This is a genomic window from Dokdonella sp. (assembly GCF_017744955.1).
Taxonomy (GTDB): domain Bacteria; phylum Pseudomonadota; class Gammaproteobacteria; order Xanthomonadales; family Rhodanobacteraceae; genus Dokdonella_A.
Genome location: NZ_JAGIAG010000001.1, coordinates 57,417 through 112,791 on the forward strand (window position 1 = coordinate 57,417; position 55,375 = coordinate 112,791).

Genomic DNA, 55,375 nt, shown 5'->3' on the forward strand with positions numbered 1-55,375 from the left:
CTGGATCGACCTCGCCGCCGAGCGCGGCTATCCGTCCTTCATCGCCACGCGCGAGAAATTCTGGGCCGCGCTCGGCGAGGACGAACGTCGGCACGCGCTCGACGTCGGCCAGACCATCTACGCGACCTACGGCGACGAGCGCGCGCACGAGCGCCTGCGCTTCGAGATGTCGCGCGCGAAGCGCCAGCTCACCGGCAGCCGCCTCGGCCGGCCGGGCACCATCGCGGTGAACGTGCAGGGACCGGACGGACGGCGCTTCCGCCGCGTCGACGGCGCGTTGTTCTTCAGCGAGCGCTACTGGAATCCCGAAAGCTATCTCCAGTGGCAGGACCGGCATTGGGATCTGCCGCAGGGTCACGTCGAAGTCGGCCCGGTGCAGCCGACGGCGGACGACCCCGGTTCGCCGCTGTAGGAATATCGACGTCTTGTCCGAGGAAAACCTGCCGATGATTCCGATCCGCCGCCTGCTCGCCGCGGCCCTGCTCGCCGCCGCGCACGCCGGCGCATCGCCCCTGGCCGACCTGCGCGACGACGATCCGACGATCGTCAACGGCGAGGCCTTCCAGCGCAGTCATCCGGACCTGCTCTGGCGCAACCGCGGCATCTTCGAGTACCAGCGCCAGCGCTACGCCGACGCGGCGCGCTACTTCCGCGACGCCGCGTATTACGGCGACAAGCCCGCGCAGGCGATGCTGGCGATGATGTCGTGGAACGGCGAAGGCGCGGACACCGATCGCGCGCAGGCCTACGCCTGGATCGATCTGGCGGCCGAGCGCGGCTACGAATCCCTGGTCGCCACGCGCGAAAAGTTCTGGGCCGCGCTCGACGAGATCGAACGCCGGCGCGCGCTCGATCTCGGCAAGGACCTCTACGCGAAGTACGGCGACGAACACGCCCGCGACCGCCTGGAGCGCGAAATCGTCCGCGCCAAGAACCAGCTCACCGGCAGCCATCTCGGCCGCGCGGGCACGATCGCGGTTCTCTTGCCGGGCCCCGACGGCCGCATGCGCCCGGTCGACGGTTCGCTGTTCTACAGCTCGCGTTACTGGGACCCGAAGAAGTACCGCGACTGGCAGGACCAGCGCTGGGAACTGCCGCAGGGCCACGTCGAAGTCGGTCCGGTGCAGCAGGCGGCGGAGCCCGATCCGGGCAGATAGGCTCGCCGATGACTCTCCTCCGCCACGTTCTCGCTTCGCTGCTGATCGCGGTCGCGGCGAGCGCGTCGGCGTTGGCCGACGAGCGCGAGGACGATCCGCTGGTCGTCAACAGCGAATCCTTCCGGCGCGGCCACCCGGACCTGCTCTGGCGCAACCGGGGCGCCATCGCGTATCAGCAGAAGCGATACGAGGAAGCCGCCCACCGTTTCCGCGACGCGGCCCGCTACGGCGACAAGCCCTCGCAGGCGATGCTGGCGATGATGTTGTGGAATGGCGACGGCATCCAGGCCGACCGCGTGCAGGCCTATGCCTGGATCGACGTCGCCGCCGAACGTGGCTATCCGTCCTTCCTCGCCACGCGCGAGAGATTCCGGGCAGCCTTGAGCGAGGACGAGCGCCGGCGCGCGGCCGACCTGGGCAAGGAGCTGTACGCGAAATACGGCGACGAACACGCCAAGAAGCGGCTCAATCTCGAAATGACGCGCGAGAAGCTCAAGCTCACCGGCAGCCATCTCGGCCGACCGCAAGGCATGGTCATGCTGCTGCCCGGCCCGGACGGGCGCCCTCGCGCGATTCTCGATACGGTGTTCTGGAGCCCGCGCTACTGGAGCCCGCAGCAGTACTGGACCCTGCAGGACCGCGTCTGGGAGCCGTCGAAAGGCCGCGTCGACGTCGGCCCGGTGCAGCCGGTCGACGCGCAGCCGCCGGCGTCTCCGGAAGAACCGTGACGCGCCGAGCGTCGCCTGATCCGGCGCCGCTCGGGCTAGGATAGCGGCCCGCTCGAGGTCCGCGTCCGCGATGGCGAAATTGCATTTCTATTATTCGGCGATGAACGCCGGCAAGACGACCACGCTGCTGCAGAGCGCGTACAACTACCGCGAACGCGGCCTGCGGCCGCTGATCCTGACGCCGCAGCTCGACACGCGCGCCGGCGTCGGCGTGGTCGCCTCGCGCATCGGGCTGCGTTCGCAGGCGCAGCGTTTCGCGAAGGACGACGACCTGCGCGCGCTGGTCGAGGCCGACGTCGCCGCGCACGGCCGGCTCGACTGCGTGCTCGTCGACGAGGCGCAGTTCCTGTCCAAGGCGCAGGTGTGGCAGATCAGCGACGTGGTCGACGTGCTCGGCATTCCGGTGCTCGCCTACGGCCTGCGCACGGATTTCCGCGGCGAGCCGTTCGAAGGCAGCCTGTACCTCCTCGCCTGGTCCGACGCGCTGATCGAGATCAAGACGATCTGCCACACCGGCAAGAAGGCGACGATGGTCGTGCGCGTCGACGAGCACGGCCGCGCCGTCACCGACGGTCCGCAGGTTGAGATCGGCGGCAACGAGCGCTATGTCTCGGTGAGTCGCGCCGAGTTCAAGAAGATCATGGCCGGCGAGAACTCCGTCGAACTGCAGCAGGCCGTGCTGCCGCTCGACGCTCCGAAGAAGGATCGAGAATGAGCGAAGCGAATTGGCCGCGTCCGCAGTGGCGCGACAGCGGCGACCAGGCCTTTCTGTTGTGGTTCGTGTTCGGCGATTTCGGCGAGGACCTGCGCATCGACGCCGAGCGCTACCGCACGCGCGGCACGCCCGCGGGCATCGAAGTCGTCCGCTACGTCAACCGCGAGCTGGCCAAGTGGGACGGCTACCCGCTCTCCGGCACGCTCGGCCGCCTGCTCTGGGAAGAGAACGCGCGCCTGTTCGAGCAGGCCAAGCACGCCGGCGAATGCGTGATGCTGCGCGGCGCGATCGCCGACCCCGCCGACCTTGACGGGCTGCGCGACCTGGTCGGCACGATCACCGCGCTGACCGACCGCGGCGGCGTGGCGGTGATCGATCCGCAGACGCTGTCGATGTTCGACGCCGCCGAATGGCGCCGGCGCTACTTCGCCGCCGACACGCTCAACGCGCGCGACCACGTGCTGATCCTGTGCGACGAGGATTCCCGCAACGACGGGCGCCTGCACGTGCACACCCGCGGCCTGCGCAAGTTCGCGCGGCCCGACATCAGCGTGCGCAACGTGCCGAGCGACGCGACCGACCTCGCCGGCGGCATGGCCGAGCGCTTCGTCGCGTTCCAGGTGGCCGGCGGCGTGGTCGAGGACGGCCACACCGTCGAGATCGACGGCGCGCCGGACGGCATGACCGTCCGCATCGCCGGCGCCGAAGACGACCCGGAATTCAACAACCGCCACCTGGCGCTGCGCTGGCCGGATTGAAAGAAAAAGGCCGCGCGCGCCGAAGCGCGCACGGCCGGGGCTCCCCGCCCGTTACCGTCCGTCCTGCTCAGCCGCCTTCACGGTCTTGCTCTTCTCGCTCAGTGGGCGCACCGGCGCGAGCTCATGGATTCAATACGCGATATCGCGGCGAAAAAGGACACGCGTCGTGATCGGCACGTCCGGATCGCAACCCCGCCCGGCGGGCGGACGAACGGAAACGACGGTCTCCGCTCCGACCGTTACCGTCGGCCGCACGAGCCGGGCCGGTGCGGCCATCGAAATTACCGAATCGTTACCCGTTCTTGGTTGCGACGCTTCTTTCGCGGCGGCAATGTTGCCCCCGGCCTTTGGCCCGGCTCGACGTCGCGCGGAGGGAAGGAGCCGCGCGGTTGAGAAGCCGCGACACCACCGCTGGAATCTTCATCGGACGAGGACGCAGGGACGTATGCCAAGACAGGTGAGCCTGACGGTCGGAGCGGTGGCGATGCTCGCCTCGGAACGGCGCGAACGGACGCACGCCGCGGCGCTCGACCCGCGAAACCTGCGGCGGGCGGCGGGCGAAAGCCGGCGCCCGGCCACCTGCTGCCGCGGCGCGGCGACGGAGACGCCATGAAGCGCTCCACCCAACTGCTGTGGTTCGCGGCACTGGTCGCGATCTTCATCGTCTTCTACTGGCTCGACCGTCACCGCACGTCCTCGCCGGACGAGGCGCCGCGCTCCGATCCTGCGCCGGTCGCGACCGAAGAACCCGCCGTGACCGACCCATCGCTCGCGACTCCAGCCGCAGCCGAGCCGTTGGCCGTCAAGCCGGCGGACGCGCCGTACAGCGAGTTGCCGCGCTGGGACGCGCCGCTCGACCAGGCCGCGCCGCGCCTGCGCGAACTGGGCGATGCCGGCGACACCTGGGCGCTGCTCGAGCTGGCGAACCGGCTGCACGCCTGCACCCCCGCCGAGCAACGACGATCGGCGGCGTCCGACGAGCAGGACCGACGTTCCATCGAAGAAGACGCGAAGGACGAGCGCTGGACCGAAGCGCAACGCACGAATCGCAGGCGCAACGCGCAATGGCGCATCGACAGGAATGCCGCCGTGCGCGCGGGTTGCGAGAAGACCGACGCGGACCTGCGCGCGAACTGGCTCGACCCGCTCGATCGCGCGGCCCAGGCCGGCAATACGGCGGCGATGCGGCAGTACGCGAAATCGGCGATCGAGCCCTACGATGCGGTGAACGCCGACGACGCGATCGCCCGCCGCGACAAGGCGCGCGCGTATCTGCTCGAAGCGGTCCGGCGCGGCGACGCGGGAAGCCTGGCGGATCTCGCCCAGGCCTACTCCGCGGATGCCGCCGACGCGCCGCGTCTGTACCCGCCCGATCCGGTTCAGTCCTACCTCTACGCCTACGCCGGCTCGCTGGCCCGCGGCCTCACGCCCGTCCTGTACGGGAATCTCGACGCGATCATGGCCGAGAGCGCGAAGTCGCTGGACGCGCGCCAGCTCGCCGAAGCGCAAACACGCGGTCGGCGCACCTACGAACAGTGCTGCTCCGCGCGCTGAGCGCCGCTGCGCCGGCTCAGCGCCGGCGGCGTGCGCTGCGGAGCGTCGATCGCCGCACGCGCGCGATCGTGCGGACCGCCTCTCCACCCGTCATAGCTTGACCAGTTCCACACGCCGGTTCCTGGCGCGGCCGTCCTCGCTGTCGTTGGACGCCAGCGGCGAGGCGCTGCCCATGCCCTGCGCGAGCAGGCGTTCGGCGGCGATGCCGTGCTGCGCGGCGAGCGCGGCGACGACCGCGTCGGCACGGCGCCGCGACAGCTCCAGGTTGTGCGCTGCGCCGCCGACGTTGTCGGTATGCCCGACCACCATCAGCTTCAGCGCCGGATCCCCGTTCAGCAGCGCGGCGATCTCGCCGAGCTGGGCGGCCGAATCCGGCCGCAGCGTGGCCTGGTCGAAATCGAACAGGATGCCGTACAGCGCCACCTTGCCGCCGCTCGCGATCGCGCTGCCCATGTCGGCCGCCTTGACCGTGACCATCTTCTGCTCGCGCGGCTTCGCCTCGAGCGTCACCACCAGCGCGAACGTGCGTCCGTCGAACGCCTTGCAGTACATGCTATCCCTGGCGGTCCAGGCGAGCACGGCGAGATGCGTTTCGACGCCGCCGCGCTCCACGCGCATGACCGCGTAGCGTGGATCGGCGCGGCTGGTGACGACCGCGCAGTAGGCGTTGCTGAACGCCTTGGCGTCGATCCGATCCTTCGGGAACAGCAGGTCGCCGATGCCGACGCGGCCGCCGCCGTGGCCGGCGCCCGAGTCGGTGTCGCCGCCGCAGGCGTCGGCGCGGCATTCGTACAGACGCTGCCCGCCGGCCTCCTCGATCGCCTGCTGATAGTTGCGCACGGCCTCCAGCGGGGTGCGTTCCGGCGGCAGCAGATAGACCGCCCGCGTCAACGTGCCCTCGAGCATCCGCGTGTCCTTCGCCGCCAGCACGCGGTTGTTCATGCCGTCGCGCTGCTCGGGCTCGACCGGCTCCAGCACGGACGCCGGCAGCGCGATCTCGTCGAACGCCCCCGCCTTGTACTCGACGATCAGACTGCCTTCGTAGCGGGCGAGGCCGGCGGGATCGCGCGCGCCCGCGAGGTCGGCGTCGGGTAGAACCGCGTCGGCCAGCGCGAGGGCGGGCACCAGGCCGCAAAGCAGGGCGAAGACGATGCGCATCGGGAAGCTCCGGAGGAAAGTTTCCCGGTAGTACGCAGGAAGGCGGCGGAGCGGGACATCGATACTGGCCGGCCCGTGCCGGATGCGTCATGCTCCTTTCCGTTCTCGGTCGACTTCGCCGGAGGAATCCATGTTTCGATCGACACTCCTCGTCTTGCTACTGATCGTCGCGACCGCCATCTTCGGCCGCGCGGCCGCCGCGCCCGGTCCCGACCCGGAGATCCTCGCCGTGGTGGGACGTCTCGTCAGCATCAAACGATTGCCCAGTCCCTGCGAGCGCAAGGACGGCTCCGCGGAACCGGACTGCATCACGCTGGACGGTCTTTACGAAGCGAAGTACGAAATCCAATCGGTGTTGAGCGGGACGACTCACGGGCCGGAAATTTCGTTCCGCATTGCTGACCACTACGGCTTCCCGCGCTTCGCGCACTATCGCGACGCGCTGCTCTTCGTGACGATCCACGCCGACGGAAACGTTCTGCAGAAATATCAGGGCTACGCGGTGCATCGCACCACGAACGGCTCCTGGGCGACCTGCGGCGATCCCTACAACGAGTTCTTCGGCGATCCGGCGCAAGGGGTGCAAGCGATCGACTTCGCCGACGACTTGGGCATCGTCGGAGACTTCAGCGAGGAAGGAATCCGGGAGCGATTCCCCGAAGCGAAATACCTCGACCTCTCCAACGGCCGCATCCGCTGCCGACGCGGAATTCCGCTGTCCGATCTGTATGAAAGGGTCCGCTCGGGCGTGCTGGCGGCACGCGACATCACCATTCCCGCGCTGGATCGCTAGACGCCCGCATTCCCGCCGGCGCTAGCGCTGGCAGCGCGCGCAGAAGAACGTCGAGCGCTGCCCGAGCACGATCGCGCGAATCGGCGCGCCGCAGACCTTGCACGGCTCGCCGTCGCGGCCGTAGGCGAACAGTTCCTGCTCGAAATAGCCGGGCGAGCCGTCCGGGTCGATGAAGTCGCGCAAGGTCGTGCCGCCGCGGCGGATCGCGTAGGCGAGGATGCGCTTGACCTCCTCGGCGAGGCGCGCGTAGCGCTCGCGCGAAATCGAGCCGGCGGGTCGCTTGGGATGGATGCCGGCGGCGAACAGCGCCTCGCTGGCGTAGATGTTGCCGACGCCGACGACGATCGCCTGGTCCATCAGCAGCAGCTTCACCGCCGCCTTGCGTCCACGCGAGCGCGCCCACAGCAGATCGCCGTCGAATTCGTCGGACAACGGCTCCGGGCCGAGGCCGGCGAGCAGCGGATGCGTCTCGCCGCGCGGCTGCCACAGCTGGCTGCCGAAGCGGCGCGGATCGGTGAAGCGCAGCACCTGCCCCGAATCGAGGCGCCAGTCGACGTGATCGTGCGTGCCGATCGGCGTCGTCGCGGGCAGCACGCGCAGGCTGCCGGACATGCCGAGGTGCAGCAGCGCGCTGCCGGGTTCGGTGTGCACCAGCAGATACTTCGCGCGCCGCTCCACGTCGAGGATGCGCTGGCCCGGCAACGTCTCGCGCAGCACGTCCGGCAGCGGCCAGCGCAGGCGTGGCTGGCGCACGTCGAGCCCGACCACGGTGCGGCCGAGCAGATGCGGCGCGAGGCCGCGGCGCGTGGTTTCCACTTCGGGCAGTTCGGGCACGTCGAGTCTCGCGAATGGACAGGGCCGAGATGGCGGCTGACGCCGACGATGCAAGACGGCGGCACGGATCGCAACGATCGCGGAAGAAGCGCACCGCCGACCTCGTCGATGCGCGCGCCGTGCCACGGCCGACCGATGGATCTCGATTGCTCCGCGAGGCCCGACGCCGAGCGCGCGGCCCCCGCCCCACCGCTACGGCGATGCCGGCGGCGGCGAAGCCAGCTCGTTTTCCGGCGCGGCGAACAGCCGTGCGCTGAAGCGGTCCGGCACCAGCGCGACGGTGCCGTCGACTTCGACGTAGCGGTCGCCGTGGATCGCGTCGGTGGTGCCGAACCTCAACGCGACGCCGTCGAGCAGCAGGCTCGCCAGCGGCGGATCGAGACCGAGTTTCTTCGGATCCAGCGCGCCGGCGGCATGGCGGTAGCGCACCGGCGCGGTCGCGATCGCGACCAGCTTGTCGACCGCCTCGGCGTCGGCGTCCTGCGCGTAGGGTTCGAGCATGCGCCAGCGTCCGTCGCGCTTCTCGAAGCGGCGCGAGGTGCAGCCCTGGCAGGCGACCGCGACGCTGCGCACCGCCGCCGGGTCGATCGCGGTCAGCGGCTCGGCCACCAGCGAACGCTCGTGGCGCAACTGCGCGTAGACCGCCGCGCCGAGCACGGCGACGAGCGCAGACAGGAACCACAGGGTACGCGTGCGCCGTCGCATCGTCGGCTACTCGGCCGCTTTCGCCGGCGCGCGTTCGCCGATCAGCGCGCAGCGCAGCACGATCGGCTTGCGCAGCGCGACGGCGAGGCGGTCCTCGAAGAAGTCGCAGTCGAGCACGTTGTCCGGCAGCGACTTTCGCGCGGAGAACACGTTGATGTTGACGCGCGGCCCGGCCGGCCCGATCGAGGCGAGCGTGGCTGCGTCGAACGCGGGCGGCGCGATGCGCACGCGGCCGGCCTTGGCGAGCTGCCGATCGACGACGCCGAGCGCGACGCGGCCGTCCTCGGCGGCCGCGCGGCGGGCCGACTCGTTATTCGGATCGCCGAAGAACACCGCCGACAGGCCGATCGACTCGTGCGCGCCGGCCAGCTTGGCGGCCGCGCGCTTCGTCAGGCGGACGCTGACGTCGATCGACGCGCCCGGCTTCTTCGCGGCCTGTTCCGCCGCGTTCGCCGCGCCGCTCGCCACCAGCACGAGCACGCATCCCCAGAGGAGTCGGCTGTTCATCGGCGGCCTCCGTCGTCCACGCGCGGCCTGCGCTACCGCCGCCGGCGCCAGGCGATCAACGCGCCGCTGCCGGCGAGCAGCAGCGGCAGCCCGATCAGGAAGAACAGGCCGAGTCCGCTCAGCTGTGCCGGCGAGAGAGCCAGCGCGCGATCCGGCGCGCTGCGCTCGGCCACCGCGATCTGCGCGTCGTCGCCGAGCAGCCAGTCGAACACGCGCTGGCCGAAGTCGCGGTTGCCGCCGTTGCCGAGGAAGCTGTTGGAGAGGAAATCGCCGTCGCCGATCACCACCGCGCGCTGTTCGCGCCGGTCCGGCCGCGGCGACACGCGCGTCAGCGCGAAGCCGAGGTCGAGCGGACCGGGAATCTCGCCGGCCGCCGTGTCCTGGCGGATCGTGTCGGCGCTTTCGCCGGCCTTCGGGATCGCGCCGGTCTCGTTCCAGGACTGCGCGCTCGACCGCAGGAGCGGCTGCGCGTCCCAGCGCGCCTCGGCCAGCCGCGCCAGCGCCGCCGGCTGCGGGAACAGCGTGGTCAGCGCGAAGTCGCGCGTGATCGCGTGCGGCGGGTACTGCATGATCGCGACGAAGCTCGGATCGCCGAGGCCGAAGGCCTGTCCGCTGCCGTCCACCAGGGTGCCGGGCAGCACGCGCAGGCCGAGCGCGGTGGCGAGTGCGTCGAGCCCGCCGCCGTCCTGCAGCGCGCGCTCGTCCGGCTCGACCAGCCACAGCAAGGCGCCGCCGCCGTCGAGGTAGTCGACCAGCTCCGCCGCCACCGCCGCCGGCAATGCGACCTGCGGATTGGCGACGACCACGAGATCGGTGTTCTGCGGCACCTTGCCGAGGTTCGCCAGCGGCAGCGGCACCGCGCGCAGGCCGCGCCCGGCCAGCGCGCCGACGAACTGGCCGAGATCCGCGTTCGCCTTGCCGAGCGGCTGGCGCTCGCCCTCGCCTTCGAGGAACGCGACGATGCGCTCCTGCGCGCGCGACAGGCGCAGCAGCGCGTTCGAGAACTCCGCTTCGCCGAGCACCTTCAGGCGTTCGCTGCGATTCTTGTAGCGCAGCTCCATCTCGCCGTCGACGGTGACGCCCGCCGCGCGCATCGCGCCGGGATCCTCGTCCGGATCGATGAAGCGCAGCGTCAGGTCCGGCTTCACGCGGCGGTAGCGCTCGACGAAATCGGCGATGACCGCGCGCAGCCCACCCTGGCGGCGCGCGTAGCTGATCGCCTCGACCGGCGTGTCGAGCGCATGCAGCATCGCCACCGATTCGGCACCGAGGCTGGCGCCGCGTTCGCGGCTCCAGTCGGCGACGACGGCGTAGCGGGTGCTGAGGAAGGCGATCGCCGCTGCGGCGGCGAGCACCAGCGCGGCGTGGAGGAGCATGCCGAAGCGTTCGCGCATCAGTCGGCGCCTGTGCGCAAGGTGTCGAGGCGGCGCGTCGCCAGCGCCAGCGCGACGACGACGATCAGCACGAAGTAGACGACGTCGACGCTGCCGACCAGGCCGAGCAGGAACGGCTGCAGATGCGTCGGCAAGGCGAGATAGTTGATCGCCGAATTCTCCACGCCTTGCAGGCGCGCGCCGGCGTCGATCGCGGCGAGCAGGCTGTTGATCGCCAGCGCGGCCGCCGCGGCCAGCGCCGGCTGTGCGGTCCATGCCGAGCAGGCCAGGCCGATCGCGCACAGCGCAGCGGCGTACAGCGCGAGGCCGACCGACGCGGCGGCGAGCTTGCCGTAATCGAGCGCAGTGCCGGCACCGAGCGCGAGCGGCATCAGCGCGACCAGCGCAGTCAGCGCCAGCACGAAACCGAGCGCACCGGCGTACTTGCCGAGCACGATGCGCGCATTGCCGACGCCGCTGGCGAGCAGCAGCGGCAGCGTCTGCGCGCGGCGTTCGCCGGCGAATGCGCGCATCGTCACCAGCGGCACCAGCAGCACCAGCAACGTCGACCAGCTGCGCAGCAGCGGCACCGCGACCAGGTCGGTCACGCCCGGCGCGTTCTTCAGGCCGCCGAGCTTCGGCGCGAGATCGACGAAGGCGTCGAGCGAGAGCAGGAACTGCCAGGCCATCAGCGCGACCGCGACCGCGGCCAGCGTCCAGGCGAAGCGCTGCACCGCGAGGCGGCGCCATTCGTGCCGCGCGATCAGCGCGACGGCGTTCAAGCGGCCTGCTCCGGCAGATCGGCGGCGGCGATCGCCAGGAAGGTGCGTTCGAGCGACCCATCCTCGATGCGCAGTTCCCGCAAGCCGAAACCGCGTTCGACCGCGGCGCGCGCGAACGCCTCCACCGCGATGCCCGATTGCAGGCGCAGACGCCAATGATGCGCGTCGATCGCCTCGGCGGTGGCGACCGCGCCGAGCGATTGCCAGTCGACCACGTGCAGGGCTCTGGCGACGCCGACGCGCAGCGCCGCCTCGGCGCCGGCGTCGACCGGCCCGCTGTGGCGCAACTCGCCGCGATGCAGGATCGCGACGCGATCGCAGCAGGCGGCGACGTCCGGCAGCACGTGCGTCGACAGCACGACGGCGTGCTCCTCGCCGAGACCGCGCACCAGACCGCGCAGCTTCAGCGCCTGCACCGGATCGAGTCCGGAGGCCGGCTCGTCGAGCACGATCAGCTCCGGCTCGTGCACGATCGCCTGGGCCAGGCCGACGCGCTGGCGGAAGCCTTTGGACAGCGCGGCGATCGGCCGCCGGCGCACCTCGCCCAGTTCGCAGCGCTCGATCGCGCGCTCGACCGCAGCGGCGACGGCGCCGCGGGCGAGTCCGCGCAGGCGCGCGCAGAAGGCGAGGAATTCGACCGGCGTCAGCTCGGCGTGCAGCGGCGGTACTTCCGGCAGGTAGCCGATGCGCCGACGCGCGAGCTCCGGACGTTCGTACAGATCCTCGCCGCCGACGCGCACGCGGCCGCCGCTCGGCGCGAGCACGCCGGCGATCATGCGCAAGGTCGTGCTCTTGCCGGCGCCGTTGACGCCGAGCAGGCCGAGCACTTCGCCGCGACGCAGTTCCAGATCGAGTCCGCGCACGACCGTGCGTCCGGCCAGGACGCACCCGACGTCGTCGAGGGAAAGCGTGGGGGCAGCGGGGTTCACGACGCGGCGATCGGCCAAGCACGGCGGGCGGGACGCGATTGTTCCGGTTCGGGGCCGGCGGCGGCAAGACGCGCGTGCGCCGATTGTGCGGATTTCCGCATGCGCGTCGGCCTTTTCCTGCTCTCGGCGCCCGCGCCCGCGTCGGACCATGGTCGTCGGCGAGCTTCGACTGGGGGGTTCGCCGCACGCATCCGAGAACATTCGAGGGGAAAGGGTGAAAAGCTTTCCGCTACGCACTCGCGTCGCGCAAGCGATGTGCCTGGCGTTGTTTCCGCTCGCGCTGTCGGCTCAGCAGGCCACCACGTCCGACGACACCGCCGCCGACACGCAGACGCTGGGGAAGGTCGAAGTCACCGGCTCGCGCCCGATGCGGAAAGCGCGCGCGACCGATGCGCGAACGAACGCCATGCCCCTGCGCCCGTCGAGCATCTCAATCGGCGAACGGCCGATCGATCGCGATCGACGGCGGCGTGAACCATTGCGCGCCGTTCTCGGTGACGTGGAAATGGTCTTCGAGGCGGATGCCGAACCGTCCCGGCACCACGATCATCGGCTCGTCGCTGCAGCACATGCCGGGTTCGAGCGCGGTGCGATCGCCGCGCACCAGGTACGGCGCCTCGTGGATCGCGAAGCCGCAGCCGTGGCCCGTGCGATGCGGCACGCCCGGCAGGCGATAGTCCGGGCCGAGGCCGGCGGCTTCGATCACGTCGCGCGCGGCGCGGTCGACGGCTTCGCACGGCACGCCGGGGCGCACCGCGTCGAATGCGGCCTGCTGCGCGGCGCGCTCGAGCGCCCAGATGCGTCGCTGGTCGGCGTCGGCCGCGCCGAAGATCCAGGTGCGCGTGACGTCGGAGTGGTAGCCCTCGACGCGACAGCCGGTGTCGATCAGCACGAGATCGCCTTCGCGCAGATGCTGCACGCCCGGCACACCGTGCGGGAACGCGGTGGCGTGGCCGAATTGCACGATGCAGAACGTCGAGCCGTCATCGGCGCCGAGCGCGCGATGCGCTTCGTCGATGAAGCGCACGAACTCGTCGGTGCCGACGCCCTCGCGCGCGAGCCCGGCGGCAAGGCGCTGCACGAACAAGGTCATGTCGCAGGCCTGCTGCATCAGCGCCAGTTCGGCCGGCGACTTGCGCATGCGGCAGCCGTCGACGATCGCGCCGGCCGAGGCGATCGCGGCGGCGTCCAGGTGCGCGAGGAGTCCGGCGTGCACGCGAAACGGCGCTTCCGGATCCAGCGCCAGCGTGCGCGCGCCGCGTTCGGTCATCGCCTGCGCGACGAGCGCGTGCGGATCCTCGTGCTCCTCCCACAAGCGCTTGACGACCGCGATGCGCAGTACCGCGTCGAGCGAACCTTCCTCGAACGCCGGGCAGACCAGCACCGGGTCGCCGTCCTGCGTCAGCAGCATCGCGACCAGGCGTTCGCTCATGCCCCACGGCACGCCGGTGAACCAGCGCAGCGTGGTGCCGGCGGTGACCAGCAGCGCGTCGACGCCGCGTTCGCGCATCAGCCGACGCGCGCGTTCCAGCCGCTGCTGGTACTCGGCGGGGGCGATCGGCGGTGCGCGGTGCCGCCACGGCGCGAGTCGCGCATGCGCGTCGGCGAGCGTGAGGTGTCCGATCTGCGTGGTCATGGCGCGGCTCCGACGTCGGCAAGGGTCGAGTGTCCGTCAATCCGGCGCACGATGCCGCCGGGATTCTCGTCGCGCAGCTCGGACGGCAGCAGCGCATCCGGCACGTTGTCGTAGGCGTGCAGCGCGGCGAAGCGATGGATCGAGGCCGGCAGGCCGACCGCCGTGAAGCCCGGATGCGTCGCGGCGGGATACGGGCCGCCGTGCTGCTGCGCCGGGCTGACCAGCACGCCGGTCGGCATCTTGTTCGCGATCAGGCGCCCGACGCGCGGGCGCAGCACCGCGGCCAGCGTCTGCCAGAGCGCGTCGTCGCTGCCGCCGACGGCGCGATAGATCGTGCCGGTGAGTTGACCTTCGAGCGCGCGTGCGACCGCCTGCATCTGCGCGAGGTTCGCGCAGCGCACCAGCAGGCTGGCCGGACCGAACGCTTCGGTCTGCAACACGTGTGCCGCACGCAGGAAGTCGTCGGCCGCGACCTGCAGCAAGGTCGGCGCGTAGCGAACGCCTTCCCCGGACGCGGTGCCGCCGCACAGCGGCGTCGCGCCGCCCTTGCACAATGCCGCGAGCGAACGCTCCAGCGAAGCCAGCACGGCGCGCGACAGCAGCAGCATCGGCGTGGCCGCGGCAAAGCGCGCCTGCGCCGCCGCGACGAACGCATCGCCCGCCGCGCCCGGCGGCACCGCGACGAGGCCCGGATTGGTGCAGAACTGGCCGCTGCCGAGCAGGCACGAGGCGGCGAACTCCTCCGCCAGCGCCTCGCCGCGCTCGGCCAGCGCGCCGGGCAGCAGGAACACGGGATTCAGGCTCGACAGCTCGCCGTAGAACGGAATGCCGGCGCGATCGGCGGCCTGCTTCAACGCCAGACCGCCGGCGCGGCTGCCGGTGAACGCGATCGCGCCGAGGCGTGCGTCGCCGGCGAGATCGAGGCCGAACGCCGGCTCGAAGTCGTAGAGCAGTTGCACCGTCGCCGGCGGCAGGCCGGCTTCGGCGGCGGCGCGGTGCGCGTGTTCGGCCAGGCGCCGGCTGGTCGCCGGATGCGAGGGATGCGCTTTCGCGATCACGGGATTGCGCGCGGCGATCGCCGCGGCGAAATCGCCGCCGGACACCGCGTTGAACGCGAACGGAAAGTTGTTCGGCCCGAAGATCAGCACCGGTTTGCCGAGCGGCGCGAAATGCGAACGCAGCCCGGCGGCGGTGTCGATGGCCGGCTGCGTCCAGGCGTATTCGCGCGCGGCGCGCGCCGCCTGCCGCAGCTGGCTCGAGGTGCGCGGCAGCTCGTTGCCGCGCAGCCGCGTCGGCGCAGGCAGCGCGGTTTCCGCGTGCGCGAGCTCGACCAGCGCCTCGGCATCCGTGTCGATCGCGACGGCATACGCGTCGAGGAACGCGGCGACGCGCGCCGGCTCGGCGGCCGCCAGCACCGTCGCCGCGTCGGCGGCCGCGGCGACGGCTTCCTCGAGATCCGCCGCGCCGTTGCGCGGGAATTCCGGCCCGATCGCCTGCCCGCTCGCCGGATCGACGGCGCGGAAGCTGCCGGCGTGGTCGCGCGCGGCGCGCCAGCGGCCGGCGACGAGCAGCGGCGCGACGACGGCCATCTCAGCGGCCTCGCGTGGCGATCGCGCGGTCGATGATCGCCAGCGCCTGTTCGCGCTCGGCACCTTCGACGACGAGGCGCGGCGCGCGCACGCGTTCGCTGCCGAGATCCATGCGCTCCTGCATCAGTTTGATCAGCTGCACGAACTTCGGCACCGTATCCATGCGCAGCAGCGGCAGCGACCACTCGTACAGCGCGCGCGCCGCCGCGTAGCCGCCGCTGCGCGCCTGCTCGAACAAGCGCACGGCCTCTTCCGGAAACGCATTGACGGTGCCGGCGATCCAGCCTTCGGCGCCCATCGCGATGCCTTCGACGATCGCGTCGTCCATGCCGACCAGCAGCACCAGCCGGTCGCCAATCCGCTCGCGGATCGCGGCGAAGCGGCGCACGTCGCCGGAGGATTCCTTCACCGCCTGCACGTTGGGGAACTCGGTCGCGAACTCGGCGATCTGCGCCGGCGTGAAGTCGGTCTTGTAGGCGATCGGGTTGTTGTAGAGCAGCACCGGCAGCTCGGTCGCGCCGATCACCGCGCGCACGTGCGCGCGCATTTCGTGCCAGTCGCTGGAATACACGTACGGCGGCAGCACCATCAGGCCGCGCGCGCCGGCGTCGCGCACCGCGCGCGCCAGCGTCACGGCCTCGTGCGTGGACAGCGCGGCGATGCCCGGCACCACCGGCACGCGATCGCCGACCGCGGCGACCAGCGTGCGCACGATCGCGATCTTCTCCTCGAAGCCGAGCGTCGCGCCCTCGCCGAGCGAGCCGAGCGGCACGATGCCGGTGCTGCCGGCGTCGACCAGACGTCTGGCGTGTTCGGCGAGGAAGGCGTGATCGACATCGCCGTCGGCGGCGAACGGCGTGGTGATGGCCGGCAGGACGCCGCGCCAGAACGATGCATTGCTCATCAGACTTCACCTTGCGAAGGTTCGTGGAAGCAAGCCTCCGCCAGCGCGGCCAGCCGCATCGGGAAGATCGGCGGTCGCGTGGCGGTGGCGGAAAGGGATGGCGCGGGCAGGCCGAGTTCGCGCAGCGCGGCGCCGCAGACGCGGCCCTGGCAGGCGCCCATGCCGCAGCGCGTGACGAGGCGGATCTGCCGCGGATCGGCGTGCGCCTGCACGGACGACAGCGCGACGTCCTCGCAGCGGCAGACGAGCGTGTCCGCGGCGGCGAGCGCGCGAGCGCGCGGCCGCAGCGCGAACTGCCGTCGCAGCAGATCGGCGAACGCGCGCGCCTGCCGGCGACGCCACCGCAGCGCTTGGGTGGCCTGCGGCGCGCCGGCAGCGAAGTGGCCGGCCATCGCGCCTTCGACGCGTGCGCAGTCGAGTCCGCCGATGCCGAGCGCTTCGCCGGCGGCGTACACGCCGTGGCGACTCGTGCGGAGGTCGTCGTCGACGGCGATGTGCGGATGCGTGCCGGAATCGTCCAGCCGGCAGCCGAGCACGCGCGCCAGCTCGACGTTCGGCACCAGGCCCCAGCCGGCCGCGAGCAGGTCGCAGGCGATGCGTCGGCGGCCTGTGCGGGTTTCGATCTCGACTTCGCGCAGCGATTCCTCGCCGTGCGCGGCAACGACCAGACTGCCGCTGCGATACGGCACGTCGAACAACTTCAGGCGCAGCGCGGCGGCCTGCGCGAGCTTGCCCGGCCAGCGCGGGAGGCGCGCCGCGAATCCGCGCAGCGCAGCCGGCCCGGCTTGTTCGTGGATGCCGAACACGCATGCGCCGTGGCGCTTCAGCGTCGCCGCGGCGGCGAGCAGCAGCGGACCGCTGCCGGCGACGAGGACGCGCTTGCCGGCGACCGGCCATCCCTGCTTCGCCAGCGCCTGCAGGCCGCCCGCGCCGGTCACGCCGGGCAAGGTCCAGCCGGGGAACGGCAGCAGCAGTTCGCGCGCGCCGGTGGCGAGAACGAGCGCGCGCCAGCGCAGCGACATCGGACCGTCGGCGCCTTCACCGTGCAGCACGCGATCTTCCGCCAAGGCGATCTCGCAGCCGCCGAGCCAGGCGATGCCGGCGGCGGCGAGGCCGGCGATCTGCACGCGCGCGCGCTTCGGCGCGCCGAAGCGCAGGTCGTGGCGCCAGACCTGTCCTCCGGCGCGCAGTTGTGCGTCGACCAGGCCGACTTTCGCGCCGTGCGACGCGGCCGCATGCGCGGCGGCGAGTCCGGCGGGGCCGGCGCCGACGACGAGCACCTCGAAGTCGCGCACCCTCACACTTGCGTCTCCACCCGCATGCCCGCGCGCGCCGACGTCGTGCATGCGCGCTGCTGCGCGACGCCGTCGATCGTCACGCGGCATTCGAAGCACACGCCCATGCCGCAGACCGGCGCGCGCGCGTGCCCGCCGGGCGAGAAACGGAAGGTCGCGCGCACGTGGGCGACGGCGGCAGCGACGCTGGCGCCTTCGGGAACTTCGACGCGCACGCCGTCGACGTCGAGCGCGACCGTGTTCATCGCAGGTCCGTCTTCATGCCGCCGCGCGCAAGACGCGATCCGGGCGATACGGCGCGAGATCCAGCGCCGGACGCAAGCCGAGGAAAGCGTCGACGACCAGACGCGCGCTGCCCGGCGCGGCGGTGATGCCGAGCCCTTCGTGGCCGGCCGCGACCCAGACGCCGCGCCGGCCCGGCACCGCGCCGAGATACGGCAGGCCGTCCGGCGTGGCTGGACGGAAGCCGCTCCAGGCGCGGATCGCGCGCCGTTCGCGCAGTGCCGGCACGAAGTCGAACGCGCGGCGCAGCATGCGTTGTAGCAGCGAAGACGACACCGCGGCATCGGTCGCGTCGTACTCGCGCGAGGAGCCGATCAGCAGCTGGCCGTTCGGACGCGGCTGCACGTTGAACGAGACGCTGGCGGCGTCGCTACCGTGGGCGGCATCGGCGTAGCCCATCTCGATGAGCTGGTGCCGCACCATCGGCGCATGGCGGTCGGTGACGACGAGCTGGCCCTTGCGCGCGCGCATCGGCAGCTCGGGCAGCAGTTCCGGCAGCGCGGCACCGGTCGCGACGAGCACGGGTCCGCGCAAGGCACGGCCGTCGGCGAGGTGCACGCCGTCGTCGGTCAGCTGTTCGGCGCGAACGCCGGCGAAGAGTTCGGCGCCGTCGCGGCAAGCGTCGGCGATCAGATGCCAGGCCAGGCGCGGCGGATAGACGACCGCGTCGCCGGGCACGCGCAGGCCGCCGTGGAATCCGGCGGCGAGCGACGGTTCGAGCGCGTACAGGCCATGCGGGTCGACCGCTTCGGCGTCGACGCCGGCGGCGGCGAGTTCGGCCCTGCGCGCGGGAATCCGCGCGCGCTCCTCTTCGCTGCTCGCGATCCACAGCGAGCCGCAGCGGTGGAATTCGGCTTCCGGCCGATCGGCCCAGCGTTCCCACAGGCTCCGCGAGTACGCGCACAGGGCAAGTTCGGCCGCATCGCCGTCCATCGCGACGAGGTGGCCCATCGCCGCGGAAGTCGCGCCGCCGCCGATCGTGCCGGACTCGACCACCGCCACGCGCAGACCCGCCGCGGCCGCCGCCTCGACGCAGGCGGCGCCGACGAGTCCGGCACCGATCACGATGAGGTCGTGGCGCGTCGTCAACGCGCGTTCTCCGGCGTGATGCCCCAGGCGAACGGGTCGCTTGGGTCGATCCGCAGGGTCGCGCGCGCGGTGATCCAGGCGCGCCCGCAGACGCGCGGCAGGATGCCTCGTTCGCCACGCCGGTACGAGGCTTCGAACGCGCTGCCGAGGATGCCCTGCTGCACCCAGGCCTCGCCCTCGGCGAGCTTGCCGTCGGCGGCGAGGCAGGCCAGCTTCGCGCTGGTGCCGGTGCCGCACGGCGAGCGGTCGTAGGCGAGGCCGGGGCAGAGCACGTAGTTGCGCGGTACGCCGCTGCCGTCGGGCGCGGTCGCGTTGATCTCGATGTGGTCGATCTCGCCGTCCGCGCCGGCGACGCCGTCGCGTTCGAGCGCGAGGCGGATCGCCTCGGCGTAGGCACCGAGCGCGCGCTGGTTCGCCAGCGTCAGCGCGCACGGCGCCTGCTCGGTGAGGAAGAACCAGTTGCCGCCCCAGGCGACGTCGCCGCGCACGCGACCGTAGCCCGGCACCTCGATCGCGACGTCGTGTCGGTGGCGCCAGCTCTCGACGTTGTCGACGGCGACGCGGCCATCGTCGAACAGCTCCACGCCGACCGTGCCGACCGGCGTCTCGATGCGGTGCGTGCCCGGTCCGATGCGGCCGAGTTCGGCCAGCGTGCGCACCACGCCGATGGTGCCGTGGCCGCACATGCCGAGATAGCCGACGTTGTTGAAGAAGATCACGCCGGCGCAGGCGGACGGATCGCGCGGCGGCAGCAGCACGGCGCCGACCATCGTGTCCGAGCCGCGCGGCTCGCAGGCCAGCGCGCTGCGCCAGCCGTCGTACTCGCGGCGGAAGCGCGCGCGGCGCTCGGCCAGGCTGCCGTCGCCGAGGTCCGGAAAGCCGGAGACGACGACACGGGTCGGTTCGCCCGCCGTGTGGGAGTCGATGACGTCGACGGTTCGCATTCGATCATGCTCCCATCGGCGCTCGCCGAGCGACTAGTGACGGAAACGGGACTCCGATGCGGATCTCGGCACAATGACCTTTCGTGCGATCGCAGGGCGCCGACCCTGCGCTAGCATCCGAAACGTCCTTTCCGGAGCGCTCGTTCGATGCATACCGGCCTCTCTCCGCTCGAAGTGCAGCACCTGTTCGACGCGCTCGGCGACACGGTGTTTTTCGTCAAGGACGAGGAGGGACGCTACACGCACTGCAACCTCACCCTGGTGCAGCGGCTCGGGCGCAAGCGCCGCAGCGACGTGATCGGGCGTTCGCCGGCGGAGGTGTTTCCCGCACCGCTCGGGCAGCGCTACGTGCTGCAGGACCGGCAGGTGCTCGACGGCGAGCCGATCGCCGACCGGCTGGAGGTGCATCTGTATCCGAACCGGCGGCCGGGCTGGTGCCTGACGCTGAAGCGCCCGCTCCTCGTCGACGGCCGCGTCCGCGGCCTGATCGGCGTCTCGCGCGATCTCGGCAAGCCGAACAGCCGGCATTCCGCGTTCGCCAAGCTCGACCAGGTCGTCGCGCACATGCGCGCGCATTTCGACGGCAACCCGCGCATGCCGGAACTGGCACGAGTCGCCGGCCTGTCGCTGGCCCAGCTCGAACGGCATTTCCGCCACGTCTTCCAGATCACCCCGCAGCAGTACCTGATCAAGCTGCGCATCGAGCGCGCGATGCGCCTGCTGCACGAGGAGGACAGCATCGCCGAGGTCGGCCAGCGCTGCGGCTTCAGCGACCAGAGCGCGTTCGCGCGCCAGTTCAAGGCGACGGTCGGGATGACGCCGAGCGACTACCGTTCGCTCAAACATTTGTTCGATACGTCCCGCCCGGAGGGCGCCGAAACCGCGGCGGACGAGCGGCCAGGTCCAAGCCGCTCACAAAACTTGATTCCGCGCAATGGCAGCGCCATATCGGCCCGCGTATAGTGCGCTTCCACTTCTTCCTCCCGCAGTACCCCGACATGCCCGACTCTCTTCTTTCCTTCGCCGCGCGAGGGCTGACGCAAGGCTCCTGGGGCACCTGGATCGTCTACATGCTGGTCGTGACCCAGCTGACGATCTTCACGGTGACCTTGTACCTGCACCGCAGCCAGACGCATCGCGGCGTCGACTTCCATCCCGTGCTGGCGCACTTCTTCCGCTTCTGGTCGTGGATCTCGACCGGCATGGTCACCAAGGAATGGGTCGCGATCCATCGCAAGCACCACGCCAAGGTCGAGACACAAGAAGATCCGCACAGCCCGCAGGTCTACGGCATCAAGAAGGTGTTCTGGGACGGCGTGGGCCTCTATCGCGACGCCAGCCACAATCTCGACGACATGGAGAAGTACGGCCGCGGCACGCCGGACGACTGGATCGAGCGCCACGTCTACACGCCGCGCGCGTACTGGGGTCCGGCGCTGATGCTGGTGATCAACATGGCCCTGTTCGGCGTCGTCGGCATCGCGGTGTGGGCGATCCAGATGATCTGGATTCCGTTCTGGGCGGCCGGCTTCGTCAACGGCATCGGCCACTGGTGGGGCTACCGCAATTTCGAATCGGCCGACACCTCGACCAACCTGTCGCCGTGGGGCATCTGGATCGGCGGCGAAGAGCTGCACAACAACCACCACGCGTTCCCGAGCTCGGCCAAGTTCGCGCTGCGCAAGTGGGAGTTCGACATCGGCTGGGCCGCGATCCGCCTGTTCGAGACGCTGCGCCTGTCCAAGGTCCTGCGCGTCGCGCCGACGCTGGACGTGCGCCCGAACATGCACCTGCCCGATGCCGATACGGTCAAGGCCGTGCTGTCGCACCGCTTCCACGTGATGAGCGACTACTTCCGCGGCGTCATCGCGCCGACGCTGCGCGAGGAAGCCGGCAAGGCCGGCGCCGGCATCGCCGCGCTGCCGCGCAAGCTGCGCAAGGCGCTCGGCAACGGCGGCCGCTGGCTCGACGCCTCCTCGCGCGAGCGCATGACCGCATTCACCGAGAAGCATCCGCAGCTGCGCACGGTGTGCGAGTTCCGCGCACGCCTGGCCGCGCTGACCGAGCGCAACGGCCGCAACGCCGACGGCATGCTCGACGGCCTCAAGGACTGGTGCCGCGAAGCCGAGGCGACCGGCATCCGCACCCTGGCGGAGTTCGCCGCGCGCCTGAAGGGCTATCGGCTCGCGGGCGACCCGGGCTGAGCGACAGCCTTTCCGCAGCCACGAAAAAGCCCGCCTCGCGCGGGCTTTTTCATGTCATCGGATGCCGGCGGCGGCGCCGAAGCCCCGCCGCGGGAAATCCTTCAAGCGCGCGTTTCCTCACGCGGCAACAGTGTCTCGAGCACCCAGCGTCCGGCGGGGCCGAGCGGCGTGTCGCGCCGATGGACGGCGAAAAGCGGCTTGCTGCGCCGGCGGTGCCGGCGATCTTCCAGATCCAGCTCGACGAGACGCCCGAGGCCGAGATCGTCCTCCACGAAGCTGTACGGCATGAAGCCCCAGCCCAGGCCGGCGAGGAGCATGATTCTCTTGGAGCCGAGATCCGAGGTGAGAATCCGCCGGTTGGAAAAGACCGAGATCGTGCGGCCGCTGGTCCTGCCGCTGTGGTCGGTCAGCACGATCTGCGTATGTTCCGCGAGTTCGTCTTCGGGAATGCCGTGCTGCCGGGCGAGCGCATGGCCGGGCGCCGCCACCGGCACGAGGACGATGTCCGGCAGGACGTGGCTGATCAGCTCCGGCTCGACGTCAGGCATTCCCTGCACGCCCAGGTCGTAGCCGCCGTTGAGCACGCGCTCGGGAACGCCGCCGAGCACGTCGGTGCACAGCCGCAGGACGACCCCTGGGAACGCCTGCTGGAAATCCGTCACCAGGCTCACGAGCTTCGCCGTGGGAAACATCACGTCGAGGACGACGGACAGCTCCGCCTCGAGCCCCCGCGTCATCCCCAACGCGCGGACCTTCAGCTGATCGGCGCGAGCGAGCACGTCGCGCGCGTCGACGAGCAGCGCGCGTCCGTGAACGGTCATCTTCGGCTTCCAGCCGCTGCGATCGAACAGTGGCAGGCCCAGCGTGCTTTCCAGGCTCGCGATGGCGGCACTCACGGCCGATTGCGCCCTATGGAGCTGCCGCGCAGCCGCGGAAAAGCTTCCGTAGTCGGCGATCGCGACGAAAACCCGCAGATGGTCCAGGCTCAGAGCATCCAACATGATCGGAAATGGAGATGGAGACCATATGGATTTTATCACTTCCGGCCTTGGAGGCCTTGTCATAAAGTCGCGCGCTCGGGTCTGAAGCAGCGTCGCGAAACAGCAGGGAAGCGGGGAAACAAGCGCTTGAGAGGCACGAGCCCGCATGCCGCTCGAGTGGGGATGAAACGTCCATCGGCTAACCGCCGGATTCGACAAATACGCGCTCGACGCCCCCGGCGCATTCGGATGCCAACTTGGCGGCATTGCGATTCCACCCGGCCCGCACGACATCGACGTGGCGCCAGCCCAGGAATGAGTCGCCGCTTCATGCGCTCACCTGGCGGCGCGGGCCGATGCGCAAAGGCTTTTGACGAACGCTTCAGCATCGCCAGCCCGACGGCGGCCCGTCCCGCCGACCAGGCTCCGCGCCGGCGGCACGAGGCGCAGATGCCCGTGCCGATCCACTTTCGAAAGGACAACGAAGATGACCCAGCTGCATCTCGTGGCGGTGCTGTACGCCAAACCGGGGCGGGAAGCTCTGCTGCGCACGAGACTGGGCGAACTGGTCGAACCGCTCCGAGAAGCGAACGGCTCCGTGCGCTACGAGCTGCTGCCCGACGAAAGGAATCCGCGCCGTTTCGTTCTTGCCGAGCGGCGGGCGAAAGACCGCGGCCGGAGCGCGCGCGACGCGGAGGACCGGCAGATGCTCGCGTTCGAGGCGATGCATTGGGACGGGGTCGAACGAGTGGAGGGGTATCGCCTCGGGCAGAGTGCCTGAACGCGCGGACTGCTGTCGGGCCGTCGCATGCGGACGTTTGATTGCGACAGCCCCACGCCCCAGGCGTGGCTTTTACCAGCACGTCGAGAATGGCAGGTGTGCTGGACGCCTTGCCGAATGAACGCTTGCGCGGCCCGCCGCCCGTGCGACGTGAAAGCGCTCGGCCGCAGCGACTCCGGCACGAGCCCGACGGACAGGGAAACCGGGTTTGCCGGTCGGCCCGCGTCGCCCGCATGCAGAAAAGAAGAAACCCGCCACGAGGGCGGGTTTCGGATGAAGCGGTGTCCGCGTCCTGCGGTTACTTGATCTTGCCTTCCTTGTAGGCGACGTGCTTGCGGATGACGGGGTCGTACTTCTTGACCTCCATCTTGTCCGGTGTGTTCTTCTTGTTCTTGTCGGTGGTGTAGAAGTGGCCGGTGCCGGCCGAGGAGATCAGACGAATCTTGTCGCGCTTGGATGCCATGGTCGGTTACTCCTCAGATCTTCTCGCCGCGCTTGCGCAGCTCGGCGACGACGACTTCGATGCCCTTCTTGTCGATCGTGCGCAGCCCGTGGCTGGACACGCGCAGGGACACCCAGCGCTTCTCGCTCGGCACCCAGAAGCGGCGCTCGTGCAGGTTCGGCAGCCAGCGGCGGCGCGTCTTGTTGTTGGCGTGGGAAACGTTGTTGCCGGACTGGAAACTCTTTCCGGTGACTTGGCAGACTCTGGACATGCGAACCTCGTAAGTCTCGATTCCGCCCTTGGCCAGGGCGGTGACGGCCCAGCGGCGACGATGCGCCATGCGGTGCTGGAAGTCCCATGAGCGTTCGACGCGGGCGGACCGCATGACCGGAATCCGCGTGCCCGGAGGGCGATGAACGTCGCAGGGAGCCGCGCTTTATAGCGGAATCAGCGGCTTGCGGCAAGCCCGCAGCGCAATGGAGGGATCGGCCAGGTCATGACGGCCGCCTTCCACCCCATCGCTGGAAGGAGTTCGGCGCCGCGCTGGCGGCGGCGCCGTCCGAGGTCAGTCCTTCTTCGCCGCAGTACCGGCGTCGTCGTCCTGGTCGTCGCCTTCGACGGTCACGCGCGTCTGCTGCTCGCGGATCGAGGCACGGATTTCGGATTTCGTCAGGAAACCGTCGTGATTGGCGTCGATGTCCTCGAAGTGCTCGGCCAGCACCGGATTGGCGTCGCTCGCCTCTTCCTTGCTGAGCTTGCCGTCGCCGTTCGCGTCGGCGGCCTTGAAGTCCCGGTTGAACGCGTTGCGCTGGCGATCGAGGTACTTGCCCAGGCCGACGGCGAATTCCTCGCGGTCGATCTGGCCGTCGTGGTTCGTATCGAACCGGTCGAACGCGCGTGCGACGTATCGCGCGCGGCGTTCCTTCTGCGCGTTGCCGTCTTCGTCGTCGTCGGCGCTGGCGGCTGCCGCTGCTGCCTTCGTCGACGGAGTGCTGGATTGCCTGGATTGCGCGTGCGCGGCGCCGAGGCCGAGCAGGAGAACCAGTGCCGCGAACGGCAGCGCAGCGCGAACGGAATGGGTCGACATGATGCCTTCTCCTCCGGCAGTGGACTGGATCGTTTCAGCGACGATGGTGGTGGCGATCGCGGCGATCGTAGTAGTCACGGCGGTCGTGACGGTCGTAGTAGTCGCGACGGTCCCAGCGACGATCGTGGCGGTCCTTGGTCAGCACGTTGCCGATCACGCCACCGGCGGCCGCGCCGCCGACCGTGCCCCAGACGTCGCCGTTGGTGAGCAACGCACCGCCGACCGCGCCGATGCCGACGCCGATCAGGGTATTGCGCTTCTTCTTGTTGTCGCGTGCGAACGCGCCGTCGGCCATCAGCAGCGCGAACAGCACGACCAGCAGCATCGCGCCGATGCGGCGCAGCGGACGCCACGGACGCCACGGACGCACCTGGACGGCAGGGACGGCGACGGACGGGAAAAGAGTGCTCATCAGGACGACCTCCTGCGGATGCGCGACAGGATCGCGGGAGAGCAGTGGCGCCGGTCGGACGAAGCTGGCACCAGCTGCGCGGACAGTGGCTCGACTTTACGAACGACGCCGCGGCGGATCAACCCGAGGCGCGCCCGTGCACCGGGAATCGTTCAGCTAGTGACGACAGCGCCGGAACGCTTCACGTTTCCTCGACATCGGTGCGGCGCGACCGCTTGATCAGCCAGCCGACGCCGCGCAAGTCCGAGATGCCGACCAGCGCGCGATTGAGATTGTTGTACTTCGACACGCCGGTGCCGCGCGGACGATGGTTGACTGGCACGCTGCGCACCTGCCAGCCGGCGCGCTGCATCAACGCCGGCAGATAGCGGTGCATGTGGTCGAAGTACGGCAGGTCGAGGAAGGCCGCGCGCTCGAACAGCTTGATGCCGCAGCCGGTGTCGGGCGTGTCGTCGCGCAGCAGGCGCGAGCGGATCGCGTTCGCCCACTTCGACGCCCAGCGCTTGCTGCCCGAATCCTGGCGATGGACACGCCAGCCGGCGTACAGCTTGATCGCGGCCGGCGAGTCGTCGCGCATCGCGATCAGCTTCGGGATGTCGGCCGGATCGTTCTGGCCGTCGCCGTCGAGCGTCGCGACCCATTCGCCGCGCGCGGCCTTGACGCCGTTGCGGATCGCCGTGCTCTGGCCGCTCTGGCTCAGATGCCGGACTACGCGCAGTTCCGGATAGGTGGCCTTCGCCTGTTGCAGCACGGCGAGGGAATCGTCCTTGCTGGCATCGTCGACGTAGACGATCTCGAAATCCACGCGGCCGCGCAGCGCGGCGGCGATCTCGGCGAGCAGCGGCGGAATATTGTCGCGCTCGTTGAATACAGGCACGACGACGGAGAGTACGGGCATGGGGCGCGGGCGCCGGGACGAAAGCGCGCATTATCCCCGAACTCGGCGACGGCTTCAGCCGCACGCGCTTTTGGTGCGAAATGGAAATCCACACGTTGTGGCGCCGCGCTCGCCGAGAAGCGGCCCACGAGTCTGATGTCGCCGGATGAGCGACGGCAGGCGCCGCCGCCCAAGAAAAGCCTTCCCGCGGTCAGCCCGCCGACGCGCGAGCAGGCCCGCCTCGGCCTTGCCGACGGCGAGAGGCCGGCCGTCGGCAGATCCGCGAGGCGCGTCGGTGCGCCGTTATCCCTTCACCGGCGGCAGCGCGAGCACTTCGCGCGCGGCGTTCGACTTGATGTTGGCGTTCTTCACCATCCCCTTCAGAGCCGAGGCGTTGCCGGACTTGACCATTCCTTCCATCGTCTTGCGCATTCCGCCGGCGTTCCTCTCGCAGAACTTCGCATACAACACCAGACGCGGATTCGCGCCCGGCGCGCGCGCGGCGCCCTGGGTCTGCTGGCAGAGCGTTTCCGCTTCCTGCACGGCGTTTTCCGCCTCTCTGGACTGGAACGCCAGGTCCTCCGGCTGCGCCGCCGCCATCGGCCGCGAGAGCGGATTGGTCGGAATCGCCGCTTCCTGCTTCGCGGCGGCCATCGCCGCGGTCCTGCGCGCGCGCTGCAGTTCCACGGCGCGACGCACCGTCTCCGGCGCGCTCACGTCGGCAAAGGAGAACTTGTCCGGATTGCGTCCGGCATCGGCGATCCATCCGTCGAGCCGCGCGCGGCACGCCTTCCTGCCGTCTTCGCCGGCGGTGCGGACCGGAAGGTCCTTTTGCAGATCCTTGTCCTGCGACCAGGCGCGCAGGCATTCGATCGCCAGGCCGTCGAGCGCTGCATTGGCGTCGGCCGGATCGGCGTTCTCGACGCGCAGCAGCGCGCCGAGCTGCGCATCGGTCGGCTCGCGCAGCGCCTGCGAACAGGCCGTGGCGCCGAGCATGCAGGCGATCGCGAGCAGAAGGAATTTGTTCATGGCTTGGATCTCCATCGGAAACGTCGAAACAAAATCGGTCGAAGCGGAGTGCCCGATCGGCACCCGCCGAATCGAAATCAGGTACGCCGGCGCGCGGCGACGAAGCAGACCGCCGCCGCGGCCACGCCGAGCCAGGCGCCGAGAGGCAGGCCGGCATGGCGCGCGCCCGCCGGCGACAGCACCGCGATCGCGGCGGCGCCGACCAGCAGCGACACGCCGAGCGCAAGCCAGACGGCCACGCGTTGGCCGCGCCGGATGCGCACGTCGAGCTGCTTGAGATCATCGGAAGCGATGCGAAGTTCCAGGCGGCCGCCGGCGGCCCGGCTCAGGTACTCGTGCACCAGCTGCGGCATCTCCGGCGCCGCAGCCAGCCATTCCGGCAGGCGCCGGCGCAGCGCCTTCAGCGCGGCGCGCGGACCGCTGCGCTGGCGCCATATCCGTTCCAGCACCGGCTTGGCGGTGGCCCAGATATCGATGCGCGGATGCAGCAGGCGGCCGACGCCCTCGATGTTGAGCAGGGTCTTCTGCAGCAGGATCAGCTGCGGCTGCAAGGTCAGCTCGTGGCGGCGCGCGACCTGGAACAGCTTGACCACGACCTCGGCCAGCGAGATCTCCGACAACGGCCGCGTGAAGTACGGCTCGCACACCGCACGCACGGCGGCCTCCAGTTCGTCCAGCCGCGCGTCGGCCGGCATCCAGCCCGCGCGCACGTGCAGTTCCGCGATGCGCGCGTAGTCCTGGTTGAACAGGGCGAGGAAGTTCTCCGCGAGCCAGTACTGGTCGCGCTCCGGCAGCGAGCCCATGATGCCGAAGTCGAGCGCGATGAAGCGCGGATCGTGGGCCCGCGTCGCGTCCACCCAGATGTTGCCGGCGTGCGCGTCGGCGTGGAAGAAGTTGTCGCGGAACACCTGCGTGTAGAACAGCCGCACGCCCTTCTCGGCCAGCGCGACGCGGTCGATGCCGGCGGCGTCGAGCGCGGCGAGGTCGTCGACCGGAATGCCGCGCACGCGCTCCAGGGTCAGCACGCCTTCGGTGGTGTGCGACCAGATCACTTCCGGCACGTAGAGGTCGTCGGACCCGGCGAAGTTTCGCCGCAGCAGCGACGCGTTGGCGCCTTCGCGCTGCAGGTCGAGCTCGTTGGTCAGCGTCGTCTCGATCTCGGCGACGATCTCGCGCGGACGGATCTTGTCGGCCTTCGGATGGAACCGCTCGACCAGGCCGGCCAGCGCGTGCAGCAGGGCGACGTCGTCGGCGATGCGTGCGTGGATGTCCGGCCGCAGGATCTTGACCACCACCTCGCGCGGCGGCGCGCCCGCGCTTCCCGCCAGCGTCGCCGCGTGGACCTGGGCGATCGAGGCGGACGCCAGCGGCGCGTTGTCGAAGCTCGCGTAGCGCTCCGCGATCGGCGCGCCGAGCGCGCGTTCGACGGCGGCGCGCGCGAGACCGGGATCGAACGGCGCGACCTGGTCCTGCAAGCGCGTCAGCGCCTCGGCGATGTCCGGCGGCATCAGGTCGCGCCGCGTCGACAGGATCTGGCCGAACTTCACGAAGATCGGGCCTAGCTCGGTCAGCGCCAGAGTCAGCCGCTCGCCGCGCGGCAGCGCCGCGATCTCCGCGCGCGGCTTGGGCAGCAGCGCGCGCGCGACATTCAGCGGACGGACGCGATGCGTCGCGTCGATCAGGTCGTCGAGCCGGTAGCGCACGAGCACGCGCGCGATGCGCGCCAGGCGCGGAAGCTGCCGCCAGCTCGTCATCGCGCGACAGTTCCGTGCTGCGCTTCGAGCCGGCGCACACGCGCCTCGAGGCGGTCGGCGCGCTCGCGCACGGAATCGACGTCGTCGAGGAACCGCTCCAGTTCGGCGCGCGCGACGAGGTCGCGGCCTTCCTCGCTCAGGTACTCGGCAGCGTCGCGCGCAAAACCGCTCGCCGCGGCGCGCGACCAGGCAAGCCCGCCGCGCACGGCGCGGGCGAGCTGGAAACCGAGCACGTCGCCGAACGCGCGCGCGAAGGCCTGGTCGAAATCCGGCGCGAAACGCGTGGCGATCTGTTCGAGCCGGCGGGCGAGTTCGGCGTCGCCGGAAATCTCGACGCGACCCGGCGCCAGCGCCTCGTCGCGACCGCGCGCGAGCGCCATCGAAAGCAGGGCCCCCGGCGTCGCCGCGACGCGCAGCGCGCTGTCGCCGGCGAAGGCCGGCCCCACGCGCAGGCGTCCGCCTTCGACGCGCAGACGCAGCGACGGTGCCGCGCCCTTGCCGTCGATCGTCACCGCGCGCCCTTCGAGCGCGGCCAGGCGCGGCAGGGTCTGCGGATCGAGATCGACGAGGCGGTTCAGCGCGGCTTCGAGCGCGCGGCCGAGCACGGCCAGGATCGGGTTCGGCGCGCGCGGCGCGCCATGGGCGGCGAGTTCGGACATGGTCGGCGATTCTACCTGCGCGCGCACCGCCGCCGCTCGCCGGCGCTGCGCGGCCCTGCCGCCCTCCTCGTTCACGTGCCGATGCCGGGGGCGATGGCAGAATCGCGGCCGCCGATACGGCAGGGGAAGTCGATGATTCGCAATTGGTGCTCGTTCGCTCTGCTCGCCCTGACGCTCGCGTTCGGCCGCGACCTGCACGCGGTGCAGGAATTCACCGGCCAGGCGCCGTCCGGCGCGTGGTACCGCATCCAGGCACCGGACGACTGGAAGCCCGGCGACGCGCTGGTGCTGTTCCAGCACGGGCTCGACTTCAACCCGGCGGACGGGCCGCCGAGCCTCGGCCCGCTGAAATCCGTGATGCTCGCCGAGGGTTACGCGGTCGCCGCCAGCGCCTTCAACCAGCGCGGCTGGGCAGTGTTCACCGCGATCGACGACAACCGCGAACTGGTCGCCCTGTTCGAGCAGAAGCTCGGCCTGCCCGGCGAGATCGTTCCGTTCGGCGGCTCGCTCGGCGGCCTGCTCGCGCTCAAGCTGGCCGAGGCGCCGGGATTCCCGCGCGTACGCATGGCCTATTCGCTGTGCCCGGCTGCGGCGGGCTCGCGCATCTGGGATACCGCGATCGACCTCCGCCTCGCCTACGACGTCGTCTGCCACGGCGCCGGCGACCTGAAGAAGGGATCGCCGCCACTGCCGTGGGCGCTGAACCTGCGCGACATTCCGAACGATCTCGGCGATCTGCAGGACCAGGCGCGCGTGCTGCCGACCCTGCTCGACGTGACCCGCTGCACCGGCGTCGGCCTGCCGGACTACCTGCGCAACGACGCGATGGACAAGCGCCGCGACGAACTGATGGCGTTCGCCCACATCACCGACGAGAAATTCTTCGTCACCACGCTCGGCTATTCGATCTACGTGATGAGCGATCTGGTGCGCGCGCCGGACAAGCTCGGCGGGCGCAACCCGTTCACCACCGCCGGCGTCGACTACGGCAGCGACGCGGAGATCCAGGCCGGCATCGCGCGCATCGCGGCCGATCCGCGCGCGGCGCTGCAGCTGCGCAGGGCGTCCGATTTCCACGGCCGCGTCGGCGCGGCGAAGATCCTCTCGATGCACACCAGCCGCGACCAGCTGGTGATTCCCTCGAACCAGGAATTCGTGCGCAAGGCGCTGCCGGCGGACCAGTTGACCAGCGTGCTGGTCGACGAGGACAAGCCGAGCCACTGCGGCTTCACTGAGCCCGAAGGCATCGCCGGCTGGGAGGCGCTGCGCGCGTGGCGCGACGGCGCGGCGCAGCCGAGCGCGACGTCGTTGCAGGCGTCGTGCGAACGCCTGGTCGCGCTGGGCTACGTCACCGGCGCCTGCCGCTTCGACGCCGAATCGGCGATCGTGCCGTTCGACAGCCTCGTGCCGGCACGACCGTCGTCGTCGTTGCAGCCACCGTCGCATTCGACGCGGGCTTTGCCGCTGGCACCGAACCGCGAGCGCGTTGCGCGCTGACGGACTTCATCGACGGATTCCCGTGACGCGAAGCCGCAGGCGGCCTCGCGACCGGCGACGTGCTTCGCCGCAGGCGGACGGATCCGGCGTCGACGCGGCCGATCCGCCACGTCGACGTCGAGCCGCGCCTCGTTCTCGACCGGACTAATTCTTGACCGGGTAGGTCTCGACCGCGCCGTCCTTGCCGCGCTGTTCGATGCGCATCGCCGGCTTGTCGCGCGCGGCCGGACCGCAATGGAACGCGCGCCAGGATTGCTCGCCGTCCTGCGGATCGCCGACCGGCTGCACCGTGTCGGCACCCATGCGCGCCGCTTCGTTGCGCGCCATCACTTCGAGTTCGTCGCGCACCTTGAGGTCGCGGCGGTTGAGCGGGCCGACGTGGTCGAGCACCGACACGGTGATCTTGCCCATGTCCTTGCAGCTCGCGCCGACGTCCTGGTTCCATGCGGCGCGCACCTTCTCGCCGCCGGAATCGAGCTTGATGCCCCAGCTGCAGGCGGCGACCGGGACGACGGCACCGAGGATCACGGCGAGGCGTTTCATGAAGTTCTCCAGCGTGTTCGTGAGTGGGACGTGTGGCTCGACAAGAAGACTTTTTCTCGCAGAGGCGCAGAGATCGCGGAGAAAGAGCACTAGGGCTTTTCTTCGCGATCTCTGCGCCTCTGCGAGAGATGCTTTCCGAAAAATCTCGCGCTCAGCGCAGCGCCTTGCCTTCCGCGTCGATGACCTTGACCTCGCCGAGCTTCAGGTCGCGGATCGGCTGCTCGATCTTCTTCAGGTCGCCGACGATGACCCAGGTCAGCGCGTCCGGCTTGATGATTTCGACCGCGGCCGCCTGCACAGCGGCGTCGGTCTGCGCCTCGATGCGCGGCTTCAGGGTCTGCACGTAGTCGTCCGGGCGGTCGTACAGCACGATGCCGCTGAGCGCACCGAGCACGGCGCCGGTGGTCTGGTATTCGCCGGGCATGCTGCGCACGTCGCCGACCTTGATCTTCTCGATCTCCGCGTGCGTCAGCGGCTTCGGTCCGATCACGTCCTTCGACTCGCGCAGGATCTCGGCCACCGACTCGCCGGTCTTGTCGGTCTGCACCGGCGCGTACATCAGGTACGGACGCTGGCCGAGCGCGTTCTGCAGGAAGCTGAAGGCGCCGTAGGCCCAGTGCTTGTCCTCGCGCAGGTTCATGTTGAGGCGCGAGGTGAAGCTGCCGCCGAAGGCGCCGTTCATGGTCTGGATTTCGAGGTTGTTCTTCGCCTTGGTCGACGGCGCGACCACGCCGGCGAGGATCAGCGACTGCAGCGCACCCGGACGGTCCATCAGGAACACGCGCGGCTTGGCCGGCGCGGCGACCTCGGCGATGTTCTTCTTCGGCCGCGCCGAATCGGGCGCCTTCCAGTCACCGAACACCGCGTCGAGCTTGGCCGTGATCGCTTCCAGCGTGGTGTCGCCGGCGACCAGGATCCTGGCGTTGTCGGGGCGCACGAAATCGCGCACGTAGGCGTGCAGGTCGTCCTGCGTCAGCGACTGGATCGACGCCTCGGTGCCCGAACCGGTGAACGGGATCGCATAGGCGTGCCCGGCGCCGTACAGCAGCGGCGGCAGCGTGCGCAGCGCGAGGCCGGTCGGCTGCGTCTTCTCCTGCGCGATGCGCGCCAGCCACTGGCCGCGGATGCGCGTCATGTCGCCCTCGCGGAAGGCGGCGTTGCGCACGATGTCGGCGTACAGCTTCAGCGAAGGTTCGAGCTGCGAGCTGAGCGCGTTCAGCCCGACGCTGGAGGTGTCGAGGCCGGAACCGGAGCCGATCTCGGCACCGAGCCGCTCGGCGCGGCGCGCGATCTCGAGCGAGTCGAGCTCCTTGGTGCCTTCGTCGAGCATCGCCATCGTGAACGCCGAGGCGCCGAGCTTGCGGCCCTGGTCCGAGGCGTAGCCGGCGTCGAACAGCATCTGCATCTGCACGACCGGAATCTCGTGGCGCTCGGCGAGCACCACCTCGATGCCGTTCTTCAGCTTGCCGCGCTGCAGCTTCGGGAAGCTCAGATCCGGGAAGCTCGCCACCTCCGGCACGCCCTTGCTGCGGTCGACCTTCGACTCGACCGTGCTGAAGTCGTGCTTGGGCGGCAGCACCGCCGCGGGCCGGCCGGCGAGTTCGGCGCGGCCGGGCCGCTCCAGCTCGTCCTCGTTGGAGAAGTCGGCGTCCTTCGCGGCCGGCGTCACGGTCAGCGTGTAGTCGCCCTTGGCGAGCCACTTCTTCGCCGCCGCCGTGACGCTGGCCGGCGTCGCCGACTCGATGCGCGCGAGATCGCTCTTGTAGGCGGCCGGATCGTTGCGATAGACCTGCCCCTCGGCGAGGATCGTCGCCTTGCCGTTGACCTTCTCCAGCGAACGCACGAAGTTGGCCCGCGTGCCGACCTTCACGCGCGCGAGTTCGTCCGCGGTCGGTCCGTCCTTCAGGAAGCGGTTCCATTCGTCGGCGACCGCGGCCTCGACCTTGGCCGGGTCGACGCCGTTCTTGACGTCGACCTGCATCTGCACCTGCGAGGCCAGCGCGAACGGCTGCACGCCGACGGAGACGCTGTCGGCCAGCTTGTCCTTGTAGACCAGGCGCTCGTACAGGCGCGAGGTCTTGCCGCCGCCGAGCACGGACGCGGCGAGTTCGAGCTGCAAGGAGTCCTGATCGCCGAGCGCCGGCACGTTCCACTGCCGGTAGATGCGCGTCTGCGCGACGTGGTCCTGCATGGTGTCGCGCGTCGACTCGCTGCGCTCGGCGGCCCACGGCTGCTGGCGCGCGACCGGCGGGCCGGCCGGGATGTCGCCGAAGTACTGCAGCATCTTCTGCCTGGCGACGTCCGGCGTGATGTCGCCGACCAGGGCGACGGTCACGTTGGCGGCGCCGTAGTACGCGCCGAACCAGTGCTTGACGTCGTCCAGCGATGCGGCGTTGAGATCCTTCATCGAGCCGATCGTGTCGTGGTGGTACGGATGATTGGCCGGATAGGCGTTCGCGCTGATGCGCTGGTCGACGCGGCCGTAGGGCTGGTTCTCGCCCTGGCGCTTCTCGTTCTGCACCACGCCGCGCTGCTCGTCGAGATCCTTCTGGCCGATCGCGCCGAGCAGGTGGCCCATGCGGTCGGACTCCATCCACAGCGTCATGTCGAGCGCGGTGGTGGGCACGGTCTCGTAGTAGTTGGTGCGGTCGAACCAGGTGGTGCCGTTCTGGTCGGTCGCGCCGGCCAGCTCGAACGGACGGAAGAACTCGTCCTTGTGGTTCTCCGAACCCTGGAACATCAGGTGTTCGAACAGATGCGCGAAGCCGGTCTTGCCCTTCGGCTCGTCGGCCGAACCGACGCGATACCACACGCTGACCGCGACCACCGGCGCCTTGTGATCCTCGCTGACGATGACGGTCAGGCCGTTGGGCAGCGTGAAGCGCGTGAATGGGATGTCGATGCCGTCCGGCGCGGCGGTGGCCGCCCCTTGGGCCAGGCCGGAGGTCAACAACGTGGCCGTCAGCACGGCGGCGGCGATCTGCTTGCGCATGGGAGCTCCTTGGGGGTTTCCGGCGATTCCTGACGCGGCCGGCTTGCATGACTTGGAGGGCCGGCAGGCTAACCGTAGCCGAACGACGTCCGCAACCGGCCATCGTCACGGGTCGGCGCTGGGATGTCGCGCCGGGGCGGAAGTTCCGTCGCGCGGCACTCGGACCGCCGCCGCGGCGACGGTCCGGCGCGCGGATCAGGGTCCGCACGAACCTCGCCGGCGGCGCTAGACTGCCGGTCGAAACCCGGTACTTCGAGCAGGAGGCGACATGGCGCATGTCCTGGTCACCGGCGCGAACCGCGGCCTCGGCCTCGAATTCGTGCGTCAGCTGCTCGCGCGCGGCGAGCGCGTCGTCGCCACCTGTCGCCAGCCCGGTCGCGCGCTGCCGTTGAACCGGCTCGCCGGCGAATATCCGGGGCATCTGACCGTGCTGCCGCTGACCCTGCCGGAACCGCGCTCGATCGCCGAACTCGCGCGCGAACTCGACGCGCTCGACGTTCGCCTCGGCCTGCTGATCAACAACGCCGGCGCGAGCGTCGGCGGCGAGCGCTTCGGCACCATCGCACTCGACGGCCTGCGCCACGCGTTCGACGCCAACGCGGCCGGTCCGCTGCTGCTGACGCAGGCGCTGGCGCCGCGCCTGGACGCGCACGCGAAGGTCGTCAACCTGTCGAGCGGCCTCGGCTCGATCGCCGGCACCAGCGCGCTGTACACGCCGAGCTACGCGATCAGCAAGGCGGCGCTGAACATGGCGAGCAAGCTGCTCTCGATCGCGCTGGCCGAGCACGGCGCGATCGTCGCCGCGCTGAGCCCCGGCTGGGTACGCACCGACATGGGCGGCGCCAACGCGCCGCTCGGCGCGGACGAATCGGTCGCCGCGATGCTGCGCGTGATCGATCGCCTGAGGCCGGCCGACAACGGCCGCTTCCTCGCGCAGACCGGCGCGGCGATCGACTGGTAGCGGAATGAGACAAGTATGCGAGTGATCTCCTCGCGTTGGACCTACTTCTACAAGCGCGTCGTTCCCCTGATCGGCTGGAGTTTCCCCGCGCTCGCGATCCTTCGGTGGCTGTCGGACCGGCACAGCCCGCCCTCGTTCGATCCCGTCTTCCTGCTGATTCCGATCGGGACGGCGGTTCTGACGCATGTCTTCCTGCATGCGCTCAGCCACGACCTCGCCGATGAAGTCGTCGAGGCCGGCGACTCGTTGATCGTGCGCAAGGCCGGCGAAGAGGCGCGCATCGCGCTCGCCGAGATCATCAACGTCGATGCGTCGACGCTCTTCAATCCGCCGCGGATCACGCTGAGCCTGCGCACGCCGTGCCGTTTCGGCGCCAAGATCGTCTTCTCGCCGCCTCCGAATCGGCACCTGTTCGCGCCGTTCGCACCGAATCCGACCGCCGAGGCGCTGATCGAGCGCGTGCATCGCGCACGCATGGCGCGTTGACCGCCGCGCGCGGGGCCGGACCTCCGCCGGAAGTCCGAGGGGGCGACGGTTTGAGGTACCCTGCCGTGCCGCTTGCGCAACGCAGGTGAAGCACGTGTGGGTGGAGCAAGTCCGTCGATGTCCGCGAGCAGCTATCGGTTTGGCCGGTTCCGTCTCGACCCGCGCTCGCGTGAGCTGTGGGCCGGCGACGAGCTGGTCGCCATTCCGCCGAAATCGCTCGACTGCCTCGCCTATCTGATCGAGCACCGCGACCGCGCGGTCGGCCGCGACGAGCTGATTTCCGCCGTCTGGGGCAGCGCCGACGTCAACGACCATTCGCTGGCGCAGACCCTGCTGCGCGCGCGCCAGGTGCTCGGCGACACCGGCGCCGAGCGCACGATGATCCGCACCGTGCCGCGCTTCGGGCATCGCTGGGTCGCGCCGACCGAGGTGATCGCCGCGTCGGCCGCGACGATGCCGCCGGAGAGCGCATCGGCCGCCGCCGCAACGGCGACGTCCGCCGACGGCAGCGTCCCGCGCTCGCACGGCGGCAAGCGCGCCTGGCTCGTCGCCGGCGCGTCGCTCGCGCTCGTCGCCGCGCTGATCGGCGGCTACCTATGGCACGCGCGTGCGCCGTCCATGGCGGTCGCCGCCGGCGACGCGTCGGAATTGTTCGTGGTGCTGCCGGTCCAGTTGGCCGACGACCAGCCCGAATCGGCCTGGGTGCGCCTCGGCGGAATGGACTACATCGCGACCCTGCTGCGTCAGAACGCCAAGCGCCACGTGCTGCCGAGCGAGCAGGCGGTCAGCGCGGTCGGTGCCGGCGGCCGCGCCGAGACGCGCGACGACGGCCAGCTCGGCCGCCTGCGCGCGGTCACCGGCGCCGGCTGGATCGTCAGTCCGCGCGCCAGCGCCTCGGCGCAGGGCTGGCGCTTCACGCTCGACGTCTATCACGGCGACGGCCTGCGCAGCTACGAAGGTTCCGGCGCGACGCCGCTGGAAGCCTCCCGCAGCGCGGCGATCGCATTGATGGACGCGCTCGGCGTGCCCGACGCGGCGGCGCCGCAGTCGCCGCTGCCGGCCGACGAGCTGCTGCAACGCATCGACGCCGCCCTGCTGGTCGGCGACCTCGGCCAGGCGCGCCACTTGATCGACGACGCGCCGCCGGCGCTGCGCGGCGATCCGCGCCTGCGCGTACGCGCCGGCCAGACCGCGGTGCGGCAGGGACGGCCGGACGAAGCGGAGAGCCTGTTCCGCCCGCTCGCCAGCGACGACGCCGCGATCCCGCTGCAGGTGCGCGCATTGGCCTACCTCGGCCTCGGCACGCTCACCGTCGGCCGGCTCGATTTCGGCGCCGCCGAGGCCGCCTACGACAAGGTGATCGCGCTGCTGAAGAACAGCGACGAGATCCGCCTGCTCGGCCGCGCCTACATGGGCCGCGGCGTGGTGCACGCGAGCCGCAACGAGTTCGGCGCCGCGATGGCCGACTTCGGCCAGGCGCGCGTCGACCTGCAACGCGCCGGCGACCGCATCGGCACGGCCAACCTGGAAATCAACGTCGGCATGGCCGAGGTCAATCGCGGCCGCATCGAGCAGGGCATCGCCGCGCTGGACCGCGCGATCCCGATCCTCAGCGGTTTCGGCGTGCGCGACCAGCTGGTGATCAGCCTGCACAACAAGGCCTACGCCCAACTCGGCCTGCTCGACGTCGGCGGCGCGCTGGCGACCAGCCAGCGTGCGATGGAACTCGCCGCGCAGCTGCCGAACCAGGTCTTCGGCCGCCGCGTGGCGGCGGCGCGCGCACGCGCGCTGTTCGCCGCCGGACGCCTGCGCGAGACCGACGAGCTGATCCGGCGCTTCGATCCGCAACCGGACGATCCGAGCCAGAGCGACACCGAATTCTCCGTCCTGCGCGCGGCGCTGCTCGGCGAACGCGGCGACTACGCCGCGCTCGCCGCGCAGGGCGACGCGCTGCTGGCGCGCGTCGCGCGCTCGGTCGATCCGACCGGGCAAGGGCTCCTGTCCGAAGCGAGCTGGATGGTGATCGACGCCGCGCTGCGCCTCGGCAGGATCGACCGCGCCGAGCAGGTACTGCAGCGGCTGAAATCCGCGCCGCCGGCGCCGGAAGACCTCGATCGACGCTGGATCGAAAAGCTCGCCGAAGCGCGCCTGCTCGCCGCGCGCAAGCAGCCCGGTGCCGAGGCCGCGTTCGACGCCACGCTCGGGCTGGCCGAGGAACGCGGCACGCCGTCCGCCCTGGTCGTGGCGGCCACCGCCTGGCTGCCGGTCCTGCTCCAATCCGGCGAACTCGAACGCGCGGCCTCCCTCGGCGGTCGTCTGGTGCCCTACGCCGACCGCGACTACCACGCCGCGCGCGCGACGGCGCAGCTGTATCGCGCCCTCGGACGCGACGGCCTTGCCGGCGAAGCCGAGGCGCGGCTGCGCCTGCTGGCCGGCGAGCGCGAGCCCAGGCTCGACGCGCAAGCCGCGCGCTGACGCGGGAGCCGGCGTCGTGCCGGCGAGCGCGGGGCATCCATCGGGCGCGGCACCGTGGACCACCGCCGGCATCCGATCGCCGTCGGCGGACCGTCCGTCCGCCACGGGCGGCTTTCCCGCCCGCGCCGTCGCGCCTGCGGCGACGGCGACTCGACATGCCTCGCCCAGGTACGACCGCAGGCCACGGAGCCTCTACCCGCCACCTCGCAAGCACATGATTTTCAAGCGATGTTTGAGTTCTGTGCGGATGGCGTGCGCGGCGCATGGCGGTGACGTGGGGCCGCCGTCACCGTCCGGACGTATTGATCGGACACCGCGACAGCCACGGCGCGACGATCCGCGGCGGCAGACATTCGAAACGTGGGGAGTGACATGAACAGCATCCGCAACAAAGGCCCGGCGCTCGTCGCCGGCCTGCTCGCATGGGCGCCGCTGGCTTGGGCCGGCGCCGCCGGCACCACCTCGGCACCGCCGGAACGCGCCACCAGCCTGGCGGCCGCCTGGCCGCACGCGACCGGCCTCCTCGATCCGCGCCAGCTGGCCGCCGGCGGCCGCAGCGACCGCACACCGCCGCGCGCGGACCCGGCCGGGTCCGCGCTGCGCGTCGTCGACGAAGGCTTCGCGCAGATCGACCTGCTGCACGGTCTTTTCGCGCAGGGCTGGATCCGCCAGAACAACAGCGACCATCCCTGGCTGGTGTGGCAGCAGGGCGACCTGGTCAACACCTTCCTCGCCTACGACGGCTCGCCGAGCTCATACATCGCCTCGCATCCGTACTCGACCCTGGCCAACGCCGGCACGATCAGTTCCTGGTTGGTCACACCGCCGATCCAGTTCGGCCCGAACACGAAGATCTCCTTCTACACGCGCACCCTGCTCGGCTCGCAGTGGCCCACGCGCCTGCAAGTGCGCGCCTGCAGCGGCGCCTGCGCCGACGTCGGCACGCAGCCGGAGGACGTGGGCGGTTTCCAGACCCTGCTGCTCGACCTCAACCCGGGCGAGGCGGTGTCGACCTATCCGGAGGAATGGACGCGCTACCAGCTCGGCGTCGCCGACGGCCTGCCGACCAGCGGCACCGGCCGCCTCGCGTTCCGCCATTACGTGCACCAGGACGACGGCACGCTGCGCGGCGACTGGACCGGCCTCGACCGCGTCGTGGTCGAGCAGGACGACGCCGCCGACGCGCCGCTCGATCTCGAACTGACCGTGGCCGCCGCCGACCCGGCGCAGCCGGACGCCTGCGGCAGCGCGACCTCGCTGGAGATCGCCACCGGCGACCAGGTCAACTTCTGCTATCGCGTCACCAACCACACCGGCAAGACGCTGCGCTACCACTCGCTGCGCGACAACCAGGTCGGCACGATCCTCGACCGCGAGCCGATCGAACTGGCGCCCGGCGCGAGCCACCAGTACAACCGCATCCTGACCGTCAGCGAATCGATCGCGCCGACGGCGACCTGGTCGGGCCAGGCCGATCCGCCCGGCGGCTATGCCGTCGACGACAGCCAGCCGCTGGACTGGATCGACATCAGCGACGGCACGCTCTCGCTCGACGGCCGCCTCGCCTTCCCGGCCGACTTCGATTTCCGCCTGTTCGGCGACCGCATCGAGACCCTGTGCGCCGGCTGGGGCGCGCTGGCGAACCTGCGCGACTACTACAACAGCTGCCCGTCGCTGGCGCAGTTCGGCGTGCGACCGCTGCCCGATCCGGCCTTGACGCCCTACGCCAATGCGCTGGCGTTCTACGAGACCACGATCAGCGCCGGCAACGTCTACTGGAAGATCCTCGGCAGCGCGCCGAACCGCCGCTTCGTGGTCGCCTACGAGGACGCGCTGGTGGCCGGCGGCGACGGCAATCCCGATCACGGCCTCGACGCTGAAGTGATCCTGCACGAAGGCAGCGGCGTGATCGAGTTCCAGTACGCCAACACCGCGTTCGGCGGACAGCCGGCCTGCGCCCACGGCGGCTGCGCCGGCATCGGCCTGCAGAACAAGAATCTCGCGCAGCAGTATTCGTTCTACCAGCAGAGCCTGCGCAACGTGCGTCGCCTGGTGTGGACGCCGTCGGATCCGGACGTCTATGCGCGCACGCGCCAGGTGCAGATCCTCGCGCGCCGCGCCGAAGTGTCGATCGACCCCACATCGATCGAACGCAGCGCGCCGGTCGGCGGCCAAGCGCAGGCCAGCGTGCAGATCGCCAACCTCGGCGACGGCCGTCTCGACTGGCACGCCGGCACGGCCGCCGCGAACAGCCATCTGCCGGAGAAGCCGCGCTTCGCGCTGCCGCTGCACGACGCCGTCGCGGCGCCGTTCGCCGCCAAGCCCGATCCGAACATCGTCGGCCGGCGCGGCGCGGTGCCGCGCATCGGCGACGCCGACGCGACGCCGCGCGGCAGCGACGACCGTCCGCTGTGGGCGCTCGACATCTGGGGTGGCTATCTGGTCAACGGCACGATCGACTCGGCCGACTATTCCGGCGTCTGGGGCGGCGGCTTCGACCTGCGCGGCATGATCGGCGCGAACACGTACACCGGCGCCGACTTCCTCGACGACGACTTCGGCACGCTGTACGCGCTCGACGCCGGCAACCACCAGCTGTGGCGCATCGCGCCGGTCAGCGTCGTGCCGAACGTCTACGCGCAGCCCGAACTGATCGGCACCCTCGCGCTGCCGTCGCTGGAAACGCCGAGCGGCCTGAAGCAGGACCCGACCAGCGGCGCGCTCTACCTCGCCACCTCCGACGGCAACGGCAGCCGCCTGTGGTCGGTCGATCCGCGCAACGCGACGGCGATCCAGGTCGCGGTCATCGACGGCGCACCCGGCATCATCAGCATCGACTTCGACAACGACGGCCGCCTGTACGGCCTCGACGTCACCCAGGACGCGCTGTACGCGATCGACAAGCACACCGGCGCGGCCGGCCTGGTCGGTTCGCTCGGCTTCTCGACCAACGGCTACATCAGCGCGCTGGCCTTCGATCCGGCCGACGATTCGGTCGCCTACGTCGCCGCGTTCGGCTATCTCGACGCGACCGGACGCGAGGACGGTTCGCTCTGGCGCGTCGACAAGACCACCGGCCAGGGCAGCTTCCTGCATCCGATCACCGGGCCGGACGGCGGCTGGTCGCAGATCAGCGCGATCAGCTTCGCGCACCGCGGCAACCGCTGCGCCGAACTGGCCGAGATTCCGTGGCTGCACCTGGACCAGCCCGGCGGCTCGCTGCAACCGGGCGATCCGGCCGCCACGCTGAACCTCGTCCTCGACGCGAGCCAGCTGCGCGACGGCCGCTACGAGGCGAACCTGTGCATCCACAGCAACGACCCGCTGCAGCTGCGCACGGCGCTGCCGCTGACCTTCGTCGTCGGCGATCCCGACCGGATCTTCCACGACGACTTCGACGGAGCCGCGCCGTGAGCCGCGCCCGCCTCCCGCACGCCTCGACCGGCGCCGTGCGCGCCGCCTTCTCCCGCTTTCCGGAAACGTCCATGAATTCCTTGCGCAGACTTTCCCGCCGCCTGCCGCTGCTGTGCCTGCTCGCGCTGCCGCTGTGCGCGGTGTCGTCGCCGGCGTTCTCCGCCGCGCCGGCGCCGGACCAGATCGTCGGCCTCGACGACGGCTTCGATCCCGGCGCCAACGGCGCGATCGACCTGCTGGTGTCGCAGGCCGACGGCAAGCTGCTGGTCGCCGGCGGCTTCGACTACATCGGCGGCGGCCAGGCGCTCGGCCTCGCACGCCTGCGCGTCGACGGCCGCCTCGATCCGACGTTCCAGGTCGATCTGAACGGGCCGGTCAGCGCGATGCTGCCGCTCGACGACGGCCGCGTGCTGATCGCCGGCTACTTCAGCAAGGTCGACGGCATCCCGCGCTACGGCTTCGCCGCGCTGGAGGCGAACGGCCGCCTCGACCAGGACTACGACCTGGACTTGGGCAGCATCGCCAGCGCCATCGTGCGCCAGCCCGACGGCGGCATCCTGCTGATCGGCGCGGGAACCGGCCTGATGCGCCTCGACGCGCAAGGCCGCCTCGATGCGGACTTCGTGCCGTTCTTCGCGCAGGAAGGCTGGTACGGCTCGGTCTACTCGGCCGCGGCGCAGCCGGACGGCAGGATCGTCCTCGCCGGCTACTTCGAGCCGAGCGACGGCTCGACGCCGCTGGCCTTCGCGCGCGTGAATCCCGACGGCAGCCTGGACGCGAGCTTCCAGCAGCCGTCCGACGAGGACGCGCAGGCGCTGGCGTTCTCGGTGCAACGGCTGGTCGCGCTCGGCGACGGCAGCCTGGTCGGCGCGGGTCCGTTCGAGCTGCCCGACCACGGCAGCGGCAAGCAGACCGGCCTGCTCAAGCTGCACCCCGACGGCGGTCTCGACGCGGACTTCCGACCCGACCCGAACGCCGCGGTGAAGAGCATCGCCGTACAGCCCGACGGACGCATCCTGGTCGCCGGCACGTTCAGCCAGGTCGGCGGCGTGCAGCGGCTGCGCGTGGCGCGGCTCAACGCCGACGGCAGCCTCGACGCCGGCTTCGCCGCCGACGCCTCCGCGCCGGCCCACACGATCGCCGTGCTCGCCGACGGCAAGATCGCGCTCGGCGGCGAGTTCACCCGGGTCGGCGGCCGGTCGCGCCAGCGCATCGCGCGGCTGGAAACCGATGGCCGCGTCGAAACGGCCTTCGTCGCCGGCGCCGACCCGATCTACTCGGGTGTCGACTCCACGCCGCGCTGCCTGGTGCAGCTGCCGGACCAGCAGCTCCTGATCGGCTGCGGCTTCAGTTACGTCGGCACCACGCGCGCGGGCATGGCGCGGTTGCACGCCGACGGCAGCATCGACGCGAGCTTCGTCGCGCCGACGATCGAGCCGGGCTTTTCCAACGCGGTCGACGTGATCTCGCCGCAGCCGGACGGCAAGTTCCTGATCGGCGGCCACTTCACCAAGGTCAACGGCGTGGAGCGGCCCGGCCTGGCGCGGCTCAACGCCGACGGCAGCCTCGACATCGGCTTCACGCCGCCGAACTGGGCCGGCTCGGGCGAACCCTGGGCGCGCGCGGTCGCGCTGCAGCCGGACGGGCGCATCGTCGTTTCCGGCCTGCGCGTGGTGACCAATCCGTACGAGCATCAGCCGACGATCACCCGCCTGAACGCGGACGGCTCGATCGACGCCAGCTTCCACGCACCGACGCTCGACAACCCCGTCGAGCCGCTGCAGGTGCTGCCCGGCGGCAAGATCCTCCTCGCCGGCTACTTCGGCAGCATCGACGGCACGCCGTGCCGCGGCATCGCGCGCCTGAACGCCGACGGCACCCTCGACGCGACGTTCGTCTCGCCGTTCCAGGACTTCGGCGTCGTCAACATCCTGCAGCCGTTGCCGAGCGGCAAGATCCTGATCGCCGGCTACCTGTCGATCGACGGCGCCACGCAGTATCTCGCGCGTCTGAACGCCGACGGCTCGCTCGATCGCAGCTTCAGTCCGGCCACGCCGAACGACGCAGTGCAGTCGCTGGTGCTCGCGGCCGACGGCTCGATCGCGCTCGGCGGCAAGTTCACCCGCATCGGCGGCGAGACGCGCCGCTACCTCGCGCGCCTGCGGCCGGACGGTTCTCTCGATCCGGACTTCCAGCCGGCGGTGGCCGAATGGATCTTCGCGATGGCGCAGCTGGCCGACGGCAAGCTGCTGGTCGCCGGCGACTTCACCAGCATCGACGGCCTTTCGCGCTCGCATCTGGCGCGCCTGCCCGCCGCCGCCGGCGCATCGCGGCACCTCGGCGTCGATGCCGCCGGCACGCTGCGCTGGACGCTCGGCGGCGCCTCGCCGGTCGCCACCGAAGTGCGCTTCGACCTCTCGCTCGACGGCGACACCTGGACGCCGCTCGGCCAGGGTCAGCCTTCCGCGAACGGCTGGCGCTACGCCGCCGGCGCCGCGCTGCCGCGCGACACCGGCTTCTGGGTGCGCGCGCAGGGACGCACCGGCAGCCGCGAAGGCGCCGTCGGCAACGGCTCGGTGTCGCTGCTCGAATCGACGCTGTTCGCCCGCCTCTCCGACGCGGCGGTCTACACGCTGACGCCGCAGTCCGGCGCCGGCGGGCGCCTCGATCCGGCCAAGCCGGTGACGGTCTACGCCGGCGAGGTGCGCCGATTCGACGTCCTCGTCGAGGCCGGCTACGTCGTCGACAGCGTCAGCGGTTGCGGCGGCAGTCTGTCCGGCAGCGTCTACACGACCGCCCCGGTCGGCGCCGACTGCACGGTGGTGGCGAGCTTCCGCAGCGACGGCGGCGACCGCTTGTTCGCCGACGGCTTCGACGCCGCGGCGCGATAGACGCCTCATGTTCTCGCTGCAGCGCAAGGGAATGGCGCGCCCCGCGATCGCACTCGCCCTGCTCGGCATCGCCGTCGCGATGCCGAGCAGGGCGGCCGAGTTCACCGCACTCGGCCTGCCCGGCAGCCAGCTCGCCGCGCTGTCGGCCGATGGCTGCGTCGCCGCCGGCAGCATCAGCGGCGGCGAGGCCGGTTTCCGCTGGAACGTCGGCGCCGGCGTGCAGAAGCTCGACGCGGCGATCAGCGTGCGCGCGCTGTCGGCCAGCGGGCGCTACGTCGCCGGCTCCAGCCTCGACGCCGAGCGCCGCGAGGTCGCCAGCTACTGGGACGCCGACGGCCGCCTGCACCGCCTCGGCGGCGCGCCCGGCGTCGACGCGCTCAGCGTGGTGAGCCAGGCCTTCGGCGTGACCGACGCGGCGCAAGTCGTCGGCAGCCTCGGCGACGCCGCCGCCGCCTTCGTCTGGACGCCGGCCGACGGCTTGCGCCTGCTCCCCGGCGACGGCGCGGCGCGCGCGGAAGGCGTCAGCGAGGACGGCGCGGTGATCTACGGCTGGAACGAGGGCGAGGACGGCCGCCGCCGCGGCGCGCTGTGGTCGGCCGGCACGCGGCGATCGCTGCTCGACCGCGAGCATCGCGCGGTGCGTGAGATCGCCGCGGCCAGCCACTCCGCGCGCGTGCTGCTCGGCACGCTCGACGACGCGCGCGGGGCCACCGCCGCGTATCGCTGGCGCGCCGACGACGGTGTCGTCGCGTTGCCGTCCCGCTCGTCGCTGCAACCGCTGCACCTGCTGTCGAGCAGCGAGGACGGCCGCCTCGTCGTCGGCAGCGCCGGCCAGGGCAACGAGCGACGCGCGGTGATCTGGAGCGCCGACGGCGGCCTGCAGCCGCTCGAGCGCTGGCTGGCCGGACGCGGCATCGCGCTGCCGGCAGGCTGGCAGTTCGGCGCGGCCACCGCGATCAGCGCCGACGGCCGCCGTCTCGGCGGCTGGGGCTTGCGCGAGGGACGCTTCGATTCGTTCGTGCTCGATCTCGGCGACGGACGCGCCCTGCCGAAGAACGCCTGCGCCGCGCGGCGCTGACGCCGGAGAACGCCGCGGAGCGTGGCGATGGCCGGCGCTGGACGCTATCTTGGCGGCTCGACGCCGACGCAAGCCCGCACGGCGATCCACAGGGGACGGCAATGAAACGATTCGCGATGGCGCTGATCTGCGCCGCAAGCCTGGCCGCGTGCGGCACGACCCGCGTCGGCCTCAAGTACGCGCCGTCGACGACGCCGTCGACGCTCGCGGCGAGCGCGCCGATCGACGTCGGCAGCTTCGTCGACCAGCGCGGCGAGCCGGCGACCTTCATCGGCGCGATCCGCGGCGGTTTCGGCAATCCGCTGAAGACGCTGGATGCCGAGCGGCCGGTGTCCGAACTGGTCCGCGACGCGTTCGCCGACGGCCTGCGCGCGCGCGGCGCGGCGGTCGAAGCGGGCGCGGGAACGCTGCAACTCACCGGCACGATCCGCAAGCTCGACTGCAACCAGATGGCGCGGCGCGAGGCGAACGTGGAGATCGAGGTCTCGGTGATCGAGCGCGCCTCCGGAAAGGCGCGTTTCGTGCGCACCTATTCGGCGTCGAACGTCGACGGTTCGCTGATGAGCCTGAAGACCGGCGTGTTCGCCGATGTCGAGGACCTGCGCGCACTCACCGAGAAGACCTTGCGCGAGACCGTCGACAAGGCGCTCGACGACGGCGCGCTGCGCGCCGCGCTGAAACCCTAGCGCGCGCGGCCGAAGCGGAAGCGCGCTTCCGCTTTCGGCGCGGGTGATGGAAACTGCGGCGATGGACTTCCCCTGACGCGCCGGATGCGCGCTTCGTTGGGCCCGCCCGCATGCGCCACCAGCGCCTTCTCGTTCTCTGCGCCCTGATCGCCGCCGCGTCGGTATGGTTGTATCTGGCCCTGCCGCGCACGCCGGTGGCGCGGGCGCCCGCGCCGGCGGCGGCGCCGACACCGACGCACGTCCACCCGCCGAAGCCTGCGCCACCGCCTCGCGAAGTCGTCGAGCAAGCACCGCCGGCGCTGCCGCCGACCATCCCGGTCGCGCCGCTGGTGGTACCGCCGGGCGACGAGCCGCCGCACGCGGAAGCGGTTCCGGCCGAGCCGGAAGCGGTCGCCGAAGAAGAGCCGCCGAAGACGCCGCCGATCGACGCCGACCACGCGGCGGACCTGTTCGCGGACCTGCTCGCCCAGCAGGAAGCCGAACCGGAGAAGGATCGCCTGCCGGACACCGCGCGCGAACTGTGGAAGCGCTTCGATCAGGAGAAGCCCGACGACGCCTGGTCCGCGGCGGCGACGCCGAAACTGCAAGGTTCGCTCGACGAATGGATCGGCGCGTTGCCCGAAGGCGCCGGCGACCACGTCGCGCTGGTCCACGTCGAGTGCCGCGCGAGCCTGTGCCAGGTGCTCGCCGCGGACAACGACTTCGCCGGCCAGGCCGCGCGCGCGGAAGGCGGACGCGAGTGGCAGCAGGCGGTCGCCGGTCTGCGCAATCAATCGTGGTGGGGCGATTCGGGTTTCACCGACATGACCACGCAAGTCGTCACGCAGGACGGCTACGTGCTCTACACGACCTATCTGCTGCGCGGTTCGGGCAAGCCCTGAGTCCTGCGGCGCGGGCATCCGCCCGCCGTCTCTCGTCGAACAACTCGCCTCGCGCCGCCGCGCGGACGCCCGCGTACGTCCGTCCGCGTGTCCGCCCGGCCGACCATGACTTCCGGCCTAGCAACGCAACTGCTTGATCCTGCATCTATTGACCTGCAAACGGAGCCTGCGTCGACCCTGGCATGGTGCTTGCGTTAGTGCAGATCACGACCCGTCTTGCAGGAGAAAGCCATGAATGCCCGATTGATCAACCGCCGCTCGATGTGCACCGCGCTGGCCTTCGTCTTCGCCGGCACCGCTGCCTGCGCCCACGCCGCGACCATGTCGGTCGACGCCCGCGCGCCGATCCAGGCGACCTTGCTGCCCGAGGTGACCGTCTTCGCCAGCAGCGCGCGCCCCGAAGCCGCCTCGACGATGCGCGTCGCCGCGACCAAGCCGCTCAACGTGACCCTGCTGCCGACCGTGCGCGTGAACCAGCGCGTGTCGGAAGGACTGGCGATGGTGACGCTGCCGACGGTGCGCGTGGTCGCGCCGGCCGAGGACGCGATGGACGGCGCGCTCGCCTACCAGAGCGAGAACGCCTCCCGTGTGCCGGACGTCGACGTCGCGAACACGATGGCGCCGATCGGCGGTGCGCGCGCCGGCCTGATGCCGCAGTGAGCGGTTCGACGAACCGCTCCGGCGGCGCCGCCGTGCGTTCGGCCGGCGCGCGCGGGCGTGCGATCATGCGTGCATGCTGCACGTCGTCCTGTTCCAACCCGAGATTCCGCCGAACACCGGCAATGTGATTCGCCTCTGCGCGAACAGCGGCGCGGCCCTGCATCTGATCCGGCCGCTCGGTTTCGAACTCGACCACGCCAAGCTGCGCCGCGCCGGCCTGGACTATCACGAATTCGCGACCGTCGCCGTCCACGACGATCTCGCCGCCTTCCTGCACACCGTCGCGCCGCGGCGATTGCTCGCGCTGTCCACGCGCGGAAGCCTGCGTTACGACACCGTCGCCTACGCCGACGGCGACGCGCTGCTGTTCGGACCGGAAACGCGCGGCCTGCCGCAGGACCTGCTCGACCGCATCGACGCGCCGCATCGCCTGCGCCTGCCGATGCGGCCGGGCAATCGCAGCCTGAACCTGTCGAATGCGGTCGCGATCGTCGTCTACGAAGCCTGGCGGCAACTCGGCTTCGACGGCGCGGCCGAAGGCTGAGAGTCGCCAATTACTCCCGCTTGCGGGAGAGGGTTGGGGTGAGGGCGATCGGTGGTAGGCATCGCATGGGAGAGCACCCCTTCTTGGTGCGCTCTCCCTTCGGCATCCATGCCTCAGCCTCGGCCGCTCGCAGCGGCCTCGATCCTCACCCGCGCCTGTGGCGCGACCTCTCCCGCAAGCGGGAGAGGTGAAGACGTTCAGCGCTCTTCCGGATATTCCGGCTTCTGTTCGCGCGACAGCAGCGCGTGCATGCCTTCGGTCGGCGTCAGCTCTTCGTGCAGCACCTTCTGCACCAGCGCGGTGATCGGCAGTTCGACGCCGTGCGCGTCGGCGAGCTGCATCACCGTGTCGACGGTCTGCACGCTCTCGACCACCTGGCCGATCTCGGCCACCGCCTGCTGCAGGCCGATGCCGCGGCCGAGCGCGAGGCCGAGGCGGCGGTTGCGCGAGAGATCGCCGGTGCAGGTCAGCACCAGATCGCCGAGGCCGGCCAGACCCATCAGCGTTTCCGGACGCGAGCCGAGCGCGGCGCCGAGGCGCAGCATCTCGGCCAGGCCGCGCGTGATCAGGCCGGCACGCGCGTTCAGTCCCATCTGCATGCCGTCGGCGACGCCGGTGGCGACGGCGAGCACGTTCTTCATCGCGCCGCCGAGTTCGGCGCCGGCGACGTCGCTGCCGGTATAGGCGCGGAAGAACGGCGAGTGGAGTTTCTGCGCGACGTCCTGCGCGAAGGCAGCGTCGCCGGAATGCACGGTCAGCGCGGTCGGCAGGCCAAGCGCGACTTCGCGCGCGAACGACGGCCCGGTGACCACCGCGGCCGGATGCCGCGGCAACCGCTCGGCGACGAGTTCGTGCAGGAAGCGGCCGGATGCTGGATCGAAACCCTTGGTCGCCCACGCGATGCCAACGCCGTCGGCGACCCAGGGTGCGATCGCGGCGAGCACGCCGTCGAAGGCGTGGCTCGGTACCGCGATCAGGATCGTGCCGGCGTCGCGCGCGAGCGGCTCGATCATCGCCGACAGCTGCAGCGTGTCGGGCAGTTCGAGATCGGGCAGGTAGTGCACGTTGCGGCGCGCCGTCGCCATGTCGACGATCGCCTGCGGCGATCGTCCCCACAACGTGGTCGGCACGCCGTTGCGCGCCAGTTGCACGGCCAGCGCCGTGCCCCAGGAGCCGGCGCCGAGTACGGCTACCGACGATGTCTCACTCACCGTCCCGTTCCCTGCGCCGGACCGTGCGTCAGGCGTTCGCGCTGGTTTCGCCGGTGGCGCCTTCGGCGCGGCGGCGCAGCTGCTCGGCGTAGAGCGCGTCGAAGTTGATCGGCTGCAGGAAGAACGGCGGGAAGCCGCCGTTCTGCACCAGGTCCGACACGGTCTGGCGCACGTACGGGAACAGCACGTTCGGACAGTAGGTCGCCAGGACCGCTTCGCGCGACGCGTCGTCGAAGCCGCTGAGACCGAACACGCCGGCCTGGTGCACTTCGGCGAGGTAGGCGGTCTTGTCTTCGACCTTGCAGGTCGCGGTCACGCTGAGCACGACCTCGAAGGTGTCGTTGGCGACCTGCGCCACGCGCTGGCTCAGGTTCAGCTCGACATTCGGCTGGCCCTGCTGCTGGAAGATCTGCGGTGCGCCCGGCGCCTCGAAGGAGACGTCCTTGAGGTAGATGCGCTGCAGATTCAATTGCGCCTGGGCCTGCTGCGGAGGGGTCTGGCCGTTCGGCGCGCCGTTGCTGTTCTCTGCCATGAATCTGCTCGCGTGAAGTGGGAAAAGGGACGGGATTATTCCACGTACGCGCCGACGGCGCACCCGCGGGGTGCGCCGTCGGCACTGCTCTCAGGGCAGCTGGCGCAGGCTCGCGCCCCAGAACGACGAGGCGACCTGGGCGAATGCGTCGAGCCACGTCAGGTGATTGCGCCGGCCCGGACAGCCGCGGCCGTCGGCGACCGCGCTCAGCACGCCGTCCTGCGTCGTGATGCGGCGGTCGTAGCAGGCGCCGAGCGAGCTGCGGTAGGCATAGCTCTGCGTGCTGCCCTGGCCGACGCGGCCGAGCAGGTTGCCGTCCGCGTCGAGCTGCAACGTGTCCGCGGTCTGCATGCGCTGCTCGCGCGTGGCGCGGAACAGCGCGTGTCCGGCGAGACCGACCTCGAGCGCGCGATCGAGGCCCTGGTCGATGGTGGTGGTCTGCGTCGCGCTGCCGTCGGCGGCGCCGTCGTAGCGGTACTCGATCGCCAACGGCCATTCGCTGTGCGCACGCTGGAAGCGCGCCGGACGATGGCCCTGCTGGATCGTCGCGGTCGCATCGACGGTGGTCCGCTGCACCAGCGCCTGCCGATAGTCCGAGCCATCGGTGGCGATGTCGAAATCCTGCACGTTCGAGAACGCGATGCGCTGATCGAGCGTGGTGACCACGCGGCCGTGCGAGGTGTCGACGTAGCCGGCGATGCGGAACGCGCGCGTCGAGGTCACGCCGACCGTCTTCACGATCGCGTCGGCGTTCGAGTCGTCGACGACGTCGACCGCGGGCGTCGGCGGGAAGCTCAACGTGTTGGCGGTGACCGCGCCGCGCGTGTGCGCGCTGCCGCGATCGAGATAGAGCAGCAGATTGGCGGTGGTCGAGAAGCGGTTCTGCGCGTTGAACACGCCGATAGAGACGGTGTGCGGCCGGCCGTCGCTCAGGCTGCCGGTGAACGGCGTCAGGTCGACGCGGTAGGGCTCGAAGGCGAGCGTCTGGATGCTCGGCGTCGGTCGCCACAGGCCCGGATCGATCGCGCCGGTGTAGAGCCACGGATACACCGGCGCGACACCGGCGGCGACGCCGTCGATGAACACCTGCGATTCGCGAAAGCCGCTGCCGGGGCAGGACTGCAATTCGCCGGCGAGAGCGTCCGGCACGCACAGATACCAGAACTCGTCGTCGCCCTGGCTCTGCGCGATCACGTCGAGATAGGCGCGCTCGATGTTGGTCGGCAGGTTCAGCGTCACCGCCAGCCGCGCGTCGCCCACCAGGTCGACGATGCCGCCGTCCGGACCCGCCGCCAGCGGCAGCACGCGGTCCGGCCGCGGCGGGCGATCGAGTCCGCTGGTGCGCGGATAGAACGCCAGCCGGGCGCTGCCGTGGATGATGCCGGTGTAGGTGCCGTCGACGACGTTGCCGAGCTCGACGTAGCCGCCGCCGGCATTCGCGAACAGCGCGGAGTAGTCGCTCAGATCGCGCTCGATGTGCCAGGTCGGCGCGACCGTCGCACGCGGCTCCTGCGTGGTGCCGAAATAGATGTTCGCGCCATTCAGCCAGATGCGTCCGGTGCGGTCGAACTGGCGGCCGGCGGTGACGTCGAAATCGAGGCTGAGCACGACCTTGCCCCACGGCCCGGGGCAGGCGGACGGCGGCGCGTAGGCGAACGGCTGATTGTCGAAGCCGATGAAGGTGAAAGCTTCGTACAGCGGCACCACGCACGGCGTGGTCGGCGGCGGCGGAACGTCCGGATCGGCGATCGCGACGTCCGCCGAGCCGATCGGCGGCAGCGCCGCGGCCGGCACGGCGGCGAGTGCGAGCAGGGTCGCGGCGCAGGTGGAGAGGAAGATGCGGTTCGAGGTTCGCAGCAGCGGCAAGACGCTCATCGGCGTGGCTCCCGGTTGACCCCCTGCCGGTCGAGCCTAGCACCGCGCCGCAGCCGCGTCCGGGTGCGCATCGGTCGTTCCCGGAGATCGTTCCCGGAAAACCGGGCTGCGCTGCGGATGCAGCGCTCGCGATCGCGCGCCGTGGCGATCGGACGGCGAAATCCGGCCTACGCGCGCCCTTTCGCCAGCGGCATCTGCGCCTCGGCCCACGAGCCGAGACCGCCTTCGAGCCAGAACACCTTGCTGAAGCCGGCCTTCTTCAACCGCTGCGCCGCCTGCGCCGAGGTCTGGCCGGTCTTGCAGACGACCGCCACCGGCAGGTCCTTGACCTTGGCCAGCTCCTTGCTCTCCGGATCGAACTGGCTCATCGCGACGTGCTTGGCGCCGGGAATGTGGCCTTTCTCGAAGTCGGCGATGCTGGACACGTCCACCAGCAGCGCGTTGTCGCGATTGATCAGCTGGGTCAGGCCGGCCGGCGTCAGCGCCTTGTAGCTGCGCGTGAGGCGCTGCGCCTCGTTGGCGGCCAGCGCGATCAGCACGCCGAGGAAGCCGAGCGAGAGGAACGGATGGTGACCGAGGAACTCGGGCAGGCGATGCAGGAATTCGGACATGGGCGGGCGACGGCGCGTAGCGGCCGCGCATTATCCCGGAGCCGCCGCGGGGAGGCAAAGCGCGCCGCCGCTTGGCGCCGCCCGCGGCGCAGGCGATGATCCGCGCATGCGCTGGTCGACCCTTCGCCTCGTGCTCGCCTACGGCGCGCTCGCCGCCGCCGCGGCCGTCTGCCTGCGCCTGGTCAGCTGGATGCCGCTGCGCTTCGACTGGGGCCGCGAACTGCTTGCCGCGGCCATCGCGCTGGCCGGCGTCGGCGCGGGGCTCCGCTTCGCGCGCCGCCCGCGCGAGTCCGCCGCCGCGCAGGTTCCACCGTCGACGCATGCGCCGCCAGCCGAACCCGCGGTGCCGTCCGGCGATGCCGCCGCGCTCAGCCCGCGCGAACGCCGCGTGCTCGACCTGCTCGCGCAAGGGTGCAGCAACAAGGAGATCGCGCGCGAACTCGGCGTATCGGCGAATACGGTCAAGACGCATCTGGCCAACCTGTACGCCAAGCTCGGCGCGCGCCGGCGCACCGAGGCGGTCGCCGCGGCGCGGCGCAGCGGAGTGATCGTGTCTTGAGCGCACGGACCCCGAGGCGACGTCATGCGCGCGAAAGCGCGCGACCTTATCTTTTCCTTCCCCGCCCGCCCGGTTTCGCGGACGTGACCTTGCCCGAACGCGCCGGCTTCCCTTCCATCACCCGAGAATCACCCGTTCGGGCGATGGGCCGCGGCCCTCGGCGTCGCTAGCGTTGCGTCCACATTCCCACGGAGGTCACGCGATGAAATCCCCGATCCCGACGTACGGCCTGCTCGCCGGCATCGTCGTCAACGTCCTGATGTTCGGTCCGATCGCGCTGTTCGGCCAGCGCGAGGACTGGCTCCGCTACGGCGAGATCTTCGGCTACAGCGCGATGATCCTGACGATGACGGCGACCTTTTTCGCGATCCGCCGCGATCGCGAGCAGCAGGGCGGCGTGTCCAGCTTCTCGCGCGGGCTCGGTGTCGGCGTCGGCGTCAGCGCGATCGCCTCGCTGCTGTTCGGACTCGCCACGTACGCCTTCTATTGGATCGTCGGCGACGCCTTCGTGCAGAAGATGTGGGATCACTACCAGACGCAGATCCGCGCCAGCGGCGCCGACGCGGCCAGCGTCGCGCGCCAGCTCGCGGAGATGGAGCAGATGCGGCCGCTGTTCTACAGCTACGCGTTCCAGGCCGTGGTGATGTTCGCGACGCTGTTTCTGATCGGCCTCGCGATCAGCCTGATTTCCGCGGCGATCCTGCGCCGACGCGCACAGGCCTCGCCCGCCAGCCGCTGAATCCTTCGCAATCACACCAGGAGACGAGCATGAAACGAGTCACGGGCATCGGCGGAGTGTTCTTCGCCGCCAAGGATCCGCCGGCCTTGCAGGCCTGGTACAGAAAGCACCTCGGCATCGACGTGCAGCCCTGGGGCGGCGCCGCGTTCGCCTGGTCGGACGACGACGGAAAACCCGTCGCCGGCACGACCGCCTGGTCGATCGGCGACGGCGGCTACTTCGCGCCGAGCCGGTCGTCGTTCATGGTCAACTACCGCGTCGCGGACCTGACCGGATTGCTGCAGGCGCTGCGCGAGGAAGGCTGCGAGGTACTGGAGAAGACCGAGGAGTCGGAATACGGCAAGTTCGGCTGGGTCATGGACCCGGAAGGCAACAAGGTCGAGCTCTGGCAGCCGCCGGAAGGCCAGTAGGCCGGAACCAGGCGCCTGCGTCCGGCTAGCGGGGCGCAGGCGGCTCAGTGACCGCCATCGCCAACGCCGCCTTGAAATCCGGCGCGAAGCGCAGCTGTTCGCCGTCCGGCACGACGTGCATCTGCGCCAGGATGCGCCGGGGCTGCTCGCGCAGGCCGGACAGGATCACCCGCGTGCCCATGCGCCGGCAGCGCGCCAGCATCTGCGTCAGCGCGGTGACGCCGGAGGCGTCGATCAGCGGCACCAGCCGCAGGCGCAGGATGAACACGCGCGGCGGATCGCGGAACTGGTTCAGCACGTCGTCGAGGCGATTGGCGACGGCGAAGAAGAGCGGCCCCGAGATCTGGAATGCCTCCACGCCGGGCGGCAGTTG

At 70.8% G+C, this 55,375-nt stretch carries 53 protein-coding genes and 1 pseudogene (2 of these 54 only partly in view); 24 read left to right on the forward strand and 30 right to left on the reverse strand.

The window, feature by feature from the left end:
• The 6 genes from J7520_RS00235 to J7520_RS00260 all read left to right on the forward strand — a co-directional run.
• Positions 1-412: the 3' portion of a hypothetical protein gene (locus tag J7520_RS00235; RefSeq protein WP_291182592.1), read on the forward strand. It extends 305 nt beyond the left edge of the window; the window shows 412 of its 717 coding nt (coding positions 306-717); its start codon lies beyond the left edge, outside the window; the stop codon is at positions 410-412.
• 34 nt (positions 413-446) lie between these two features.
• Positions 447-1,157, forward strand: coding sequence for a hypothetical protein (locus tag J7520_RS00240; protein WP_291182594.1), 711 nt, complete (start codon positions 447-449; stop codon positions 1,155-1,157).
• 8 nt (positions 1,158-1,165) lie between these two features.
• Positions 1,166-1,885: a hypothetical protein gene (locus J7520_RS00245; protein ID WP_291182596.1), complete on the forward strand. Its 720-nt coding sequence runs from the start codon at positions 1,166-1,168 to the stop codon at positions 1,883-1,885.
• A 70-nt stretch (positions 1,886-1,955) separates the two neighbouring features.
• On the forward strand, positions 1,956-2,600 hold the full coding sequence (locus J7520_RS00250; protein ID WP_291182598.1) for a thymidine kinase: 645 nt from the start codon (positions 1,956-1,958) through the stop codon (positions 2,598-2,600).
• Positions 2,597-3,358, forward strand: coding sequence for a hypothetical protein (locus J7520_RS00255; RefSeq protein WP_291182600.1), 762 nt, complete (start codon positions 2,597-2,599; stop codon positions 3,356-3,358). The genes J7520_RS00250 and J7520_RS00255 overlap by 4 nt, the downstream gene beginning before the upstream one ends.
• A 609-nt stretch (positions 3,359-3,967) precedes the next feature.
• Complete coding sequence (locus J7520_RS00260; protein WP_291182602.1) at positions 3,968-4,912, forward strand: hypothetical protein; 945 nt, start codon at positions 3,968-3,970, stop codon at positions 4,910-4,912.
• A gap of 90 nt (positions 4,913-5,002) precedes the next feature.
• On the opposite strand, the gene J7520_RS00265 is transcribed toward J7520_RS00260, so the two are convergent.
• Complete coding sequence (locus tag J7520_RS00265; RefSeq protein ID WP_291182604.1) at positions 5,003-6,070, reverse strand: OmpA family protein; 1,068 nt, start codon at positions 6,068-6,070, stop codon at positions 5,003-5,005.
• An 82-nt stretch (positions 6,071-6,152) separates the two neighbouring features.
• Here J7520_RS00265 and J7520_RS00270 point away from each other — a divergent pair, with 82 nt between their 5' ends.
• Positions 6,153-6,863 carry a hypothetical protein gene (locus J7520_RS00270; RefSeq protein WP_291182606.1) on the forward strand — a complete coding sequence of 237 codons (711 nt, stop codon included), beginning with the start codon at positions 6,153-6,155 and terminating at the stop codon, positions 6,861-6,863.
• Between the two features lie 21 nt (positions 6,864-6,884).
• Here the strand turns inward: J7520_RS00270 and mutM are convergent, their stop codons facing one another.
• The 13 genes from mutM to J7520_RS00335 form a co-directional block, all read right to left on the reverse strand.
• On the reverse strand, positions 6,885-7,697 hold the full coding sequence (mutM, locus tag J7520_RS00275) for a bifunctional DNA-formamidopyrimidine glycosylase/DNA-(apurinic or apyrimidinic site) lyase (RefSeq protein WP_291182607.1): 813 nt from the start codon (positions 7,695-7,697) through the stop codon (positions 6,885-6,887).
• 192 nt (positions 7,698-7,889) lie between these two features.
• A complete protein-coding gene (locus J7520_RS00280; protein WP_291182609.1) occupies positions 7,890-8,402 on the reverse strand; it encodes a hypothetical protein in 513 nt (170 codons plus the stop codon).
• Between the two features lie 6 nt (positions 8,403-8,408).
• Positions 8,409-8,909 carry a hypothetical protein gene (locus J7520_RS00285; protein WP_291182611.1) on the reverse strand — a complete coding sequence of 167 codons (501 nt, stop codon included), beginning with the start codon at positions 8,907-8,909 and terminating at the stop codon, positions 8,409-8,411.
• Between the two features lie 32 nt (positions 8,910-8,941).
• On the reverse strand, positions 8,942-10,285 hold the full coding sequence (locus J7520_RS00290; protein ID WP_291182612.1) for a Gldg family protein: 1,344 nt from the start codon (positions 10,283-10,285) through the stop codon (positions 8,942-8,944).
• Positions 10,286-10,302: 17 nt separating this feature from the next.
• The gene (locus tag J7520_RS00295) at positions 10,303-11,064 is read right to left on the reverse strand and encodes an ABC transporter permease subunit (protein ID WP_291182614.1); all 762 of its coding nucleotides are present in this window, start codon (positions 11,062-11,064) and stop codon (positions 10,303-10,305) included.
• A complete protein-coding gene (locus J7520_RS00300; protein WP_291182616.1) occupies positions 11,061-11,993 on the reverse strand; it encodes an ABC transporter ATP-binding protein in 933 nt (310 codons plus the stop codon). Before J7520_RS00300 ends, J7520_RS00295 begins: the two co-directional genes overlap by 4 nt.
• Before the next feature lie 430 nt (positions 11,994-12,423).
• Entirely contained in the window at positions 12,424-13,629 is a 1,206-nt protein-coding gene (locus tag J7520_RS00305) for a Xaa-Pro peptidase family protein (RefSeq protein ID WP_291182618.1), read from the reverse strand.
• Complete coding sequence (locus J7520_RS00310; protein ID WP_291182620.1) at positions 13,626-15,218, reverse strand: aldehyde dehydrogenase family protein; 1,593 nt, start codon at positions 15,216-15,218, stop codon at positions 13,626-13,628. Before J7520_RS00310 ends, J7520_RS00305 begins: the two co-directional genes overlap by 4 nt.
• Position 15,219: 1 nt before the next feature.
• Positions 15,220-16,122 carry a dihydrodipicolinate synthase family protein gene (locus J7520_RS00315; protein WP_291182622.1) on the reverse strand — a complete coding sequence of 301 codons (903 nt, stop codon included), beginning with the start codon at positions 16,120-16,122 and terminating at the stop codon, positions 15,220-15,222.
• Positions 16,122-17,468: an FAD/NAD(P)-binding oxidoreductase gene (locus tag J7520_RS00320; RefSeq protein ID WP_291182624.1), complete on the reverse strand. Its 1,347-nt coding sequence runs from the start codon at positions 17,466-17,468 to the stop codon at positions 16,122-16,124. Before J7520_RS00320 ends, J7520_RS00315 begins: the two co-directional genes overlap by 1 nt.
• A complete protein-coding gene (locus J7520_RS00325; RefSeq protein ID WP_291182626.1) occupies positions 17,420-17,662 on the reverse strand; it encodes a 2Fe-2S iron-sulfur cluster-binding protein in 243 nt (80 codons plus the stop codon). The genes J7520_RS00320 and J7520_RS00325 overlap by 49 nt, the downstream gene beginning before the upstream one ends.
• Positions 17,663-17,675: 13 nt before the next feature.
• On the reverse strand, positions 17,676-18,788 hold the full coding sequence (locus tag J7520_RS00330; RefSeq protein ID WP_291182628.1) for an FAD-dependent oxidoreductase: 1,113 nt from the start codon (positions 18,786-18,788) through the stop codon (positions 17,676-17,678).
• Positions 18,785-19,732, reverse strand: a complete 948-nt coding sequence (locus J7520_RS00335; RefSeq protein WP_291182630.1) for a proline racemase family protein — start codon at positions 19,730-19,732, stop codon at positions 18,785-18,787. Before J7520_RS00335 ends, J7520_RS00330 begins: the two co-directional genes overlap by 4 nt.
• Before the next feature lie 147 nt (positions 19,733-19,879).
• Between J7520_RS00335 and J7520_RS00340 the strand changes: the two are divergent.
• Positions 19,880-20,575 (forward strand): annotated as a pseudogene (locus J7520_RS00340) (AraC family transcriptional regulator); the annotation flags it as partial.
• A 155-nt stretch (positions 20,576-20,730) separates the two neighbouring features.
• Positions 20,731-21,936: a fatty acid desaturase gene (locus J7520_RS00345; RefSeq protein ID WP_291182632.1), complete on the forward strand. Its 1,206-nt coding sequence runs from the start codon at positions 20,731-20,733 to the stop codon at positions 21,934-21,936.
• Positions 21,937-22,037: 101 nt separating this feature from the next.
• Here the strand turns inward: J7520_RS00345 and J7520_RS00350 are convergent, their stop codons facing one another.
• Positions 22,038-22,937 carry a LysR family transcriptional regulator gene (locus J7520_RS00350; RefSeq protein ID WP_291182634.1) on the reverse strand — a complete coding sequence of 300 codons (900 nt, stop codon included), beginning with the start codon at positions 22,935-22,937 and terminating at the stop codon, positions 22,038-22,040.
• Between the two features lie 466 nt (positions 22,938-23,403).
• Between J7520_RS00350 and J7520_RS00355 the strand changes: the two genes are divergently transcribed.
• Positions 23,404-23,697: an antibiotic biosynthesis monooxygenase gene (locus tag J7520_RS00355; RefSeq protein ID WP_291182636.1), complete on the forward strand. Its 294-nt coding sequence runs from the start codon at positions 23,404-23,406 to the stop codon at positions 23,695-23,697.
• A gap of 298 nt (positions 23,698-23,995) precedes the next feature.
• Here J7520_RS00355 and rpmG read toward each other — a convergent pair whose 3' ends face one another.
• From rpmG to J7520_RS00395, 8 genes are all read right to left on the reverse strand, one after another.
• Complete coding sequence (rpmG, locus tag J7520_RS00360; RefSeq protein WP_291182638.1) at positions 23,996-24,160, reverse strand: 50S ribosomal protein L33; 165 nt, start codon at positions 24,158-24,160, stop codon at positions 23,996-23,998.
• 13 nt (positions 24,161-24,173) lie between these two features.
• Positions 24,174-24,410: a 50S ribosomal protein L28 gene (rpmB, locus tag J7520_RS00365; protein WP_291182640.1), complete on the reverse strand. Its 237-nt coding sequence runs from the start codon at positions 24,408-24,410 to the stop codon at positions 24,174-24,176.
• Between the two features lie 294 nt (positions 24,411-24,704).
• Positions 24,705-25,226, reverse strand: a complete 522-nt coding sequence (locus J7520_RS00370) for an EF-hand domain-containing protein (protein ID WP_291182642.1) — start codon at positions 25,224-25,226, stop codon at positions 24,705-24,707.
• A gap of 34 nt (positions 25,227-25,260) precedes the next feature.
• Complete coding sequence (locus tag J7520_RS00375) at positions 25,261-25,638, reverse strand: glycine zipper 2TM domain-containing protein (RefSeq protein ID WP_291182643.1); 378 nt, start codon at positions 25,636-25,638, stop codon at positions 25,261-25,263.
• A gap of 181 nt (positions 25,639-25,819) precedes the next feature.
• Complete coding sequence (locus J7520_RS00380; protein WP_291182645.1) at positions 25,820-26,536, reverse strand: glycosyltransferase family 2 protein; 717 nt, start codon at positions 26,534-26,536, stop codon at positions 25,820-25,822.
• A 282-nt stretch (positions 26,537-26,818) separates the two neighbouring features.
• Positions 26,819-27,544, reverse strand: a complete 726-nt coding sequence (locus J7520_RS00385; RefSeq protein ID WP_291182647.1) for a hypothetical protein — start codon at positions 27,542-27,544, stop codon at positions 26,819-26,821.
• 77 nt (positions 27,545-27,621) lie between these two features.
• Positions 27,622-29,298, reverse strand: a complete 1,677-nt coding sequence (gene ubiB / locus J7520_RS00390) for a ubiquinone biosynthesis regulatory protein kinase UbiB (protein WP_291182649.1) — start codon at positions 29,296-29,298, stop codon at positions 27,622-27,624.
• Positions 29,295-29,957 carry an SCP2 sterol-binding domain-containing protein gene (locus J7520_RS00395; RefSeq protein ID WP_291182651.1) on the reverse strand — a complete coding sequence of 221 codons (663 nt, stop codon included), beginning with the start codon at positions 29,955-29,957 and terminating at the stop codon, positions 29,295-29,297. Before J7520_RS00395 ends, ubiB begins: the two co-directional genes overlap by 4 nt.
• Before the next feature lie 132 nt (positions 29,958-30,089).
• Between J7520_RS00395 and J7520_RS00400 the strand changes: the two genes are divergently transcribed.
• The gene (locus tag J7520_RS00400) at positions 30,090-31,454 is read left to right on the forward strand and encodes a hypothetical protein (protein WP_291182653.1); all 1,365 of its coding nucleotides are present in this window, start codon (positions 30,090-30,092) and stop codon (positions 31,452-31,454) included.
• Positions 31,455-31,598: 144 nt separating this feature from the next.
• On the opposite strand, the gene J7520_RS00405 is transcribed toward J7520_RS00400, so the two are convergent.
• Together J7520_RS00405 and J7520_RS00410 are read right to left on the reverse strand one after the other, a co-directional pair.
• A complete protein-coding gene (locus J7520_RS00405) occupies positions 31,599-31,997 on the reverse strand; it encodes a DUF4156 domain-containing protein (RefSeq protein ID WP_291182655.1) in 399 nt (132 codons plus the stop codon).
• A 151-nt stretch (positions 31,998-32,148) separates the two neighbouring features.
• Positions 32,149-34,989: a pitrilysin family protein gene (locus tag J7520_RS00410; protein WP_291182656.1), complete on the reverse strand. Its 2,841-nt coding sequence runs from the start codon at positions 34,987-34,989 to the stop codon at positions 32,149-32,151.
• 268 nt (positions 34,990-35,257) lie between these two features.
• Between J7520_RS00410 and J7520_RS00415 the strand changes: the two genes are divergently transcribed.
• The 10 genes from J7520_RS00415 to trmL all read left to right on the forward strand — a co-directional run bounded on the left by J7520_RS00415 (position 35,258) and on the right by trmL (position 49,065).
• Entirely contained in the window at positions 35,258-35,950 is a 693-nt protein-coding gene (locus J7520_RS00415; protein ID WP_291182657.1) for an SDR family oxidoreductase, read from the forward strand.
• A 15-nt stretch (positions 35,951-35,965) separates the two neighbouring features.
• Complete coding sequence (locus tag J7520_RS00420; RefSeq protein ID WP_291182659.1) at positions 35,966-36,436, forward strand: hypothetical protein; 471 nt, start codon at positions 35,966-35,968, stop codon at positions 36,434-36,436.
• 117 nt (positions 36,437-36,553) lie between these two features.
• The gene (locus tag J7520_RS00425; RefSeq protein ID WP_291182661.1) at positions 36,554-38,911 is read left to right on the forward strand and encodes a winged helix-turn-helix domain-containing protein; all 2,358 of its coding nucleotides are present in this window, start codon (positions 36,554-36,556) and stop codon (positions 38,909-38,911) included.
• 372 nt (positions 38,912-39,283) lie between these two features.
• Positions 39,284-42,325: a choice-of-anchor J domain-containing protein gene (locus J7520_RS00430; protein WP_291182662.1), complete on the forward strand. Its 3,042-nt coding sequence runs from the start codon at positions 39,284-39,286 to the stop codon at positions 42,323-42,325.
• 71 nt (positions 42,326-42,396) lie between these two features.
• A complete protein-coding gene (locus tag J7520_RS00435; RefSeq protein ID WP_291182664.1) occupies positions 42,397-45,216 on the forward strand; it encodes a hypothetical protein in 2,820 nt (939 codons plus the stop codon).
• A 7-nt stretch (positions 45,217-45,223) separates the two neighbouring features.
• Positions 45,224-46,294, forward strand: coding sequence for a hypothetical protein (locus J7520_RS00440; RefSeq protein ID WP_291182666.1), 1,071 nt, complete (start codon positions 45,224-45,226; stop codon positions 46,292-46,294).
• A gap of 101 nt (positions 46,295-46,395) precedes the next feature.
• Positions 46,396-46,980 (forward strand): YajG family lipoprotein, encoded by a 585-nt coding sequence (locus J7520_RS00445; RefSeq protein ID WP_291182668.1) that lies wholly within the window; start codon positions 46,396-46,398, stop codon positions 46,978-46,980.
• 110 nt (positions 46,981-47,090) lie between these two features.
• Positions 47,091-47,861, forward strand: a complete 771-nt coding sequence (locus J7520_RS00450; protein WP_291182669.1) for a hypothetical protein — start codon at positions 47,091-47,093, stop codon at positions 47,859-47,861.
• 231 nt (positions 47,862-48,092) lie between these two features.
• The gene (locus J7520_RS00455; protein WP_291182671.1) at positions 48,093-48,521 is read left to right on the forward strand and encodes a hypothetical protein; all 429 of its coding nucleotides are present in this window, start codon (positions 48,093-48,095) and stop codon (positions 48,519-48,521) included.
• Positions 48,522-48,594: 73 nt separating this feature from the next.
• The gene (gene trmL, locus J7520_RS00460) at positions 48,595-49,065 is read left to right on the forward strand and encodes a tRNA (uridine(34)/cytosine(34)/5-carboxymethylaminomethyluridine(34)-2'-O)-methyltransferase TrmL (protein WP_291182673.1); all 471 of its coding nucleotides are present in this window, start codon (positions 48,595-48,597) and stop codon (positions 49,063-49,065) included.
• Positions 49,066-49,262: 197 nt separating this feature from the next.
• On the opposite strand, the gene J7520_RS00465 is transcribed toward trmL, so the two are convergent.
• From J7520_RS00465 to J7520_RS00480, 4 genes are all read right to left on the reverse strand, one after another.
• Positions 49,263-50,276, reverse strand: coding sequence for an NAD(P)H-dependent glycerol-3-phosphate dehydrogenase (locus tag J7520_RS00465; RefSeq protein WP_291182675.1), 1,014 nt, complete (start codon positions 50,274-50,276; stop codon positions 49,263-49,265).
• A gap of 28 nt (positions 50,277-50,304) precedes the next feature.
• The gene (gene secB / locus J7520_RS00470) at positions 50,305-50,808 is read right to left on the reverse strand and encodes a protein-export chaperone SecB (protein ID WP_291182677.1); all 504 of its coding nucleotides are present in this window, start codon (positions 50,806-50,808) and stop codon (positions 50,305-50,307) included.
• Between the two features lie 90 nt (positions 50,809-50,898).
• Entirely contained in the window at positions 50,899-52,683 is a 1,785-nt protein-coding gene (locus J7520_RS00475) for a peptide-N4-asparagine amidase (protein WP_291182679.1), read from the reverse strand.
• A 167-nt stretch (positions 52,684-52,850) separates the two neighbouring features.
• Entirely contained in the window at positions 52,851-53,294 is a 444-nt protein-coding gene (locus tag J7520_RS00480; RefSeq protein ID WP_291182681.1) for a rhodanese-like domain-containing protein, read from the reverse strand.
• Positions 53,295-53,400: 106 nt separating this feature from the next.
• Between J7520_RS00480 and J7520_RS00485 the strand changes: the two genes are divergently transcribed.
• The 3 genes from J7520_RS00485 to J7520_RS00495 all read left to right on the forward strand — a co-directional run bounded on the left by J7520_RS00485 (position 53,401) and on the right by J7520_RS00495 (position 55,002).
• On the forward strand, positions 53,401-53,853 hold the full coding sequence (locus tag J7520_RS00485) for a response regulator transcription factor (protein ID WP_291182683.1): 453 nt from the start codon (positions 53,401-53,403) through the stop codon (positions 53,851-53,853).
• 202 nt (positions 53,854-54,055) lie between these two features.
• Positions 54,056-54,592, forward strand: coding sequence for a DUF4199 domain-containing protein (locus tag J7520_RS00490; RefSeq protein WP_291182685.1), 537 nt, complete (start codon positions 54,056-54,058; stop codon positions 54,590-54,592).
• 29 nt (positions 54,593-54,621) lie between these two features.
• Positions 54,622-55,002, forward strand: coding sequence for a VOC family protein (locus J7520_RS00495; protein ID WP_291182686.1), 381 nt, complete (start codon positions 54,622-54,624; stop codon positions 55,000-55,002).
• 25 nt (positions 55,003-55,027) lie between these two features.
• Here the strand turns inward: J7520_RS00495 and J7520_RS00500 are convergent, their stop codons facing one another.
• Positions 55,028-55,375: the 3' portion of a SulP family inorganic anion transporter gene (locus J7520_RS00500; RefSeq protein WP_291182688.1), read on the reverse strand. It continues 1,359 nt past the right edge of the window; the window shows 348 of its 1,707 coding nt (coding positions 1,360-1,707); its start codon lies beyond the right edge, outside the window; the stop codon is at positions 55,028-55,030.

What these genes read in the sequence shown, in the direction of transcription:
- J7520_RS00240 (WP_291182594.1), top strand. Translation starts at nt 447, where the DNA reads ATGATTCCGATCCGCCGCCTGCTCGCCGCGGCCCTGCTCGCCGCCGCG.
- J7520_RS00245 (WP_291182596.1), top strand. Translation starts at nt 1,166, where the DNA reads ATGACTCTCCTCCGCCACGTTCTCGCTTCGCTGCTGATCGCGGTCGCG.
- J7520_RS00250 (WP_291182598.1), top strand. Translation starts at nt 1,956, where the DNA reads ATGGCGAAATTGCATTTCTATTATTCGGCGATGAACGCCGGCAAGACG.
- J7520_RS00255 (WP_291182600.1), top strand. Translation starts at nt 2,597, where the DNA reads ATGAGCGAAGCGAATTGGCCGCGTCCGCAGTGGCGCGACAGCGGCGAC.
- J7520_RS00260 (WP_291182602.1), top strand. Translation starts at nt 3,968, where the DNA reads ATGAAGCGCTCCACCCAACTGCTGTGGTTCGCGGCACTGGTCGCGATC.
- J7520_RS00265 (WP_291182604.1), bottom strand. Translation starts at nt 6,070, where the DNA reads ATGCGCATCGTCTTCGCCCTGCTTTGCGGCCTGGTGCCCGCCCTCGCG.
- J7520_RS00270 (WP_291182606.1), top strand. Translation starts at nt 6,153, where the DNA reads ATGCGTCATGCTCCTTTCCGTTCTCGGTCGACTTCGCCGGAGGAATCC.
- J7520_RS00280 (WP_291182609.1), bottom strand. Translation starts at nt 8,402, where the DNA reads ATGCGACGGCGCACGCGTACCCTGTGGTTCCTGTCTGCGCTCGTCGCC.
- J7520_RS00285 (WP_291182611.1), bottom strand. Translation starts at nt 8,909, where the DNA reads ATGAACAGCCGACTCCTCTGGGGATGCGTGCTCGTGCTGGTGGCGAGC.
- J7520_RS00290 (WP_291182612.1), bottom strand. Translation starts at nt 10,285, where the DNA reads ATGCTCCTCCACGCCGCGCTGGTGCTCGCCGCCGCAGCGGCGATCGCC.
- J7520_RS00305 (WP_291182618.1), bottom strand. Translation starts at nt 13,629, where the DNA reads ATGACCACGCAGATCGGACACCTCACGCTCGCCGACGCGCATGCGCGA.
- J7520_RS00310 (WP_291182620.1), bottom strand. Translation starts at nt 15,218, where the DNA reads ATGGCCGTCGTCGCGCCGCTGCTCGTCGCCGGCCGCTGGCGCGCCGCG.
- J7520_RS00315 (WP_291182622.1), bottom strand. Translation starts at nt 16,122, where the DNA reads ATGAGCAATGCATCGTTCTGGCGCGGCGTCCTGCCGGCCATCACCACG.
- J7520_RS00320 (WP_291182624.1), bottom strand. Translation starts at nt 17,468, where the DNA reads ATGCACGACGTCGGCGCGCGCGGGCATGCGGGTGGAGACGCAAGTGTG.
- J7520_RS00325 (WP_291182626.1), bottom strand. Translation starts at nt 17,662, where the DNA reads ATGAACACGGTCGCGCTCGACGTCGACGGCGTGCGCGTCGAAGTTCCC.
- J7520_RS00335 (WP_291182630.1), bottom strand. Translation starts at nt 19,732, where the DNA reads ATGCGAACCGTCGACGTCATCGACTCCCACACGGCGGGCGAACCGACC.
- J7520_RS00345 (WP_291182632.1), top strand. Translation starts at nt 20,731, where the DNA reads ATGCCCGACTCTCTTCTTTCCTTCGCCGCGCGAGGGCTGACGCAAGGC.
- J7520_RS00350 (WP_291182634.1), bottom strand. Translation starts at nt 22,937, where the DNA reads ATGTTGGATGCTCTGAGCCTGGACCATCTGCGGGTTTTCGTCGCGATC.
- J7520_RS00355 (WP_291182636.1), top strand. Translation starts at nt 23,404, where the DNA reads ATGACCCAGCTGCATCTCGTGGCGGTGCTGTACGCCAAACCGGGGCGG.
- rpmG (WP_291182638.1), bottom strand. Translation starts at nt 24,160, where the DNA reads ATGGCATCCAAGCGCGACAAGATTCGTCTGATCTCCTCGGCCGGCACC.
- rpmB (WP_291182640.1), bottom strand. Translation starts at nt 24,410, where the DNA reads ATGTCCAGAGTCTGCCAAGTCACCGGAAAGAGTTTCCAGTCCGGCAAC.
- J7520_RS00370 (WP_291182642.1), bottom strand. Translation starts at nt 25,226, where the DNA reads ATGTCGACCCATTCCGTTCGCGCTGCGCTGCCGTTCGCGGCACTGGTT.
- J7520_RS00375 (WP_291182643.1), bottom strand. Translation starts at nt 25,638, where the DNA reads ATGAGCACTCTTTTCCCGTCCGTCGCCGTCCCTGCCGTCCAGGTGCGT.
- J7520_RS00380 (WP_291182645.1), bottom strand. Translation starts at nt 26,536, where the DNA reads ATGCCCGTACTCTCCGTCGTCGTGCCTGTATTCAACGAGCGCGACAAT.
- J7520_RS00385 (WP_291182647.1), bottom strand. Translation starts at nt 27,544, where the DNA reads ATGAACAAATTCCTTCTGCTCGCGATCGCCTGCATGCTCGGCGCCACG.
- ubiB (WP_291182649.1), bottom strand. Translation starts at nt 29,298, where the DNA reads ATGACGAGCTGGCGGCAGCTTCCGCGCCTGGCGCGCATCGCGCGCGTG.
- J7520_RS00395 (WP_291182651.1), bottom strand. Translation starts at nt 29,957, where the DNA reads ATGTCCGAACTCGCCGCCCATGGCGCGCCGCGCGCGCCGAACCCGATC.
- J7520_RS00400 (WP_291182653.1), top strand. Translation starts at nt 30,090, where the DNA reads ATGATTCGCAATTGGTGCTCGTTCGCTCTGCTCGCCCTGACGCTCGCG.
- J7520_RS00405 (WP_291182655.1), bottom strand. Translation starts at nt 31,997, where the DNA reads ATGAAACGCCTCGCCGTGATCCTCGGTGCCGTCGTCCCGGTCGCCGCC.
- J7520_RS00410 (WP_291182656.1), bottom strand. Translation starts at nt 34,989, where the DNA reads ATGCGCAAGCAGATCGCCGCCGCCGTGCTGACGGCCACGTTGTTGACC.
- J7520_RS00415 (WP_291182657.1), top strand. Translation starts at nt 35,258, where the DNA reads ATGGCGCATGTCCTGGTCACCGGCGCGAACCGCGGCCTCGGCCTCGAA.
- J7520_RS00420 (WP_291182659.1), top strand. Translation starts at nt 35,966, where the DNA reads ATGCGAGTGATCTCCTCGCGTTGGACCTACTTCTACAAGCGCGTCGTT.
- J7520_RS00425 (WP_291182661.1), top strand. Translation starts at nt 36,554, where the DNA reads ATGTCCGCGAGCAGCTATCGGTTTGGCCGGTTCCGTCTCGACCCGCGC.
- J7520_RS00430 (WP_291182662.1), top strand. Translation starts at nt 39,284, where the DNA reads ATGAACAGCATCCGCAACAAAGGCCCGGCGCTCGTCGCCGGCCTGCTC.
- J7520_RS00435 (WP_291182664.1), top strand. Translation starts at nt 42,397, where the DNA reads ATGAATTCCTTGCGCAGACTTTCCCGCCGCCTGCCGCTGCTGTGCCTG.
- J7520_RS00440 (WP_291182666.1), top strand. Translation starts at nt 45,224, where the DNA reads ATGTTCTCGCTGCAGCGCAAGGGAATGGCGCGCCCCGCGATCGCACTC.
- J7520_RS00445 (WP_291182668.1), top strand. Translation starts at nt 46,396, where the DNA reads ATGAAACGATTCGCGATGGCGCTGATCTGCGCCGCAAGCCTGGCCGCG.
- J7520_RS00450 (WP_291182669.1), top strand. Translation starts at nt 47,091, where the DNA reads ATGCGCCACCAGCGCCTTCTCGTTCTCTGCGCCCTGATCGCCGCCGCG.
- J7520_RS00455 (WP_291182671.1), top strand. Translation starts at nt 48,093, where the DNA reads ATGAATGCCCGATTGATCAACCGCCGCTCGATGTGCACCGCGCTGGCC.
- trmL (WP_291182673.1), top strand. Translation starts at nt 48,595, where the DNA reads ATGCTGCACGTCGTCCTGTTCCAACCCGAGATTCCGCCGAACACCGGC.
- secB (WP_291182677.1), bottom strand. Translation starts at nt 50,808, where the DNA reads ATGGCAGAGAACAGCAACGGCGCGCCGAACGGCCAGACCCCTCCGCAG.
- J7520_RS00475 (WP_291182679.1), bottom strand. Translation starts at nt 52,683, where the DNA reads ATGAGCGTCTTGCCGCTGCTGCGAACCTCGAACCGCATCTTCCTCTCC.
- J7520_RS00480 (WP_291182681.1), bottom strand. Translation starts at nt 53,294, where the DNA reads ATGTCCGAATTCCTGCATCGCCTGCCCGAGTTCCTCGGTCACCATCCG.
- J7520_RS00485 (WP_291182683.1), top strand. Translation starts at nt 53,401, where the DNA reads ATGCGCTGGTCGACCCTTCGCCTCGTGCTCGCCTACGGCGCGCTCGCC.
- J7520_RS00490 (WP_291182685.1), top strand. Translation starts at nt 54,056, where the DNA reads ATGAAATCCCCGATCCCGACGTACGGCCTGCTCGCCGGCATCGTCGTC.
- J7520_RS00495 (WP_291182686.1), top strand. Translation starts at nt 54,622, where the DNA reads ATGAAACGAGTCACGGGCATCGGCGGAGTGTTCTTCGCCGCCAAGGAT.